This window comes from Corynebacterium sp. HMSC072D12 (assembly GCF_001813925.1).
GTDB lineage: Bacteria > Actinomycetota > Actinomycetes > Mycobacteriales > Mycobacteriaceae > Corynebacterium > Corynebacterium aurimucosum.
Map to the genome: position 1 here is coordinate 56,763 of NZ_KV814403.1, position 47,003 is coordinate 103,765.

General features: G+C 60.6%; 46 protein-coding genes (1 of these 46 only partly in view). 18 read left to right on the forward strand and 28 right to left on the reverse strand.

The window, feature by feature from the left end; translation table 11 throughout:
- Positions 1–304, forward strand: partial view of a Cys-tRNA(Pro) deacylase gene (gene ybaK / locus HMPREF2943_RS06770; protein ID WP_070446140.1) — the 3' portion only. Its footprint begins 200 nt before the window's first position; the window shows 304 of its 504 coding nt (coding positions 201–504); its start codon lies beyond the left edge, outside the window; it ends in the stop codon at positions 302–304.
- Positions 305–315: 11 nt separating this feature from the next.
- Here the strand turns inward: ybaK and HMPREF2943_RS06775 are convergent, their stop codons facing one another.
- Entirely contained in the window at positions 316–978 is a 663-nt protein-coding gene (locus HMPREF2943_RS06775) for an SOS response-associated peptidase (protein WP_070446142.1), read from the reverse strand.
- Between HMPREF2943_RS06775 and aroA the strand changes: the two genes are divergently transcribed.
- Both aroA and rsgA read left to right on the forward strand, forming a co-directional pair.
- On the forward strand, positions 977–2,281 hold the full coding sequence (gene aroA, locus HMPREF2943_RS06780) for a 3-phosphoshikimate 1-carboxyvinyltransferase (RefSeq protein ID WP_070711158.1): 1,305 nt from the start codon (positions 977–979) through the stop codon (positions 2,279–2,281). The two genes, HMPREF2943_RS06775 and aroA, sit on opposite strands and share 2 nt — an antisense overlap.
- Entirely contained in the window at positions 2,274–3,296 is a 1,023-nt protein-coding gene (gene rsgA / locus HMPREF2943_RS06785) for a ribosome small subunit-dependent GTPase A (protein WP_070711159.1), read from the forward strand. The genes aroA and rsgA overlap by 8 nt, the downstream gene beginning before the upstream one ends.
- A 60-nt stretch (positions 3,297–3,356) precedes the next feature.
- Here the strand turns inward: rsgA and HMPREF2943_RS06790 are convergent, their stop codons facing one another.
- From HMPREF2943_RS06790 to HMPREF2943_RS06805, 4 genes are all read right to left on the reverse strand, one after another.
- Positions 3,357–3,962, reverse strand: coding sequence for a hypothetical protein (locus tag HMPREF2943_RS06790; RefSeq protein ID WP_070711160.1), 606 nt, complete (start codon positions 3,960–3,962; stop codon positions 3,357–3,359).
- A gap of 54 nt (positions 3,963–4,016) precedes the next feature.
- Complete coding sequence (locus tag HMPREF2943_RS06795) at positions 4,017–4,328, reverse strand: hypothetical protein (protein ID WP_070446152.1); 312 nt, start codon at positions 4,326–4,328, stop codon at positions 4,017–4,019.
- 85 nt (positions 4,329–4,413) lie between these two features.
- Positions 4,414–4,920, reverse strand: a complete 507-nt coding sequence (locus tag HMPREF2943_RS06800; RefSeq protein ID WP_201829629.1) for a DUF6912 family protein — start codon at positions 4,918–4,920, stop codon at positions 4,414–4,416.
- A gap of 12 nt (positions 4,921–4,932) precedes the next feature.
- Positions 4,933–5,343 carry an HAD-IA family hydrolase gene (locus tag HMPREF2943_RS06805; protein ID WP_010189184.1) on the reverse strand — a complete coding sequence of 137 codons (411 nt, stop codon included), beginning with the start codon at positions 5,341–5,343 and terminating at the stop codon, positions 4,933–4,935.
- A 220-nt stretch (positions 5,344–5,563) separates the two neighbouring features.
- Here HMPREF2943_RS06805 and HMPREF2943_RS12200 point away from each other — a divergent pair, with 220 nt between their 5' ends.
- On the forward strand, positions 5,564–5,968 hold the full coding sequence (locus tag HMPREF2943_RS12200) for a hypothetical protein (RefSeq protein ID WP_083276453.1): 405 nt from the start codon (positions 5,564–5,566) through the stop codon (positions 5,966–5,968).
- Positions 5,969–6,049: 81 nt separating this feature from the next.
- Here the strand turns inward: HMPREF2943_RS12200 and HMPREF2943_RS06810 are convergent, their stop codons facing one another.
- From HMPREF2943_RS06810 to HMPREF2943_RS06850, 9 genes are all read right to left on the reverse strand, one after another.
- Positions 6,050–6,409 carry a hypothetical protein gene (locus tag HMPREF2943_RS06810; protein WP_070446156.1) on the reverse strand — a complete coding sequence of 120 codons (360 nt, stop codon included), beginning with the start codon at positions 6,407–6,409 and terminating at the stop codon, positions 6,050–6,052.
- Positions 6,410–6,542: 133 nt separating this feature from the next.
- Positions 6,543–9,095 (reverse strand): preprotein translocase subunit SecA, encoded by a 2,553-nt coding sequence (gene secA, locus HMPREF2943_RS06815; RefSeq protein WP_070711161.1) that lies wholly within the window; start codon positions 9,093–9,095, stop codon positions 6,543–6,545.
- 273 nt (positions 9,096–9,368) lie between these two features.
- On the reverse strand, positions 9,369–10,013 hold the full coding sequence (gene hpf / locus HMPREF2943_RS06820; protein ID WP_010189188.1) for a ribosome hibernation-promoting factor, HPF/YfiA family: 645 nt from the start codon (positions 10,011–10,013) through the stop codon (positions 9,369–9,371).
- Between the two features lie 170 nt (positions 10,014–10,183).
- Positions 10,184–10,864 (reverse strand): ComF family protein, encoded by a 681-nt coding sequence (locus HMPREF2943_RS06825; protein ID WP_049754559.1) that lies wholly within the window; start codon positions 10,862–10,864, stop codon positions 10,184–10,186.
- A gap of 21 nt (positions 10,865–10,885) precedes the next feature.
- The gene (gene lpqB / locus HMPREF2943_RS06830) at positions 10,886–12,595 is read right to left on the reverse strand and encodes an MtrAB system accessory lipoprotein LpqB (RefSeq protein ID WP_070711162.1); all 1,710 of its coding nucleotides are present in this window, start codon (positions 12,593–12,595) and stop codon (positions 10,886–10,888) included.
- A complete protein-coding gene (gene mtrB, locus HMPREF2943_RS06835) occupies positions 12,592–14,265 on the reverse strand; it encodes an MtrAB system histidine kinase MtrB (RefSeq protein ID WP_284762979.1) in 1,674 nt (557 codons plus the stop codon). The genes lpqB and mtrB overlap by 4 nt, the downstream gene beginning before the upstream one ends.
- A 69-nt stretch (positions 14,266–14,334) precedes the next feature.
- On the reverse strand, positions 14,335–15,021 hold the full coding sequence (gene mtrA, locus HMPREF2943_RS06840) for an MtrAB system response regulator MtrA (protein WP_070446165.1): 687 nt from the start codon (positions 15,019–15,021) through the stop codon (positions 14,335–14,337).
- Position 15,022: 1 nt separating this feature from the next.
- Positions 15,023–15,643 carry a dTMP kinase gene (locus HMPREF2943_RS06845; RefSeq protein ID WP_070644122.1) on the reverse strand — a complete coding sequence of 207 codons (621 nt, stop codon included), beginning with the start codon at positions 15,641–15,643 and terminating at the stop codon, positions 15,023–15,025.
- A gap of 44 nt (positions 15,644–15,687) precedes the next feature.
- Positions 15,688–16,041 carry a DUF4259 domain-containing protein gene (locus HMPREF2943_RS06850; RefSeq protein ID WP_070446169.1) on the reverse strand — a complete coding sequence of 118 codons (354 nt, stop codon included), beginning with the start codon at positions 16,039–16,041 and terminating at the stop codon, positions 15,688–15,690.
- 373 nt (positions 16,042–16,414) lie between these two features.
- Here HMPREF2943_RS06850 and HMPREF2943_RS06860 point away from each other — a divergent pair, with 373 nt between their 5' ends.
- Entirely contained in the window at positions 16,415–17,329 is a 915-nt protein-coding gene (locus HMPREF2943_RS06860; protein WP_070711164.1) for a DNA-directed RNA polymerase II, read from the forward strand.
- A 92-nt stretch (positions 17,330–17,421) separates the two neighbouring features.
- Here HMPREF2943_RS06860 and manA read toward each other — a convergent pair whose 3' ends face one another.
- Together manA and HMPREF2943_RS06870 are read right to left on the reverse strand one after the other, a co-directional pair.
- On the reverse strand, positions 17,422–18,651 hold the full coding sequence (gene manA, locus HMPREF2943_RS06865) for a mannose-6-phosphate isomerase, class I (RefSeq protein ID WP_070711165.1): 1,230 nt from the start codon (positions 18,649–18,651) through the stop codon (positions 17,422–17,424).
- A gap of 9 nt (positions 18,652–18,660) precedes the next feature.
- Positions 18,661–19,614: an exopolyphosphatase gene (locus HMPREF2943_RS06870; RefSeq protein ID WP_246815736.1), complete on the reverse strand. Its 954-nt coding sequence runs from the start codon at positions 19,612–19,614 to the stop codon at positions 18,661–18,663.
- Between the two features lie 29 nt (positions 19,615–19,643).
- On the opposite strand from HMPREF2943_RS06870, the gene cobA reads away from it, so the two are divergent.
- Positions 19,644–20,372 (forward strand): uroporphyrinogen-III C-methyltransferase, encoded by a 729-nt coding sequence (gene cobA, locus HMPREF2943_RS06875; protein WP_070711166.1) that lies wholly within the window; start codon positions 19,644–19,646, stop codon positions 20,370–20,372.
- Between the two features lie 9 nt (positions 20,373–20,381).
- On the opposite strand, the gene HMPREF2943_RS06880 is transcribed toward cobA, so the two are convergent.
- The 4 genes from HMPREF2943_RS06880 to HMPREF2943_RS06895 are packed head-to-tail and all read right to left on the reverse strand — an operon-like array spanning position 20,382 to position 23,995.
- The gene (locus tag HMPREF2943_RS06880) at positions 20,382–21,377 is read right to left on the reverse strand and encodes a sulfite exporter TauE/SafE family protein (RefSeq protein ID WP_070711167.1); all 996 of its coding nucleotides are present in this window, start codon (positions 21,375–21,377) and stop codon (positions 20,382–20,384) included.
- Entirely contained in the window at positions 21,370–22,062 is a 693-nt protein-coding gene (locus HMPREF2943_RS06885; protein WP_070711168.1) for a sirohydrochlorin chelatase, read from the reverse strand. The genes HMPREF2943_RS06880 and HMPREF2943_RS06885 overlap by 8 nt, the downstream gene beginning before the upstream one ends.
- A gap of 11 nt (positions 22,063–22,073) precedes the next feature.
- Positions 22,074–22,328 carry a hypothetical protein gene (locus HMPREF2943_RS06890; RefSeq protein WP_070644136.1) on the reverse strand — a complete coding sequence of 85 codons (255 nt, stop codon included), beginning with the start codon at positions 22,326–22,328 and terminating at the stop codon, positions 22,074–22,076.
- Positions 22,325–23,995 carry a nitrite/sulfite reductase gene (locus HMPREF2943_RS06895; RefSeq protein ID WP_070711169.1) on the reverse strand — a complete coding sequence of 557 codons (1,671 nt, stop codon included), beginning with the start codon at positions 23,993–23,995 and terminating at the stop codon, positions 22,325–22,327. The genes HMPREF2943_RS06890 and HMPREF2943_RS06895 overlap by 4 nt, the downstream gene beginning before the upstream one ends.
- Positions 23,996–24,224: 229 nt before the next feature.
- Here HMPREF2943_RS06895 and HMPREF2943_RS06900 point away from each other — a divergent pair, with 229 nt between their 5' ends.
- Positions 24,225–25,577 carry an FAD-dependent oxidoreductase gene (locus HMPREF2943_RS06900; protein ID WP_070644138.1) on the forward strand — a complete coding sequence of 451 codons (1,353 nt, stop codon included), beginning with the start codon at positions 24,225–24,227 and terminating at the stop codon, positions 25,575–25,577.
- A 139-nt stretch (positions 25,578–25,716) separates the two neighbouring features.
- Here the strand turns inward: HMPREF2943_RS06900 and HMPREF2943_RS06905 are convergent, their stop codons facing one another.
- Positions 25,717–27,084 (reverse strand): phosphomannomutase/phosphoglucomutase, encoded by a 1,368-nt coding sequence (locus tag HMPREF2943_RS06905; protein WP_070711170.1) that lies wholly within the window; start codon positions 27,082–27,084, stop codon positions 25,717–25,719.
- 67 nt (positions 27,085–27,151) lie between these two features.
- Complete coding sequence (locus tag HMPREF2943_RS06910; protein ID WP_012714896.1) at positions 27,152–27,595, reverse strand: DUF3499 domain-containing protein; 444 nt, start codon at positions 27,593–27,595, stop codon at positions 27,152–27,154.
- A 93-nt stretch (positions 27,596–27,688) separates the two neighbouring features.
- Between HMPREF2943_RS06910 and HMPREF2943_RS06915 the strand changes: the two genes are divergently transcribed.
- On the forward strand, positions 27,689–28,159 hold the full coding sequence (locus tag HMPREF2943_RS06915) for a metallopeptidase family protein (RefSeq protein ID WP_070644146.1): 471 nt from the start codon (positions 27,689–27,691) through the stop codon (positions 28,157–28,159).
- An 82-nt stretch (positions 28,160–28,241) separates the two neighbouring features.
- Here HMPREF2943_RS06915 and HMPREF2943_RS06920 read toward each other — a convergent pair whose 3' ends face one another.
- The 3 genes from HMPREF2943_RS06920 to HMPREF2943_RS06930 all read right to left on the reverse strand — a co-directional run bounded on the left by HMPREF2943_RS06920 (position 28,242) and on the right by HMPREF2943_RS06930 (position 31,050).
- A complete protein-coding gene (locus HMPREF2943_RS06920) occupies positions 28,242–28,490 on the reverse strand; it encodes a WhiB family transcriptional regulator (protein ID WP_005528147.1) in 249 nt (82 codons plus the stop codon).
- Between the two features lie 533 nt (positions 28,491–29,023).
- On the reverse strand, positions 29,024–30,118 hold the full coding sequence (locus HMPREF2943_RS06925; protein WP_070446197.1) for a mannose-1-phosphate guanylyltransferase: 1,095 nt from the start codon (positions 30,116–30,118) through the stop codon (positions 29,024–29,026).
- A 56-nt stretch (positions 30,119–30,174) separates the two neighbouring features.
- Entirely contained in the window at positions 30,175–31,050 is an 876-nt protein-coding gene (locus HMPREF2943_RS06930) for a glycosyltransferase family 2 protein (protein WP_070446586.1), read from the reverse strand.
- Positions 31,051–31,139: 89 nt separating this feature from the next.
- Here HMPREF2943_RS06930 and HMPREF2943_RS06935 point away from each other — a divergent pair, with 89 nt between their 5' ends.
- The 3 genes from HMPREF2943_RS06935 to HMPREF2943_RS06945 all read left to right on the forward strand — a co-directional run bounded on the left by HMPREF2943_RS06935 (position 31,140) and on the right by HMPREF2943_RS06945 (position 34,335).
- Positions 31,140–32,792: an LCP family protein gene (locus HMPREF2943_RS06935; protein WP_210399724.1), complete on the forward strand. Its 1,653-nt coding sequence runs from the start codon at positions 31,140–31,142 to the stop codon at positions 32,790–32,792.
- Between the two features lie 91 nt (positions 32,793–32,883).
- Positions 32,884–33,588 (forward strand): TIGR03089 family protein, encoded by a 705-nt coding sequence (locus HMPREF2943_RS06940; RefSeq protein ID WP_070446201.1) that lies wholly within the window; start codon positions 32,884–32,886, stop codon positions 33,586–33,588.
- A gap of 24 nt (positions 33,589–33,612) precedes the next feature.
- Positions 33,613–34,335 (forward strand): sulfite exporter TauE/SafE family protein, encoded by a 723-nt coding sequence (locus HMPREF2943_RS06945; RefSeq protein WP_070711172.1) that lies wholly within the window; start codon positions 33,613–33,615, stop codon positions 34,333–34,335.
- Between the two features lie 101 nt (positions 34,336–34,436).
- Here the strand turns inward: HMPREF2943_RS06945 and HMPREF2943_RS06950 are convergent, their stop codons facing one another.
- Both HMPREF2943_RS06950 and HMPREF2943_RS06955 read right to left on the reverse strand, forming a co-directional pair.
- A complete protein-coding gene (locus tag HMPREF2943_RS06950; RefSeq protein ID WP_070644155.1) occupies positions 34,437–35,387 on the reverse strand; it encodes a type IV toxin-antitoxin system AbiEi family antitoxin domain-containing protein in 951 nt (316 codons plus the stop codon).
- 181 nt (positions 35,388–35,568) lie between these two features.
- Positions 35,569–36,450 (reverse strand): LysR family transcriptional regulator, encoded by an 882-nt coding sequence (locus tag HMPREF2943_RS06955; protein ID WP_246817287.1) that lies wholly within the window; start codon positions 36,448–36,450, stop codon positions 35,569–35,571.
- Positions 36,451–36,579: 129 nt separating this feature from the next.
- Between HMPREF2943_RS06955 and HMPREF2943_RS06960 the strand changes: the two genes are divergently transcribed.
- The 3 genes from HMPREF2943_RS06960 to HMPREF2943_RS06970 are packed head-to-tail and all read left to right on the forward strand — an operon-like array spanning position 36,580 to position 40,630.
- Positions 36,580–38,226, forward strand: a complete 1,647-nt coding sequence (locus HMPREF2943_RS06960) for a thiamine pyrophosphate-dependent enzyme (protein WP_070711174.1) — start codon at positions 36,580–36,582, stop codon at positions 38,224–38,226.
- 12 nt (positions 38,227–38,238) lie between these two features.
- Complete coding sequence (locus tag HMPREF2943_RS06965) at positions 38,239–39,576, forward strand: aromatic amino acid transport family protein (RefSeq protein WP_070711175.1); 1,338 nt, start codon at positions 38,239–38,241, stop codon at positions 39,574–39,576.
- Between the two features lie 13 nt (positions 39,577–39,589).
- Positions 39,590–40,630, forward strand: a complete 1,041-nt coding sequence (locus tag HMPREF2943_RS06970; protein WP_070711176.1) for a histidinol-phosphate transaminase — start codon at positions 39,590–39,592, stop codon at positions 40,628–40,630.
- Here the strand turns inward: HMPREF2943_RS06970 and HMPREF2943_RS06975 are convergent.
- A complete protein-coding gene (locus HMPREF2943_RS06975) occupies positions 40,627–41,394 on the reverse strand; it encodes a TetR/AcrR family transcriptional regulator (RefSeq protein ID WP_246817288.1) in 768 nt (255 codons plus the stop codon). The genes HMPREF2943_RS06970 and HMPREF2943_RS06975 overlap by 4 nt on opposite strands.
- 48 nt (positions 41,395–41,442) lie before the next feature.
- On the opposite strand from HMPREF2943_RS06975, the gene HMPREF2943_RS06980 reads away from it, so the two are divergent.
- From HMPREF2943_RS06980 to HMPREF2943_RS06995, 4 genes are read left to right on the forward strand one after another with little or no spacing between them, the layout of a single operon-like run.
- A complete protein-coding gene (locus tag HMPREF2943_RS06980; protein ID WP_070711177.1) occupies positions 41,443–42,954 on the forward strand; it encodes a flavin monoamine oxidase family protein in 1,512 nt (503 codons plus the stop codon).
- Positions 42,955–42,957: 3 nt separating this feature from the next.
- Positions 42,958–43,902 (forward strand): universal stress protein, encoded by a 945-nt coding sequence (locus HMPREF2943_RS06985; protein WP_070711178.1) that lies wholly within the window; start codon positions 42,958–42,960, stop codon positions 43,900–43,902.
- Positions 43,899–45,452: an APC family permease gene (locus HMPREF2943_RS06990; RefSeq protein ID WP_070711179.1), complete on the forward strand. Its 1,554-nt coding sequence runs from the start codon at positions 43,899–43,901 to the stop codon at positions 45,450–45,452. The genes HMPREF2943_RS06985 and HMPREF2943_RS06990 overlap by 4 nt, the downstream gene beginning before the upstream one ends.
- Positions 45,453–45,477: 25 nt before the next feature.
- Entirely contained in the window at positions 45,478–46,854 is a 1,377-nt protein-coding gene (locus HMPREF2943_RS06995) for an NAD-dependent succinate-semialdehyde dehydrogenase (protein WP_070711180.1), read from the forward strand.
- The last annotated feature ends 149 nt before the right edge of the window (positions 46,855–47,003 follow it).

Genomic DNA, 47,003 nt, shown 5'->3' on the forward strand with positions numbered 1-47,003 from the left:
ACTCGCCGTCTGCGTCCTTCCGGTCACACACCAGCTCAGTCTCAAGAAGGCCGCCGCAGCTTTCGGTGCGTCCAAGGCCACAATGGCCGCGCCTGCCGACGCCTCCAAGTCCTCCGGCTACATCCCCGGCGGCATCTCCCCGTTAGGGCACAAACACGTCCTGCCCACTGTCGTTGACGCGACCGCGCTGCTCTTCGATACCATCTTCTTCTCCGGCGGCAAGCGTGGCCTCGACATTGAGATGAATCCGAAAGATCTCCCCCGCGTGCTGGAGCTCTCCTTCGCCGACGTGCTCGCCGACTAGCCTCTCGTGCACTAGAACAAGGCAGTGGCCGGTGGTTCGTCGATAAGCTCTGCGTAGTCGTTGCGCACGTTGCCCACCGCGGGGTCGGCCGGGCGTGCCTGAAAGCCGCGCACAGAGCTCGGCTCCAGCAGCGCCTCCCCCGCCAGCCAGGGCGCGATTTCATCTGCAGTTAGAAACTTGGGCAAGCGGTGGTGCAGCCACGCCATCTCCTCCGTGGCATCCGTGGTCACCATCGTGGCCGAGAGCCTCTCCAACCCCGTGGCCCACAAACCAGCCGCCCACAGCAGGCCATCGGGCCCGGTCACATAATAGGGCTGCTTCTTGGCCTTCTTATCCCCACCGGCTTTCCACTCGTAGTAACCATCCAGCGGGATAACGCAGCGCTGTGCTTTGAAGGCATCCCGGAAGGAAGGTTTCTGCGCCACAGTCTCCGCGCGGGCATTAAACAGCGGTGGGCCGTCGAGGTCCTTCTTCCAGTGCGGGATAAGCCCCCAGCGCGCTGGCTCCACGCGGACGGTCTCCTCCGCAACCCGCACGATGGCGATGGGCTGGGTCGGAGCAATGTTATAGCGTGCCGGCGGCAGGCCTTCCGGCGCATGAACTTCCGTAATGGATTCCCACGCTCCGACTTCCTCCAGTAGGGACTCGGTGAACAGAACAAATCTTCCGCACATGCCCTTTATTATGGACTACATGTCTGCTTTCTGGTGTGCTCCCCAACCCGCCGGCCCGTTGTCCTGGACTCAGGAAGTTCCCGGGTCAAAGTCGATGACCAACCGCGCCCTCATCCTCGCTGCGTTGGCCGACTCACCTTCTATCATCTACAACCCGCTGGTCTCCCGCGATACTGACCTGATGAAAGAAGCTTTGAAGGCCATGGGCGTAGGTATCTCCGAGTGGGGACCGCACCTGCGCGTGACGCCGGGCCAGCTCCACGGCGCGACCGTCGATTGTGGCCTGGCTGGCACGATCATGCGCTTCTTGCCTCCGGTGGCAGCGCTGGCCGATGGGCCCGTTGTCATCGACGGTGACCCTTATGCCCGCAAGCGCCCCATGTCCACGATGACCATGGCCTTGCGTGAGTTGGGCGTCGACATCGAAGGCGATAGCCTGCCACTTAGCATCACGCCCCATGGCATTCCGGAGGGCGCCGAAGTCACCATTGATGCCTCCGCTTCTTCCCAGTTCGTCTCCGGCTTGCTCCTGGCCGGGGCGCGCTACCGCAACGGCATCAGCGTGCGCCACGAAGGCGGCACGGTCCCTTCCCAGCCCCACATCCTGATGACCATCGGCATGTTGCGTGATGCCGGCGTGCATGTGGTCGCGGGCGAGGATAATTGGGTCGTGCGTCCTGGAAAGATTGACGGCCGCGAGTGGTACATCGAACCGGACCTGTCCAACGCCACACCGTTTTTGGCTGCCGCGGCCGTCGCCGGCGGCAGCGTGAACATTCTGAATTGGCCGGAGGAAACGACCCAACCAGGTGATGCTTTCCGCGGCATCCTGGAGCACATGGGGGCACAGGTTGAGTACGTCCCGCAGGCACCTCACCGAGATCCCTACCTGCAGGTCACTGGCCCGCAGGAGGGTCTAGCAGGCCTGCGCGGCATCGATCTCGATATGGGAGAGATCGGCGAGCTCACCCCGACCGTAGCCGCGCTGTGCGCGCTGGCCTCAACGCCGTCAACCCTGACCGGCATCGCGCACCTGCGCGGCCATGAGACGGACCGTCTGGCGGCCCTCGCTACAGAGATTAACGGCTTGGGCGGCAACGTCACTGAGCTTGACGACGGCCTCCGCATCACCCCTGCCCCACTCCACGGAGGGAAGTGGCACTCCTACGCCGACCACCGCATGGCCACCGCTGGCGCCATCATTGGCCTGGCAGTCGACGGTGTCGAGGTCGAAGACATCGATACCACCTCCAAGACTCTGCCCGGCTTCGCCAAGATGTGGGAGGCCATGATCCATGGCTAGGCGCGCGAGCAGCTACGACGAATCTGATGTCCGTATCCGGCCGGGCAAAGGGTCGCGCCCCCGCACGAAGGACCGTCCGAAGCACAAGGATGCCAAGTTCGGCATGGTCATCACCAAGGACCGCGGGCGCTGGGGAGTTGCCCTTGATAATGATGGCCCAGTCGTCACCGCTATGCGCGCCCGCGAGATGGGCCGCACGCCCGTCGAGGTCGGTGATCGGGTCGGCGTCGTGGGCGATACTTCTGGTAAGAAGGACACCCTCGCGCGCATCGTGAAGCTAGAGGAGCGCACTTCCGTCCTTCGGCGCACCGCGGATGACACAGACCCTTATGAGCGCATCGTGGTGGCGAATGCAGACCGCCTGCTGATCGTGAGTGCTGTGGCGGATCCACCGCCGCGCTCCGGATTCGTGGAGCGTGCTCTCATCGCGGCCTTCGCCGGCAATATCCAGCCGGTCCTGTGCCTGACGAAGACCGACCTCACCGACCCCACTCCGTTCGCCCAAGAGTTTGCGGACTTGGATGTCACCGTGGTGGAAGCTGGCGTGGACGATGGACTGGAGCAGGTCTGTGCCGCAATTGATGGACATGTCACGGCCCTCATCGGCCACTCCGGTGTGGGTAAATCAACCTTGGTCAACCGGCTCGTCCCGGATGCCAACCGCGAAACCGGCGAAGTCTCCGCCGTGGGCAAAGGCCGCCATACATCGACGCAGTCGGTGGCGCTGCGACTGCCGGCGGAAGGAAGCACCCCGCATGGCGGGTGGATCATTGATACCCCAGGCATCCGCTCCTTCGGCCTAGCCCACATTGATGCGGAAAACGTCATTGAGGTCTTCGATGATCTTGCCGAAGCGATTGAGGATTGCCCGCGTGGCTGCACGCATGCCGGGCCACCCGCGGACCCCGAATGCGGGTTGGACCTCAGCATAGAGGAAGGGACAGCTTCTGCACGCCGCCGTGATGCGGTTCGCAACCTGCTGGCTTCCCTGCGCACCAACGTTGATTGGGCCTAAGGCCTAAGGGCCTTACTCCTAGCGCAGGAAAGGCCTTAGGCGCCCTAACGGGGCCTAGTTTTAAAGCGGAAGCATTGCTGCCAGCTGCGGCGGCAGAACAGTCTTAAGGAAGGGGCCAGCCGCGCGGAGGACCATCAGGATCACGGCCAAGCCGCCGGTAACACCGAGGATGATAGCGCCGCCGGTATCGATATTGGAGGAAGTGTTGGCACCGCTCGCCTCCCTCTTATTGAACTCTTCCTTCTTCGCACAGGCGTTGAGCGCCTTGATGTACTCCGGCGCGATGCCACGGAAGGCCTCTACCACCGCAATGTTGTTCTTGGCGCGCTTGACCGCGTTCTCATCACCGAGCTCTTCCTCCGCCTCGTAACCTGCCAGTGCACGGTAGAGCTCTTCCGACTGGTCCTCTACGGCGCGAGCACGCTTCTCCGCGTCCTTGGGCGAAATCTTAAGGCCATTCTTTAGCAAGCTGCTGTCGACATCATTGGCCTTCGACTCCGCATTCTTCAGGTCGCTGGCTTCCTCCTCGCTCAAGGTGATGGTGCACTTCTCATCCTTGATGGTGGTGCTTACCGCGCCCGCCGTGGGGGCTGCGACACCACCGGCAAGAACCGCAACCGACAAGCTGGAAGCAGCAACTACGCGGCGAAGGCGAGAGGAAGACATACTGAGGAAACCTTTCGATCGAGCTAAAGTTTTACCCCCGCAGATTATCAATAATTAGCCCAACTTGGGCAGGTAATCACCAAACTCCTTGTAGGCGGCGAAGCCAATGCTGATGATGCCGAAGAGGACGGAGATAATGACGGCCGCTGGACCCTGGGATGAACCTTCCAGGATGCGCAGCCACGGGGTCGTGGGCTTCACGGCCATATCAGGGTCTGGGTTCCCAGGTTCCGGCTTGCTGCGATCCGCGTGCACCTGCGCGATCGGTGCTGCAGGCTCCTCTGCGCCGGCAACTGGTGCGGCGACAAGCGCAGCGGTGCTCAGGGCAGCGGCGGTGACAAGGCTAGCAAGACGGGATCTCTTCATGGTGGTGCTCCTTCTAAAGCGATGGCGTTAGAGGCTTAGACTAGCACCACGCGTGAGGCACCGGTGATTATTTCCCAGTAGATCCTTAGAGAAGCTCCACGAGGATGGGTAGTTCGGTGGGGTCATAAAATGCCATGAAATTGTCCAAAGCATCACCCACTGCGAGCTCAGCGTCCTCATCTCCGAGGTCAGCGTTGTCGATAGCGTCTATAGCCTTGGCCGTAGCGGCTTCGGATTCCTCGATATCCACGTGGATAGCCTGCAGGTTAGCCTTCGTGATCGTGGCAGGGTTGAGGGCCACGACGGGCTCACCCATGTCTGGCTTCGGAGTCACCACGGACTCATCCACGTCGACGGAGATGACCACGCGTCGGTGGGGAAACTTTTCTTCGTCCCCGATAGCCAGCAGGCGCAATGAAGCCATGGAAGCTTCAAGGAAGGCAGAGTACTCAATTTCTTCCTCGTCGCCTTCGGTATAGAACTCACGCAACGCGGGTGTTAGCGCAAAACCCCAACCACTGCGTGCGGCGAGCTGGCCGGTCTCCTCAAGCTCAGCCAGCATGCCGAAGGTAGCCGGCAGGAAGACGCGCACATCCTTCGACACTTAGAACTCACCTTCAATGTCGAAGACTGCCTGAACCTCAACGCTCGTGCGGTCGAAGACCGTGTAGAGCATGCCCACCATGCCGTTCTCCACAGCAGCGCGCACGTTAACGATGGAATCATCCACCATGACGCAATCATTAATCGGCAGGTCAATAGCATCTGCCGCGGCTTGGAAGGCAGCACGGTCCGGCTTCTCAGCGCCAACCTCGCCAGAAAGCACCACGGCATCCACGATGCCGCGGTATTCCCACTCTCGAATGTGCTCCGCACCTGGGCCGCCCGGATCGTTGGAAAGGATAGCGGTGGCAACTCCGTTGGATTTCGCGGCGGCGAATAGTTCCCGCCAGCGCTTGACGTCCTCTTCGGTGCCGTCAAGCACGCCTACAAAATCGACGATGAGTCCACGCATATTATCTACCCTTCGCATTGAACTGTGTTTATCGTCCGAAAGTATAGCGAACATACCGCCCGCCTGCTCTCACCGGCCAATGCGCTGCAAAGCTCTAGCCGCAGACGGGGCTGCCATGGCACAATGAACGTACATCCAGCTTCCTTCTCTGTGCCATCCCCCGATCCTTGCTTCAGCGCTTTCCTCCGTACCGCGCACTGCGGAAGAGGACGCTATTCACATGTACACCCCCATCCCCGGCATGAGCCACCTACAACTGTATGTCGCCCCGCAACGTATCCGCTATGAGCGCGAGCCCACAGCTCGCGACCTGGCCACGCGGGAAGAGATCCGTGGTCTCGTTGTCATAGTTCTCGAAGTCGCCGCCGCCTTGCGGCCTTTGAGTCATCTCAATAACCCACGCTTCGCCCCAGAAATCACTAAGCATGTGCGCGCCTGGAGGAAAGCCCAGGCAGCTGCAGAATCGCACGGAGGAATGACGCTGCGCAGCTTGCACGCGCGCTCAAATGGTGAGTTCTTCGGTTCGGTGCTCTTAGGCTCAACACGGCGCGCTTTTACCGGCGCTGCAACCGGCCGACACCTGCGGTCATTCCGCTTACTTTCGGGCGGCCTGCAAACCCACTGACACGAGAGACAGAGGTTCTGAAAAGATGAGTTTGCGGTCTTGAGGAGCCCTAGAAATCACGCCTATGACTTAGCGCTGGTCTTAAAACATCGATCCCAGCTTGATCAGGATGGGTGTCCAATCGATTCCGGCGAAGGCTGCAGAAGCGCTCACCAAAGCTAGGCTGATGCCGCCAAACATGGTGGCCCCCACCACGGGAAGCTTCGCAGTAGCTTCATCAAGACTTTCCGGTTCAGACACCGCGCCACACTGAGTGGAGACAACATCCTGCGAACTGAGTGCAGCGCCCTTCAGGGAGTCATCGCTTTGAGAGCCCAATACGGAGGCCAGCTGGCACTGCTCTTCTGGGGCTAGTTCCACAGCCGAAGCAGCTGCGCCGCCACCCAGCAGGGTGGCAGATGCGAACACGGATAGACCTACTCGCAGAGACAAGCGGCGCATACTGACTCAACCTCCGAAGAACAATAATTAATGTTCTGACAGTATATACCTAACTACTTCCAATAAAAAGACGCCGTGGGGAATGATTCCCACGGCGTCCTGCGTTGACTAGCGCTGGCGCATCAAGGTTGCCCTAGGCTTCCGCTTCGCCCACGGCGTTTGCCTCTTCCTGCGCCTTGAACTGCTTGCGCAGCATAAACAGCTGGCGCACGGTTTCTTCCTTGACCGCGTCGTTCATGGCATTGAACATGTCGCCGCCTTCCTTCTGGTACTCCACCAGAGGATCGCGCTGCGCCATGGCACGCAGACCGATGCCTTCCTTGAGGTAATCCATTTCATAGAGGTGCTCGCGCCACTTCTGGTCAATAACCGGCAGGATGATCATGCGCTCGGTATTGCGCATCTGGCTCTCACCACCGATAGCGCTCACAGCTTCTTCGAGTTGGTCGTACTCGGAATTCGCATCAGCCAACAGTGCATCGCGCAGCTGCTCCGCAGAAATCTCGCCGGCGGAGCCGTACTCGGTACCGGCGACAAGCTCCTCGTGCGTCATGGTCGGCCCGTAGAGGGACTCCAGCGCATTCCACAGCTCGTCTAGGTTCCAGTCCTCCACGTAGCCGGTAGCCGTCGCACCCGCCACGTAGGCAGACACGGTGTCGTTGATCATCTCGCGGATGTTGTCCTTGATGTCGCTGGCCTCGAGGATGTCGTGGCGGGTGGCGTATACCACCTTGCGCTGCTCATTGAGTACCTCATCGTACTTGAGCACGTTCTTACGCATCTCAAAGTTCTGGTTTTCCACCTGTGCCTGTGCACCCTTGATGGAGTTAGAGACCATCTTGGCCTCGATCGGCACATCATCTGGCACGTTGAGGCGGTTCATCATATTCTCCATGGACTGGCCCACGAAGCGCACCATGAGCTCATCACGCATGGACAGGTAGAAACGGGTCTCACCCGGGTCACCCTGACGGCCGGAACGGCCGCGCAGCTGGTTATCAATACGGCGCGACTCGTGGCGCTCGGTGCCCAATACGTACAGGCCGCCGGCCTCGCGGACCTCGTCGCCCAGGCGCTTGGAGCGTTCCCTCTCCTGATCGATCTCGGCATCCCAGGCCTCCTGGTACTTCTCTTCATCCTCAAAGGGATCGAGGCCGCGCTCGCGCAGCTTCTCATCCAGGATGACCTCGGGGTTACCGCCGAGCACGATATCGGTACCGCGGCCGGCCATGTTGGTGGCGACGGTTACGGCGCCCGGGCGGCCGGCACGGGCGACGATCTGTCCCTCTTCCTCATGGTGCTTCGCATTGAGTACCGAGTGCTTGATTCCGCGCTTGCTCAACAGTTGCGAGAGGTACTCGGAGCGCTCCACGGAGGTGGTACCCACCAACACCGGCTGGCCGTCGGCAACGTGTTCCTCGATGTCATCCACCACCGCAGCGAACTTGGCTTCCTGGGTCTTGTAGATGCGGTCGGAGTGATCGGTACGCTGGTTCGGCTTATTCGTCGGAATCGGCACCACATCTAGCCCATAGATGGAGTGCAACTCAGCAGCCTCGGTTTCTGCGGTACCGGTCATGCCGGAAATCTTGTCGTAGAGGCGGAAGTAGTTCTGGAGCGTAACGGTGGCGAGAGTCTGGTTCTCGTTCTTGATCTCCACCTCTTCCTTTGCCTCAATAGCCTGGTGCATACCTTCGTTGTAGCGGCGGCCAGCCAGAACACGGCCGGTGAAGCTATCCACGATCAGCACTTCGCCATTGCGGACAATGTAGTCCTTATCGCGGGTGAAGAGCTCCTTCGCCTTCAAGGCATTGTTGAGGTAGGACACCAACTGGGAGTGCTCTGGGGCGTAGAGGTTTTCAATGCCCAGCTGATCCTCGACGAATTCGACGCCCTCCTCCAGCACACCAATGGTGCGCTTCTTGTGGTCCACCTCGTAGTGGATGCCCTCGCGCATCTTCGGTGCCAGCTTGGAGAAAACGCCGTAGAACTGGGAGGAGCCGTCGACCGGTCCGGAAATAATGAGCGGGGTACGGGCCTCGTCGATCAGGATGGAGTCAACCTCATCCACAATGCAGTAATTGTGGCCACGCTGGACCGTGTCATTGAGCGAGCGGACCATGTTGTCGCGCAGGTAGTCAAAGCCCAGCTCATTGTTGGTGCCGTACGTGATGTCGCAAGCATACGCTTCCTTGCGCTCCGCAGGGCGCATTTCGGAGAGGATGACGCCAACGGTGAGGCCCAGCCAGCGGTGGACACGGCCCATCATCTCGGCGTCACGCTTGGCCAAGTAATCGTTGACCGTCACGATGTGTACGCCCTTGCCCTCCAGCGCATTGAGGTAGGCCGGCAGCAGCGAGGTCAGGGTCTTGCCCTCACCGGTGCGCATCTCAGCGACGTTGCCGAAGTGCAGGGCGGCACCGCCCATAACCTGCACCTTGTAGTGCTTCTGGTCAAGCACACGCCAGGCAGCCTCACGCACGGTGGCGAAGGCTTCGAGAAGGATGTCATTCATCTTTTCGCCATCCGCCAGACGCTTCTTAAACTCGTCAGTCTTAGCCTTGAGCTCGTCGTCCGACAGCGCCGCGAATTTATCTTCTAAGGCAATAACATCATCTGCAATTTTGGCCAGGCGCTTGACGGTGCGCCCCTCACCGGCACGGAGCAGCTTGGAAAGTCCAAACACGTCTAGATAGTCCTTCTTGTCGCGACAAATAAGTTAACTCGTCGCCATTGTACTCACTAGCTTTTCTCTCACGATTCGCCACCCAACCCAAAGTGCAATTCTGTCCCCACCCCGACGTTTGCAGGACGCTCCCCTCGGCCGTCACGAAAAAAGATGATCGAAGATTAACAATGCCTAATAGAGACATAAGAAGGCTCCCTGTCTCGCTGCGCGTGTGCGCTGCGGGGCAGGGAGCCTTGTGTGTTAGGCCCTACGGCCTTTAAGGCTCAGGCCTTAAGCATCAGCATCCGTCAGGGAAATAAGACCGTAGTCGAATGCGTGGCGGCGGTAAACCACAGAAGGCTTGTTGTTCTCCTCGTTGATAAAGAGGTAGAAGTCGTGGCCGACCAGCTCCATCTCGCTGAGCGCATCATCAACAGACATCGGGGTTGCCGGGTGCTCCTTGAAGCGGACAACCTGGCCCGGGCGAACATCCTCGACAGTCTCGGCGTAGGGATCGATGTAGCGCTCTTCCTTAGCGGGCTTAGCTGCCTCAGCTTCAGCGACCAGCTCAGCGGCGATCTGACCAGTACCCTTCTGGGCGCGGTGGCCGGACTTCACGTTCTCACGGCGCACCTTAACCTTGCGCAGGGAGCGTTCCATCTTGCCCAGGGCGGTCTCGAGTGCCGCATAGAAAGAATCTTCCTTCGCCTCGGCGCGAGCGATGTGCCCCTTACCGGTAGCGGTGATCTGCAGACGCTCTGCCTCGGACTCGCGGCGCGGGTTCGGCTCGTGCTGCAGCTCCACGTGGAAGAAGGTCAGGGTCGGATCAAGGCGCTCGATCTTGGCTAGTTTTTCAGTGACACGTTCCTGGAAGTGCTCCGGAACCTCCACGTTACGGCCGGTGATGGTGACCTGAGCGTTGGTCTGCTGGGACATGAAATGCCTCCCTATACTCGTGGGGACTGAATGACTGCACATTCTGCGGACTTCTACAAGCCTGTGATAAGGAGCCGGAAGCCCGCTTCCCTGTGACACCCCTCATGTTACCACTGGTCATAACCTACACGATGACTGGCCCCTACACTCATGCATGATGATGGCCCGCCTTACGCATCTGCCAGCACAATCGCGCCCGCGACGTCACCCCCGATAGCCCATACACGCGCGGCGCTAGCACGCAGAGTTGCGCCGGTGGTGATGACGTCGTCGACAAGCATCACGTTCTTCCCCACCAGTTCGCGGGCGGCGGGACGCAACAGCACGGCTGTCCGCATGTTATCGGCGCGCTCCACGGCGCTGAGCTCTGATTGATCCGCACTGCTTTCAGCCGTGCTCAGGGCATTAACCACAGCCCAGCCTGGAAGCCTGGCAGCCGCTGCCTGGCACAGCGCGGCAACAGGATCGCCACCGCGGCGACGAGCCGAGGACACGCGCGTCGGCGCCGGCACGAGCAACCCAGTCTCCGGGATATCACCGCGGGCGCGCAAGTAATCGATGCCGGCAGCGAACACCGCCCCGAGGTGAGCACGCACTGCGTGGTGCCCGTGTTCCTTCATGGCGATGATGACACCACGGCGAGTATCGGAATAGGGACCAAGAGCCCATGCCGGAAACCCCAGGGGCCGCGGCCGTTCCACCCGGCGTGGAACCTGCCGCAAGTGTTCCTGGCAGGAAGCGCACAACACCCCGCCCGCAGCTGTTTCTCCCCCGCACCCAGCGCAGGGGCGTGGCAAGAAAAGCTCCACGAGAGCAGCCGTGGCCTCCCCTATCCCCCGATTCTTCGGCATGCGCCCCACTTTAGCGCGACTCTAGCGCGCGATGATGGGTGAGGATCGCACTCCCTGCAGGCCTTCGACTTCACGCCAATACGAGCGTTCAGATCCGCCTGCGGGAAGCTGCAGTAGAGCATGCGCATCGGTGACGTAGTGCGTCGACGGTGAGGAAGCCACCGCCACCACCGGCGCGGTGATATTTCCGGTAGGTAAGGTGGTAGCAGAGGAACCGTCTTGCTCAATACGCCACACGGGCGAATTCGACGCCGAGGTACCCACGAGCAAAGAACCATCCGTCTGCCACTCCACGGACAAGGCCGAGCCGGTCAGCTCTGGACCAACTTGGTGGATGTTGACGATACGCCGCTCGCCCGAGGTCGCGCGGGCCACCACGCCTGTGTAAATGCTGCCGTCGATGATCATGGCGATACGGGCTCCCGTGAGGGACAGTCGAATGACCGAGATCTCTCCCTCCACGTTCTCCAGTGCAGAGGTGTCCACCTCCGCGGTACTCAGTTCGCCAGTCGCCGGCGAACGCGTCACACGGACTACATGTTTGCCGTCAACAACGGTCCACGCCACCTGGCCGCCCACCTCAAAGGTGGGGCGGGCTAGGGTTTCGCCCTTGACCGAACCCTTGAGTCCGTGGCCGAGCTCGCCCATCGCCAGCTGCGATTCCTTCTCAGAACGCTTACGCACCGCGGCCACCATCCCCTCATCCGAGATATCGGCGGACTGGATGTCATGGATCTGGCCGGCCATGCCCTGTACCTCGGTGCTACCTTCGCCCTTGACTTCCAGCAGGGAGCCGTCGTTGACGGCGTAGAGCTTGGGCACGGATTGGGCAGCTACCTCTGGGTTGAACTCGGCGAAATCATCGATGGTCATCTCCTCCATGTTGTCAACCAAGGGGCTGCCATCGATGGTGGCGCGAACTGAATTAGTGATCTCCGCATTGTTGAGAGTCCAGACCAACTGGGAGGCAAATTTAAGGCGCTCCTCCTGGCTCATTGCTGACATCCCACTGAATTCATACACACCATCGTTGATGCCTAAGAAAGTGGCATCCTTCGGGATCAAGGTGGAGGTCGCCGGAGCGATATCGGAAGACGGCCCCTGTAGCAGGAGGGTGACCAACTCTGAAGCGATCGAGTCCTTTCCCGAGTAGAGCCACCGACGGTCCGCCACCAGTAGGCGCTGGGTTGTACCGAAGAAGTACAGCGACTGCGGGCGGTAGCGGTTGCGCAGTTCCGTGCGCTCGATCACCGCACCAGTAGGCAGGTCGGTAATGCGCCATTGCCCATTGAACTGGCGCAGGCGGACAGTCGCCTCAAGACGCGAGTTATCCGGGACATAGGCCCCACCATTCGCCAGACGGCCGATGATGTTGCCGCGCACCGAATACTCGAGGGCACCGTCTTCCATGTTTGAGGTCACAAGGTCGATGGAATCCACGACGAGCACGGTATCCGTGGGATCCCAGGTATTAGCGATTTCGGAGGAAAGGAAGGTGCGCGCAGCAGCGTAGTTGCCAGTGGGAATCGCCACGGCCGAATAGAAGTCACGGACTAAGAGGTCCGGTTCGCTATCGGTGCGGGGCTCCACGACGGCATCGTCTGCCCGCTCATGAGGTTCAAAGGTGCCGATCACCTGGGGATCAGTGTTATGCGGCAAAGTCGAGCACCCGACGAGGGTAGTAAGCGCGACGCAGCTGAGCACTGCGAGTGAGCGGCGGGCCGGAATCATCGCTGGGCCTCCTCGTCGAAATCGGGGACGATGTCTTGATTGAACGGCGCTTCCGCGCCACGCGCTTCGCGCTCCGAGGGCCACACTATCCCGTTATCCGGCTCTGCCTTTACTGCAGGGGCTCCTAGTTCAGTGCTCACGTCGAGCGCGGACTGTTCCTCCGCTTCGACGGGCTTCGGAGCGCCCGGGACCTCGAGGGCAATGGGCTCAGATTCCACCGCTTCCCCCGGGGTGCGTGGCAGGATTAGACGGAAGCGCGAGCCGGTGCCGAAGTAGCCGATGGCATCCAGAGTGCCTCCATGGAGCACGGCATCCTCGCGAGCGATGGCCAAGCCTAAGCCGGTTCCACCAGAATGGCGCTTGCGCGAAGAATCCGCACGCCAGAAACGGTTAAACACCAGCTCCTCCTGACCTTCCTTGAGTCCCACGCCAGAATCGGTGACGGCGATGCCAACGGCATCCTCAGTCGCGCCGATATCCACGGTGACGGGGTTGCCTTCAGAGTGATCAATGGCGTTCGCGAGCAGGTTACGCAAGATGCGCTCGACGCGGCGCGAATCGCATTCCACAGCCACGGGTTCCTCTGGGGCATGAACGATAACCTCCACCCCCAACTCGGCGGCGAGGTGTTCCACCTGGCTCAGTGCGGAGTCCAGGCAGGAGCGAATGTCAAGGGAGGCTGTGGACAAATCAGCCACGCCTGCATCGTGGCGAGAGATCTCCAAAAGGTCCGCGAGCAAGTCCTCGAAACGGTCCAGCTCCTTGATGAGCAACTCCGCCGAACGTTTGGTGTAGGGGTTGAACTCTTCTGCGTCTTCCGCGATGACATCCGCCGCCATGCGCACCGTCGTCAGCGGCGTGCGCAACTCGTGAGAGACATCGGAAGTAAACTGCCGCTGGAGGTCGCCATATTCCTCCAGCTGGGTAATCTGCTTTGACAGCTTGTCTGCCATGTCATTGAAAGAGGAAGCAAGGCGGCCCATCTCATCATCCGAGTTGACCACCATGCGCTCGCGCAGGTGGCCGGCGGCAAATCGTTGTGCAATGCGGGATGCGGAGCGAATCGGGACGATCACCTGCTGGGTAGCCAGCCAGGCAATACCTACGAGGAGGACCACGACCACCACTCCGGCGGCCGAGAGCAGACCACGCATAAGCGCCATCGTGGATTCCTCGGACTCCATGGACAATACGAGGTAGACCTGGGTATTCGGGATATCACTTTCGATGGGTGTGCCCACCATCAACGCGTTATAGGTCGCCCCCGACTGCTGGTCCACCGTGGCATATTGCTGGACAACCTGACCGCGGCCGACGAGCTCGCGCATGCCATCGGGAATACGGTAGCCCTCCGGCGAGGTCGTGGCCGTGCCGTCTGAGTTTTCCACGACGATGACCGGCTCATACACGGCTTGGGCATCGGGCTGTTGCGCCGACATTTGGCCCAAGGCGGCGCGCGCAGAGTTGATGCGCACCTGCGTTGAATTTGCTGTGCCGGTGGCATCGATCTGCTGCTCCACGGCCACACGGGCGCGGTCGAGCTCCTGCAGTGCGGTGTCTTCCTTCTGGCTCACGAGCTGTTGTGTCAACACCGACACCAGTGCATACGCCAGGATGATCATGACCACCGTGGAGGCGACCAGCATCATGCCCAAGACACGTGTCTGCAGGGACGTGCGCCAGCGCTCGACGACGCCATCCCGGGCTCGCCTTAACCAACCAAAAATAGCGGTAGTCCTTTACTCGGCGATTTTTCCAGTCTTGTATCCCACACCGCGCACCGTGAGCACGATGTGTGGATCTTCTGGGTCGTGCTCGATCTTTGCGCGCAGGCGCTGAACATGCACGTTGACCAAGCGAGTATCGGAAGCGTGGCGGTAACCCCAGACGGATTCGAGCAACGCCTCGCGGGTGTGCACCTGTCCGGGCTTTCGAGCCATCTCCAGCAGGAGGTCGAACTCTAGCGGGGTCAGCGAGATCTCCTCGCCTCCCTTACGGGTGACGGTGTGCTCGGGGACGTCGATAAGCAGGTCCCCTACCTCAATTATTTCGCTCGTACCCCCGTCAATCCGGCGCAGGCGCGCACGGATACGGGCGATGAGCTCTTTCGGCTTGAAGGGTTTGGTGATGTAGTCATCCGCCCCCGATTCGAGGCCAAGGACCACATCGACGGTATCGGTCTTTGCGGTGAGCATCACGATAGGCACCGAGGACTCGGTACGGATGGCACGGCAGATATCAACGCCGTTCATGCCCGGAAGCATGAGATCCAACAGGATCAGATCGGGGTCATGCTCGCGGAAGGCCGGGATGGCCTCATTACCATCGTTGACGGCAATAGGTTCCAGCCCTTCCGCCTCGAGCACGATGGTAAGCATTTCGGCAATCGCCGGATCATCATCCACGACCAAGATTTTCGGTGCCACGTTATTGTTCTCCTACAAGCTCCTTGACAGCTTGGATAATCATATCGGCATCCGCGGTGGCGATCCACCGCCCTGCCCACTGCTGCTCCGCCAACCGACGGTAGGCAGCCGCCGTGCGTGACTGCAGAGCGGCATCGCGTTCATAGCGGTCGCGGTTGCGTCCCTCATCCTCTGCTGCACGGGCCACGGCACGCTGGCCGGCAAGGGCTACGTCGGTATCCAAAAAGACCTGCAGTTGCGGCACCGGCAGGCCGAAGCGCTCGAATTCGAGCTCATAAATCCAATCAACAATGAGCTCCCCTCCCACCCGCGCGGAAGAGTACGCGGCGTTGGAGGCCACATAGCGGTCCAGAATGAGCAGAGAGTCCGAGGACGCAGCGGCGGTGAGGAGCTGTTCCTTGGCGCCCCGCCGATCCAGCGCAAAGAGCGTGGCCATCCCGTAGATCGAATCGGTGAGGTCACCCATACGCCCGTAGAGCGCCTCCTGCGCGAGCTGGGCATGGATGGAGTCTTCGTAGCGCGGGAAGCTTAAGACTTCGACATCGCAGGCTAGTTCTTCCCGCAAGCGCTGGGTGATGGTGTTCTTACCCGCGCCGTCAATTCCTTCAATACTGATCAGCATGCTTGGTGTATCTGGTGCTCGAGCTGTTTCTAGGAAAGCTGGCTCTACGACAGAGCCTCAATGAAGGGCTCAAGGTCATAGTCCTCTTCCACACCTTCGATCAGCTCGAGCGCGTTTTCGTTCAGGTTCTCGCTGCCGGAGCCGGCGAGATCCCGGATGAAGGGGTAGTCCTCAACGACCTCCCCGGCACTGAACGGAGCACCTGCCCAGATGGCAGCAATCGTGGCCGCCGCTAGGGCGTTGCGCTGCTCCTCTTCAGTCTGCGCCTCACCTGAAGCCGCAAGCGCGCAGGCATCATCGACCGCAGCAACGATCTCTTCATCCTCTAGATCAGCCAGTTCATCCAAGAAGTCGACGTTGGCCTCGTCAGCGAAGATGTCTTCATCCCATGAGCTCATTGTTTTCTCCTTTATGCTCTGGTGAATTAGGGGTCTGTGTTCTTATATCCACGGTGGGCCGGTGCGGATTCGCAGGCGGGGGCACGCCGCGCAGCCGCTATCTAATCCAAGTTCTACCATTCTTTAGGCGCACGTATGCAAGGCTTGCTCCCGCGGGCCCGTTTTATTACGGCACTAGCTATCTACCTTTCCTTCCTCTTTCACATTTCTCTCTCCTTCTACAGCGCACCGAAGACCGGCTCGCATAAGAAGCGCGTGGGGATTATTGCCCAGCCCATTTACTATCCTCAGTTTCGTGTTATCGTTGTTACCGTCTTGTGACATTTGAGCAGGCTTTTGCGCAGCAATTTAAGTAGGAAGGAGAGCGCCCCGCATGACGAGCACCCCTCGCCGCATTGTGGCTTTCGTCGTGGCAGGCCTCCTGTGCGCCGTCGCCGTTGGCATCGCAGTTTGGCGCATGAGCGCGCCGGATTCCGTGGTATCCAAGCCCTCCGCCGCCACCGCTGCCTCAAGCGCTCCGGCCACGTCATCTTCGGCAACGCACTCCTACACCACCACGGCCTCCCCGACCTCGACGCGCTCCAAGCAGTCCCAGACTCAGGTTGCCGCACCCGCGGAGGATCCGTACTTGGCACCGAATGCCGTGGTGAACCGCACGGAACCGGCTGCGCCCACGGCTGTCTACCGCCCTGATAATGTCTCCTCGCTGCAGAACCAGCAGCCGCAGGTAACGCCGAACACGCAGTACCCGCAGGCGCCGCTCAGCACGGCGCCCACTGCGCCGCCATCTGAAGGTTCCGCTACGACGGCCCCTGGGTCGCCAGTACCGGGCTCTCCTCAGCCGAGCTCAGAACCGACGCAGCCGCCGACCACACCGGAGTCACCGACGATCGTTCCACAAGAGAGCCCAACGGAGGACCACCACGCTGGCCCGCAGTCCTCCGGGCAGCCACAGCCTGAAGAACCTTCTGACTCCCCTGAGTCCTTCAATCCGCGGCCAGCTGGGTTCACCCACGAAGCTCCCGCACCTGATGCTGAGACCCCCGCAGAACCCCGCGAAGCAGGCAAGAAACCGTGGGAAGGAACCGCCCCACTAGTCGGCGATGGCGCGAAAGCTCCGGGGCGTGACGCCGAGACTCATCGAAGCAACGAGGCTCCCACCCCAGCGGCACCGACGGATGATACCCCCGTCGCCGAGGAACCTTCTGCAGCAACCCCCACCGCCACTGCTCCAGCTGAAAGCTCCCCCGAGCCAACTCCCGGACCGGCGATCACAGAGTCGGCTTAAATTCTCTCACACTTAAATCCCCTCACAGCTGCCCAGGCGCACACAAAGCCTGGGCAGCTGCGCAGTTTTAAGGCTGGCCGCACGCCATGGGCTTAGACGCGGGCGATGAATACCTCAGCACCCTCGGCGCCGGCAGCGCGGACGGTAGCAACAGGGTCGTTGGCAGGGAGCCACGCAGCGTGGCCCGCGCTTAAGTTGAGGCTCTCTGCCTCCGCGTTGCTCAACGCAGCTGCGCCGGAGGTACACAGCAGAATCATCGGGCCATCGCTGTCGACATCGACGCTCTCCTCGCCGGAAAGCTCTACACGGTCCAGCAGGAATTCCTCAATCGGTACCGGATAGGACCATGCCTTCGCGCCCTTCACGTTTCCGGTTTCGGAGGCATCCACTAACTCCACTCGCGGGTCTTCAGCCGCCTCGTAGGTGAGGACCTTGACCAGTTCAGGAACGTCAACGAACTTCGGGGTCAATCCGCCGCGTAGCACGTTATCGGAGTTGGCCATGATCTCTACGCCTAAGCCGGAGACATAGGCATGCAGCTGCCCGGCGTCGAGGTAAATCGCCTCACCCGGCTGCAGGACAATGTGGTTGAGCAGAAGCGCTCCCAGAACGCCGATATCACCTGGGTACTGTTCATTGAGCTTGGCCACGGTACCCATCACGGTGGTCATCCACGGCTCACTTGCCTGGGTGCTGCGCAGTCGCTCACCAGCAGCCACCACCGCACTGATCAGTTCCTTGCGCTTGGGGCCAGGGATCGTAATCCAGGTGGTAAACAGCGCGCGGAGACTATCGCCTTCGGCGGCTGGATCCGCATCAAGCATGCCTTCATAGTGCGCTAGTTCTTCGCATTCCAAAGCCGCGAAGAGGCTGCGGGTCTGCGCAAGGGGGCGGAATCCCGCCATGGCGTAAAACTCGGTGAGCGCCACGATGAGTTCCGGCTTGTGGTTGTCATCCTTGTAGTTGCGATTAGCTGCCGTGAGATCGATTCCCGCCGCGTTCTCGCGGGCAAAGCCTTCCTCGGCCTGCTGTTTCGAAGGATGCGCCTGCAGCGATAGCGGTTCGGCGGCTGCCAGAATCTTCAGCAAGAAGGGCAGGCCGGCACCATACTTGTCAGCCACCCGCTGTCCCAGCTGTCCTTGGGGGTCGGCCGCGATGATCTCATCCAGCTTCTCCTCCCCAATCGTTGAAGGGTCAGCCGGATGCGCACCGAACCACAGCTCTGCTACCGGGCTGTGGGCTTCCGGCTCGCCGAGCAGCGTCGGGATAAGCGTACGCGAACCCCACGAATAATTGCGGGCAGCGCTGGTGAGCAACTTCATTGAAATCCTTTATTTCACGTCGTAGGCGGTCGCGGCATAACTGCGCGTAATCAGCTGCAGCGCGCGGGCCAATTCCCCACAGGAGGTGTCGGCGCTCGCTGCTGCGAAAGAGTGGGGAAGGTTCGCCTCTTCCTGTCCCCATAAAACAATTTTCAAGGGTACCAAAGGCTCGTCCGCTTCAAACGGGTCGTAGAAGATGTCAGTCGGGTCTGTCTGCAGAATCGGCCCTAAGCCTTCCGCATCAACAACGGTCCCTCCCAGTCCGTGGGCTGCCCACAGCGCACCGGCCATACGGGCAACAAGCGCGTCAAGGTGCACGCGCGTGCGCTCCTCCGACAACGCATAAGGATCGGGCCCACAGCTGTGGATGACTCGCCCGCCCTCTACGAATTCACGCAACGCGCGCCCAGGGTTCGTCGTGGAGTCACGTTGCGGGGATAGTGCTTCCAGCTCACGGTCCACTGCATCGGCGACGTCCTCCACACGGCGGGAAACGAGAACTGGGTCTTCGCTCAGCACCGCGTACACCGCGTGCACAGCTGTAATCACGCGCACCGGGGAGATCCCTTCGGCGGTGGGTAGGTTGTCAATGACGATGGTGTCCTCGGGGGCGTCGTCGATCTCATTGAGAAGGACTGTCGTGGCACCCCGGCGCGCAGCAGTATGCAGCGCGCGCTCCACCCACGGGCTATCCCCCACCACCACCACGACATCGAGGGCACCGGTAAAGCGCGGTAGTGACTCGCTGACCATGATGGGGACTTCAGCGGGCTCAGCTAGGCCCACAGCAACGTGAGCGGCAGCGCGAGAAACTTGGTCGGCGGCAAGGATGACGACGCTGCGCGGGCGGAGTCCGCCCAGCACGCGAGCAAGCTCCGGCACGGATGCAGCCACCACGCGCGCCTGGGCGCCTTCGTGGGCAATGTCAAAGAAGCCCACGGTTTCGGGGTCATAGGAAGTCATAGGCCCGAGCATAGCTAGGATTAGTGTCCATGAGCATTCATCCGGTAGTCCTTGTCGGCGGCGGCCCTGGCGCGTGGGATCTCATCACCGTGCGTGGCATGCGGGCGCTGCAGGAGGCCGAGGTCATCGTGGCAGATCACCTCGGCCCTACCGCCCAGCTGGATAAGCTGTGCGATATAGGCACCAAGGAGCTTATCGACGTCTCCAAGATCCCCTACCGCGCCCAGGTGGCCCAGGAGCGCATCAACGAGATTCTGGTTGACAACGCTCGCCAGGGGCGCCGCGTGGTCCGCCTCAAGGGTGGGGATCCTTATGTGTTTGGACGTGGTTTCGAAGAACTCACTGCGCTTGCGGAAGCGGGCATCCCGGCGGAAGTGATCCCCGGGGTGACCTCGGCGGTCGCGGTGCCCGCACTGGCGGGGACGCCGGTGACGCACCGTGGCGTCGTTCATGCCTTCACGGTGGTCTCCGGGCACCTGCCGCCAGGCCATCCCAAGTCTTTGGTGGATTGGGCAGCCCTGGCGCAATCTGGGGCTACGTTGTCCGTCATCATGGGTGTCAAGAACGCGGCTGCCATCGCTGCTGCGCTGATCGACGCCTCCCTGTCGCCCCACACCCCCGTGCGCATCATTCAGGAAGGCTCCCTCGATGGCGAGCGAGCATTCCAGTGCGAGTTGGCTGAGCTAGGGGCCACGATGGAAGAGAACTCGGTGGCTCCCCCGGCGGTCATCGTCATCGGTGAGGTTGCCGGGCTCTAGCGCCAAGTTCTACTCAACTCCGACGCGCTCGTCCTCCGAATCCGCGGAGCTTCCTGCATGGGCGCCCTCGCGGCCGGTCGGCTCCGCTGTTTCAACGACGCGGCTGCCGGTGCGCTGCTGCGAAGTGCTATCCCCCTCCGCGCCCTGCGCGGATCGAGCCCGGCATTGATTCGCCCAGACCGTGAGAGCAACTCCGAGGACCAGCGCAGCGACCTGCAAAAGAAGGATCTGCTGATGCGCCAGCGCCCACCCTAGGGCCCTAGGAATGTTGAGCGTCACGATAGCCGTGCTCACGAATCCCCCAAGGAGCGTGGGGTTGATGCGCGAGATGAGCCAGGCTGCAATCGGTGCGGTAATCACCCCGCCGATAAGCAACGCTACAACCGCGGCAGCGTTAGCCACGATCTCCTCCCAGAGGCCAACGATGAAGCCCGCCGTGGCACCAAAAGTAACGAGGAATTCTGCAGTGTTGACCGTGCCGACGATGCGCCGCGGCTGCTCACGGCCGACCGCCATGAGCGTCGAGGTGGAAATCGGGCCCCAGCCACCGCCGCCTGAAGCATCGACAAAGCCTCCCACCACGCCGAGCCCCGCGAGAAGAGGAGTGGAGTGCTGTCGAGTTTCCTGCGATGTGCGGCTCCGTGGGCGCGAGAAGCGCCAGACGAGGTTGATGCCTAGGACCACGAGAATCGCAGACGTTACGGGCGCGGCAGCTTCGAGAGAAAGGTTAGACAGAACCGTCGCTCCGATGAAGGCTGACAGGCCTCCCGGCACACCGAGCTTGAGCACCGTAGGCCAGTGCACGTTGCCAAAACGCCAGTGGCTAATTCCGGAGACCAAGGTGGTACCCAGCTCCGAGGCGTGCACCACGGCGGAGGCCGTCGCGGGTCCCAAGCCAGCTAGCAGCAGGATGGTGGTGGAGGTGACGCCGAAGCCCATGCCGATGCCACCGTCGACAAGCTGCGCGGCGGCACCCGCAACCGCGATGAGAATGAGGCTACGCATGGGCCACCTCCGCATAACGGTGGGAAACAATGCCGGCGAGTGCCTCACCCAGCGGAGGGAGAATCTGCCGAGTCTCCCCATCGCTGCGCCCTGCATCCTCGTCGAGGCGATCTAAAAGCAGGCCAGGGCTCACAAAGAGTGGCACGACGACCTCCTGTTCTCCGCCCGAGTCAACGGGCTGGCGCGCACCGCGCGTGGCATAGGCAACCTTCGCTGTGCAACCGGCAAGCTCACCGACACGACGCGCTAGACCAGCAACGGCGGCGTTGGCACGCTCATCGGAGGAGCCGACAGAATAGAGCACAACGGTATCTGTTCCCTCTGGAACTCGCTCTGCCAGCAGACGCGCCATGTCCTCACCGGTACCGAGTCCACGGGCTTGGTGAAGGCGCACCCCAGATGCCGCAGAAGCCTGGGCCACAGCTTCAGGAACGTCGATGCGCTGGTGGTAGCCCTCGGTAAAGAGCAATGGCACAACGACCGCCTCGCGTATTCCTTGCGCTGCTAGGCAGCGCGCCGCCTCATCAAGTGGCGGGTTATTGAATTCTAAGTGTGCGGCGGTGGCCGGCACACCGGCCAATTCGCCAGCGGCGTGGGTCAGGGCCATAACGTTCGCTGCAGCCTCAGGGTGGCGTGAGCCGTGTGACAAGGTTAGTAATGCCGTGGTAGCGGTCGGGGCGGTCATGGTGGGTTTCCTTAATTCTGAGTTTTCGCGGTGGAATGGCCGCGGCGAGCGAGAGAGCGCTGCAGCGCCTCCGCGGAGGAGACCGCCGGCGCGGGCGCTACGGGGGCATCGTCTTGGCCGTGGAAGCGTACGGAAAAGATGCGGAGGCACTCTTCGCACTTCCAGGCAAAATCATCTTCCTCATCTGGAAAAAGGTTTGTCCCGGCGCAGTAGGGGCAAAAGGCTGGGTGATTGCGGTTGGGGTTAGGCTGACGGCGAAAATTCACTGCAGGTCCTCCTCGTCCGCGCGCAAGACCCAGTGGCGGAACTGTTCGCCGTCTTCGCGCTGTTCCTTGTACTTGTTGACCAAGCGAATGACATAGTCCGGAACCTCATCCGCCACCACCTTGTGCCCACGCAGCTTTCTGCCCCAGTCCGGAGATAGCCCGAGGGCGCCGCCAAGGTGGACCTGGAAACCTTCAACGCGGTTGCCATCGGCATCCGTCACGATCTGTCCCTTGAGCCCGATATCCGCTACCTGCGAACGCGCACAGGCGTTGGGGCAGCCGTTGAGGGCGACAGATAGCGGGACGTCGAGGTCACCGAGGGTATCTTCCAAGATGTCGACGAGCTCGATGGCGCGGGCCTTGGTGGTCACGTGCGCGAGCTTACAAAACTCCAGGCCGGTGCAGGAGATGACGCCGCGGCGGAACTCCGAGGGCTGGGAGTATAGGCCCGTCTCATCCAAGGCGCGCGAAAGCGCGGGAATGTCCTCTTCTTCCACGTCGAGGAAAAGCAGCTCCTTCATCGGTGTCGTGCGAATGCGGCTGATGCCGAATTTCTCGGCCACGTCGGCGATGGCAATGAGCTGCTCGCCAGTGGCATGCCCCACGGTGGGTTTCACGCCGACGTAGAACTTGCCGTCCTGCTGGCGGTGCACGCCCACGTGATCGCGGTTGCCGGGAGCGACGGGTAGCGGGAGGCCGTCGAGAAGCGGCGCGTCGAGGTATTCCTCCTCCAGTACCTTGCGGAACTTCTCAATGCCCCACTGCGCCACCAGGAACTTCAGACGCGCGCGGTTGCGGTTGCGACGGAAGCCATAGTCGCGGAAGATACGCGCCACACCGGCCCATACCTCCGGCACGCGCTCGAGCGGAATCCACGCGCTGAGGGATTGCGAGAGCATCGGGTTCGTGGACAGTCCTCCGCCCACGAAGCAATCGAAGCCCGGGCCGTACTCCGGATGCTCCGTACCCACGAAGGCAACGTCCTGGATCTCGTGGGTCACGTCCTGACGCACGTTGCCGGAGATGGCGGACTTGAATTTACGCGGAAGGTTATGGAATTCATCGCGCAAGAGGTAATCATTCTTAATCTCCTCGATGGCTGGGGTGGCGTCGATAATTTCGTCGGCAGCCACCCCCGCTACCGGTGAGCCAAGAATGACGCGGGGCACGTCGCCGCAGCCCAACAAGGTATCCAGCCCCACAGAGCGCAGTTTCTCCCAGATGGCGGGGACATCTTCAATATGAATCCAATGCAGCTGGATGTTCTGGCGGTCCGTAAAGTCCGCGGTGGAGCGCGCATAATCGCGCGAAATCTCTCCCACCGCCCGCAGCTTGGCGGGATCCGCGCGGCCGCCGTCGAAGCGCACGCGCATCATGAAGTACTCGTCCTGTAGCTCGGCGTTGCTGAGCTTGGATGTCATCTCCCCGCCTAGGTTCTGGTTGCGCTGGGTATATAGACCCAACCACTTGAAACGTGGGGCAAGGTCCTCTGCGGGAATCGAGGAAAATCCTTGCTTGGAGTAGATATCGATAACGCGCTGACGCACTGCTAGGGCGTCGTCGGCCTGCTTGATTTCCTCGTCGGAGTTCAGCGGCGCGGTGCCGTCAATCTTCCACTGGCCTTCCGGTTTCTTCGCACGTGGCTTTCGCTGTGTGGCGGTGGTCATAATTTGCTGCCTTTCGTCGGTTAGTGAAAACCTACCGGTCTAGCAATAACAGACAAAGCGGTCTTTTTTATTTTCTCCCGAATATGCAAAGCACGCTGGGTTTATGCCACAATGTTCTCCGAATGTAATTAGGCCCAGTTGCCCTCCAGCAGACAAGCCGGTTCAATGAAACCCACGCTTGTTTAGACCTAAGCTTTCGTTAGTTACTACAACATTCCGAAAGGCCATCATGACCCAGCAGCCCCTGAAAGTAGCCGTCATCGGCGCCGGCCCAGCCGGCATCTACGCCTCCGACATCCTGGTGAAGAAAACCGGCGGCAACGTTCAGATCGATCTCATCGAGCAGATGCCCGCCCCCTTCGGGCTCATCCGCTACGGCGTGGCTCCGGACCACCCGCGCATTAAGGGAATCGTTAACTCCCTGCACCGAGTGCTCGACACCGAACAGATCCGCCTTTTGTCCAACATCAACGTGGGCCGCGATGTCACCGTCTCCGAACTCGAGGAGTACTACGACGCCATCGTCTTCGCCACCGGCGCAGTCGGCGACTTGGGCATGCAGATCCCCGGCTCCGATCTCGAGGGCGTCCACGGCGCCGGCGAATTCGTTGGCTTCTACGACGGCAACCCACGCTTCGAGCGTTCCTGGGATCTCTCCGCTACCGACGTCGCCGTGATCGGCGTGGGCAACGTGGGCCTCGACGTCGCCCGCATCCTGGCCAAGACCGGCGATGAGCTCAAGGAATCCACCGAGATTCCCGACAACGTCTATGAGTCCCTGGCCAAGAACCAGGCCACCACCGTCCGCGTCTTCGGCCGCCGCGGCCCGGCGCAGGCCAAGTTCACCCCGCTGGAGCTCAAGGAGCTCGACCACTCCCCGACCATCAACGTGGTGGTGGACCCGGAGGATATCGACTACGACGAAGCCTCCCTCAAGGCCCGCGAAGAGGCCAAGTCCTGCGACCTGGTGTGCCAGACTCTGGAAGGCTACGCCATCCGTGAGCCGAAGGATGCCCCGCACACCCTACAGATCCACCTCTTCGAGCAGCCGGTGGAGTTCATCGGTGAAAACGGCAAGGTTACCGCTGTGAAGACCGAGCGCACCGCACTCAACGGCGATGGTTCTGTCTCCGGCACCGGCAAGTTCACCGAGTGGCCGGTACAGGCCGTGTACCTGGCCGTGGGCTACCGCTCCGATGCCATCGAGGGCGTTCCCTTCAATAAGCAGAAGAACGTCATCAACAACGACGGCGGCCACGTGGTTGACCTCGACGGCGATATCGTCCCGGGCCTCTACACCACCGGCTGGATCAAGCGCGGCCCGGTGGGGCTCATCGGCAACACCAAGTCCGATGCCACGGAGACCATCGGCATGCTGCTTGCCGACGCCGAAGCGGGCAACCTCTCCCACTCCCGTGACGAGGACATCGTCGAGCTCTTCAAGTCCAAGGGCCTGGAGCACCTGACCTGGGAGGGCTGGAAGAAGCTTGACGCCGCCGAGCGCGCCCTGGGTGAGGCCGAGGGTCGCGAGCGCAAGAAGTTTGTCGAGTGGGAAGAGATGGTCAACCACTCGCGCGACTAAGCCGGCTCGTCCCAATTAAAACTGCCCTATCTGACGACGTTATCGCTCCCGCCGCAATGAACGCGGGGAAAATCGTCAGATAGGGCAGTTTTCGTCTCAAGGCTCGAGGCCTTCGTGTGAAGGCACGTGCCTTCACACGCTAGGCGCGGATGATGCCGAGGACCTCGTCGACGATGGCCTGCACCTCGTCGGCAGTCTTGGCTTCGACGTTGAGGCGCAGCAGCGGCTCGGTGTTGGAGGCGCGGACGTTGAACCAGGCGTCAGTGCCCTTGAGCTGTACGGTCACGCCATCGAGCTCGTCGACGGACTCAATCTTGTCCGCCAGCTCATTCAGCACGCGCTGGGTCGTTGCCTTCTGATCCTCCACGGTGGAGTTAATCTCTCCCGAGGCTTCGTAGCGCGAATACTGGGCCATCAGCTCGCTCAGCGGCTTGTCCTGCTCACCCAGGGCTGCCAGCACGTGCATGGCCGCGAGCATGCCGGAGTCCGCATTCCAGAATTCCTGGAAGTAGTAGTGAGCGGAGTGCTCACCACCAAAGACCGCCTTCTCCTTGGCCATCTGGGCCTTAATGAAGGAGTGGCCCACGCGGGTGCGCACGGCCTTGCCGCCCTTCTCCGCGATGAGCTCCGGAACCGTCTTCGACGTAATCAGGTTGTGGATGACCGTGGAGCCTGGGAACTTGTCCAAGTAGCGCTCCGCCACCAGTGCACAAATAGCAGACGGCGGCACCGGCTGGCCCTTCTCATCCACCACGAAGCAGCGATCCGCATCGCCATCAAAAGCCAGGCCGATATCCGCCTTCTGCTCAACGGTGAACTTCTGCAGGTCCACCAGGTTCTTCGGATCTAGCGGGTTCGCCTCGTGGTTGGGGAAGGTGCCGTCCAGCTCGAAGTAGAGGTCACACACGTCGAAAGGCAGCCCCTCAAAGACCGCCGGGACGGTGTGTCCACCCATGCCGTTCGCGGCGTCGACAGCCACGACCAGTGGGCGGGAGTTCTCCAGCGGCACCAAGCCGCGAAGGAATGCCGCATAATCCGGAAGAACCTCACGCTCAGTGACGGTGCCCGGCTCGCCGTCGAAGGCCGGGATGCCGTCGATCAGCATGTCCTTGATCTGCTCCAGACCTGTCTCCTGGCCCACCGGAACAGCACCCGCGCGGCACAGCTTGATGCCGTTGTACTTCGCCGGGTTGTGGGAGGCGGTAAACATAGCGCCCGCGCAGTTCAGGTGGCCGGCGGCAAAGTACAGCTCATCGGTAGACGTCAGACCGAGATGGATAACATCGAGGCCCTGCGCAGCAGCGCCCTCCGCGAAAGCAGCGGCCAGCTGCGGGGAGGAAGGACGCATGTCATGGCCCACCGCCACGGTGCTCTCCCCTTCCCCACGGAGAATCGCGGCAAAGGCCGCACCAGTATCACGCACGAGGTTCTCATCGATGTCCTCGCCCACGACACCACGGACGTCATAGGCCTTGATCACTGCATTGAGCTGTTCACGAGTTCGCATAGCCCACAAGCATACCCCCGTCGGACGCGGTGATCTGCGTCCGACGGGCTAGAAAGCGCCCGAATGGCTACTCTGCGTCCGGCACCACAGTCAGGTGAGCGCGGCGGCGCTGGCGGGCATCGTGCACTCGGCGGGTGCGGAACACAGGGTGGTTGGAGTTACGCGGATCGGCGCCGTCGAAGGTAGCGGAGTAGTCAATGGGATCGGCACCGGAACCAGCCGTGGAATCATCAACCAGGCCAGTGGTCACGCGCCCGGCCTCCCGGACGGCTTCGGCGAGCGCAGTGAGGTCATCATCCTCATCAAGCTCGATGCGGTCAACGCGCACCATCTCCCAACCTTGCGGGGCGGTGATGCGGGCGCTGTGCTTTTCGCACAGGTCCCAGGCGTGGGGATCGGTTTCTTCAGACAGTGGGCCCACGACGGCGGTTTGCTGCGCGTAAGCATAGGTCAACGTCGCCACGGCGGGACGGCCGCAGCCGGGGCGGGAGCAATGGCGAGAGCTATTCACGGGCCCAAGTCTAAACCCTAACTTGAGATTTAGATAGTCCAGCGCGGCGCGTCTCGCCGCAAGCCCTGTTCCGGGCGGCTTAAACTAAGCCGCATGAGCACGCCCCGCCCGCATATTCGCCCGGCCCGCCACCGCCATGGCCGCGGTGCACGCGGACCCCTGCTCCCCCACAACACACCGCGCTATCGCAGCAGCGCTGAGCGCTTCGACATGGCCGTGCTGGAGGCCTACGCACCCATCCACAATGCTTTCGCGGAACAGCTCACCGGGCTCGATCTCGCGGTCGATACCGTGCCCCGAATGCGCCTATCCGTGGATATGACCGTGATGCCGGATGAAATCATCGCCGATGGCCCGGTTCCGCTCGGACGCATTGTCCCCGCAGGGGTCGATTCCGATGGGCAGCCCACACGCGCACGGTTGGTCATCTTCCGCATGCCCGTGGAGGAGCGTGTGCATTCTGCCCAGGAGCGCGAAGAACTACTGTCCACAGTGCTCACCGCGCTGGTGGCACATTATCTCAATGTCGATCCAGGAGATATTGATCCGCGCTTTACCTGGTAAAACCACTGCTCCCCCTTGCGATGGGCACTAAGCCTAAAACAAGGGAGAAGCAATGATTATGCGCTGCTATTTTCGCTACGCCTTAACCAATTTCACGCTTGAGGCGGCGACGCTCACGGTCTGACAGTCCACCCCAGATTCCGAAGCGCTCATCATGCTCCAGGGCATACTCGAGGCATTCATCACGCACCGCACAGGCCTGGCAGATACGCTTAGCCTCGCGGGTAGATCCTCCCTTTTCGGGAAAGAATGCTTCCGGGTCCGTTTGGGCGCACAGCGCCTGGTCTTGCCACTCCTGCTCGACAGCACCAAAGAGTTCATCGAGCGACATCTCTGCAGCAGCACCGCCACGGAGAATAGCGCCGTTATTCGTTGTATTGTCCACGCTGCTTCCTTTCTCCGAGGTCGTTTCTCTCTTAATTCGGTGGCACCGACCCTACACCGAAAAGATTTTTCGGTGCCGCGCCCGCCGTGCCGTTTATTACACTGATGTCATTTCACACCGAATCACTAAATATCGTCAACCTGTCGCGGAAGATTTTTGCGCAGCTCCAGCGAAAACGCTGTACAGAGTCCCCAACTTTCACATCAGTCACAGATCTCCTAGCCGGGGGGTAATCGTCGGGGGTACTACATGTAGTACCCTCCCCCTATCCTGTGAACAATTCCAAGGTTTCTTCGGCGTGTCGCCACCCAGTCCGGCAAAACACATGGATCTCATTCGCACCACGAAAACCACGAGTCACGGCCACGTGTATCGCTTAGCCTTCGGTGCCGTTACTCATACACAAAAAAGGAAAGCGCCGAGAGACACCCCCTGCTCTCCGCGCTTTCCTATCGCTTTATTCCACTGCGCGGCAGCACTTAGGCGTCGGAACTAAAACGCACGCCCGCGTCCGGAATGCTCACACCAGGGAAGACGCGCATGCCGCCCTGCAGTTCGCAGCGCGCGCCAATAGTGGCGCCTTCACCGATAACGCAGCCATCGATATGCGCGTTGGCGCCGATGTGCGCACCCGAGGCAATGATGGAGTTATTGATGATGGCACCCGGCTCAATGGTCACGCCATCAAAGACCACCGTGCCATCCAAACGCGAACCCGCCCCAATGACGGAACCGCGGCCCACCGCCGTACCAGACAGAAGGAGCACGCCACCGGCAATACCCGCGGACTCATCCACCACGGACTCACCCGTGCGGCCCACCAACAACGGCGAATGCGCAATACCGCGCACCAGATCAGAGGAACCGCGGACGAAATCATCCGGACGGCCCATATCGCGCCAGTAGGAGTTGTCCACGTGTCCAACCACCAAGCGGCCGGACTCTAGCAGCTGCGGGAAGGTCTCACGCTCTACAGAAACCACGCGGCCTGCCGGGATAGTCTCGATAACATCCTTCTTGAACACGTAGCAGCCAGCATTAATCTGGTTCGTCGGCGGATCCTCAGTCTTCTCCAAAAAGGCCGTCACCCGGCCCTCAGAATCCGTCGGAACACAACCAAAAGCGCGAGGATCAGCAACGTTGAGCAGGTGCATCGTCACATCCGCATCCTTGGAGTGATGCGTATCGAGGATGCCGTTCAGATCCATTCCGGACAAAACGTCACCGTTGAACACCATGACCGTATCCTGGCGCAACTTGTCATAGACATTGCGGATACCGCCACCAGTGCCCAGAGCGGTCTCCTCCACCACGTACTCAATCTCCAAGCCCAACTCGGAGCCGTCCCCGAAGTACTCCTCAAAGACCTCCGCCTTATAGGAAGTAGAAAGCACCACGTGCTCGATTCCTGCTTCCTTGATACGAGCAAGCAAGTGCTGAAGGAATGGGTAGTTGGCCGTGGGCAACATCGGCTTCGGCGTGCCAATCGTCAGCGGGCGCAGACGGGTGCCGCGACCTCCCACCAGAATGACGGCATCGGCCGTCGATCCCCACTGGGGCGCTGATTCAGTCATATCGTTCCTTAATCTCTTTTCAGATAAGTCACCGTTAGTGTATAAGCGCCCCAGCCCTAGGAGCCGTCGCGGCACGCGCTTAAAACCAGCCCGCGCACCCGCAACCCCAGCCACAAAGCCGCGCGCAGTGGCGCTTGGTACCAGTACGGGTGCCTATCCGCTTGGAAGCGATAGGCGGAGTCATGGTGGGCACGCAGCATCGCGCCGCGATGGGCCTGCGTCGAATGGCCCTTGGCGTGGGTAATCACCGCCGTGGGGCAGAAGATATTGCGCCAGCCGGCGCGGACAAAGCGGTCACCTAAGTCCACGTCCTCCAAATACATGAAGTAACGCTCATCAAAGCCGCCAATCTGCTCAAAAGCCTCCCAGCGCACCAACAGACAGGAGCCGGATAGCCAGCCGGCCGGGCGCTCGCTGTCCATGTCGGCATCATCGCGGTAGGCGCGCGACCACGGATTGGAAGGCCAGATTGTGCCAAAGAGCGCATGGCCAACACCCGTCAGCAACGTCGGCACCGCGCGAGCAGAGGGATAGTTGCTACCATCCGGCTCCACGATGCGCGGCCCCACCGCCGCGGCATCTGGGTGGCGGCGCGCACACGCGATCAGCTCATCCAGAGAACCTTCGCTAAACGTCACGTCCGGGTTAGCAATGAGAAAGAACTCTTCATCGACGCCCTTCGCCCGAGCGAAACGCGCGCCGGCATTCATTCCGGCGCCATAACCGAGGTTTCCCCCGGTATCGAGGAATTCCACGTCCGCGTGCTCCCGCGCGGCAGCTTCCGGCACCCCATCGGTCGAGCCGTTATCGGCGAGGATGGTGAGGGTTGGACGGGACGTCGCCAAGCGCAGCGAGGACAAGAAATCGCTGAGGTAACGGCCAGGAGAAAAGGTCACGGTGACCACGGCCAGGGGTTTCTGTATATTCTTCACGATAAATTTGAGCGTACCCAACGCCAGTGCGCGCACGCGCCCGCGACACTGCTTCACGTTTTTGCAGCGAGCTCACCTAAACTAGTCCCGTGACTTCCCCGAACTCCCCGCGCGCCGCCCGCCATATCCAGGCCGCGCCCTCGCAGTCCGCGCCCACCGCTCAACGAGGATCGACGCCGGTGAAGGCCGTCGTCGCGTTCCTGTCTGCTGTCGTCCTGGTGCTCTCCGGCGTGGGCTACTTCACCGTGGGAAAACTGGGAAATGATATTTCCTCCGCCTCCAACCTGGCGCTGGGTAACCAGGGTGGTTTCAAGGACAGCAGTCTCGATGGCGCGGTCGATATCTTGCTCGTGGGTAAGGACTCCCGCACCGATGCCAAGGGGAATCCGCTTTCCGAACAGGAGCTGGCAGATCTGCATGCCGGCGTGGACGAAGGTGAGGAAAACACGGACACCATCATGGTGATCCGTATTCCCAACGATGGCTCGCGCGCCACGGCAGTATCCATTCCGCGCGATACCTATGTCCACGACGAAGACTTCGGAAACACGAAGATCAACGCAGTCTTTGCGCAACACAAGGTAGCCAAGATGGAGGAGCTGCAGCAGGACAACGCGGAGGCTGAAGCAGCGGGCAAAAAGGCACCTCATACGGACAAGGAGATTGAGAAGGAAAGCACGGAGGCCGGCCGTTCTGGCCTCATTTCGATGGTGCACCAACTCACTGATGTCAGCGTTGATCACTACGCTGAGGTGGGATTGCTGGGCTTCGTGCTGCTTACCGACGCCGTCGGGGGCGTCGACGTCTGCCTCAACGACGCCGTCGATGATCCGATGTCGGGCGCCAAGTTCCCGGCCGGGCGCCAAACCTTGCAGGGATCCGAGGGCCTCTCCTTCGTGCGCCAGCGCTATGATCTCCCGCGCGGTGACCTTGACCGCATCGTGCGCCAGCAGGCCTACATGGCATCGCTGACCTCGAAGGTACTGGACTCGGACACGCTGACCTCCCCTGGCAAACTCAACAAGATTGCCGATGCCGTGGAGCGCTCCGTGGTCATCGATGACGGTTGGGACATCATGGGCTTCGTCACCCAGCTGGCCGGGCTGGCCGGCGGCAACGTGACCTTTACGACGATCCCGGTGACCTCAATTACCGGCGTGGGTGACTATGGCGAATCGGTGGTGACCATCGATACCGCAGAGGTCCACCGCTTCATGGAAGATTTGGCCAAGTCCCAAGAAGAAGCCGAGGAAGAAGAAAAGTCTGAGGATGCCGCCTCGGACGAGGGCGGCGACAACGGCGAGAAGCCCGTGGCTGAAAACCTCAACCTGCACGTCTTGAACGCCGGCAACGTCGACGGAATGGCCGGCGGAATCGGCGCGTGGCTGAAGAACGTGGGCTACACAGTTGAGCGCACGGCCAATGCGCAGTCGGGCCTGTATACCGAGTCCCAGATTGTGGCCGCGGATGCTAACGATGAGCGCGCCCGGGCCCTGGCTGAGCAGCTCGGCGGACTGCCAGTCACGGCCAACGAAGAGCTCGAGCCGGATACCTTCATCGTGGTGGCTACTGATGATTACTCCGGCCCGAAGGATGACTCCGCGCAGGAAGAAGAGGCTGCTGCGGAGCCCAGCCAGGGTGGCGACACTCAGCAGGTTGGTACCCCGGGCGATGATTTCGGTACCGCGGAGGTTTCGCCTGAGATCGACGCTGGCGGCGATGGCCCGCGCTGCGTGAACTAGTCTGCTGCGAGGTGAACTCGCAGTAGACTCAAGGGCCTAGTCACCGGTCGTTCGTGGCGGGCTGAGCGCCTGCCACCTACGATGGGCGGACATGGAACTCCTACAGCATCTCCTGTCCGCCGATGCCTCTGCTCCCCGGCTCAGTGTTTATAACGAAACTGACGGCACCCGCATGGACTTCTCGGCGCAAACGCTGGAGAACTGGACCTCCAAGATTGCCAACATGCTGTTGGAAGAGCTCGACCTCGAACCAGACACGGATTCTCGCATCCTCATTGACCTTCCGGTGTCCTGGCAGGCTGCCGTCATTGCGCTTGGGGCGCTCGCCGCCGGAGTCCCCTTCGACATTAAGAATGGTGCGGTTGCTACAGAACCGCACGCCGACGATATCGCCGTGGTTTTCACCTCCCCGGAGACCTATCTCAAGGCTGCGGCGGGCGCCGACTCTGCGTCAGCCCCACTGGTCGATACGGTGCTAGTCACGCAGGATCCTTTTGGCCGCGGCGTTGTCGAAAGCGGCGGCGAGCTGCCGCTGGGCACCATCGACTTCGGCCCCACCGTGCGCTTCTATGGTGATCACTTCTATGGCACCACGACCCCACTGCCGGAGCTTTTCCCCACGGATTTGGGCGCTGAGCGCGTGCTTTCACAGGGCTGGACGGACACCGCTTCCTTCCAGCGTGCAGTGCTCGAACCGCTGGCCGCGGGCGGCTCCGCCGTCATCGTGGCGGGCCTGTGCTCAGCCGACCGTTTGCAGGAAATCGCAGACAACGAGAAGGTCACCGTCCGCTCCTAAAAGCCTTCATGAGATAGTAGAGCAATGTTCAGCTGGCTCTACATCTTTATCGGCGTGCTCATCCTCGTGGGGACAATCTGCCAGGGCACCATCGGATTTGGGCTGGGCACCATCGCCACCCCCATCTTGGCGCTGATCAAACCGGAGCTGGTTCCCACGCTCATTCTCTTGCTGGCCTTCGTCATTTCCACCACGACGATGCTCAAAGCGCGCTCGGCGGTGTCCTGGGACATCGTGGCCATCTCCTCCATCGCGCGAATACCCGGATCCCTGCTCGGCGCGTGGGCCATTGCTTCCCTCTCCCACCGCGGGCTCTCCCTATTCATCGGCTGCGCGGTCATCTTTGCCATGACTTTGTCCAGCCTCGGCTGGTCCCCCAAGCGCACCACCACCAACATTGCGGTGGCAGGCGTTGCCTCTGGGTTCCTGGGAACATCCACCTCCATCGGCGGCCCGCCCATGGCGCTGGTACTCAAGGGCTATGACCCAGCCCGCATACGCGGCACCCTGTCGGGTACCTTCATCATCGGCTGCACCATCTCGCTGGCGATCTTGGGCTTAAGCGGGCAAATCACCAGCCTGCAGCTCACCGCTGCCGCGGCTTACCTGCCGGTAGCCATCGTGGGCCTCATCGCCGCCAGCTACCTCAACCGTTTCATCAACGCCAAGGTGCTCAACCGCATCGTCCTCGTCGTGGCTATCAGCGCGGCCCTGGCGCTCATCGTTGAGGGGCTGGTTGCTGCCTAGCGTCAGCCGTATGCTGCCGGGCACAACTGCCAGGAACATGCCCCACACTGCCCGTCCTGCCAAAGTTTTCGCCTCTGACTCAAGATCTGGCAATAACTTCGTCACCTAGGGCAGTCGGGTGGCTCCGGGAAGTCGGGCGGTTCTGGATAGTCGGGTGGTTCCGGCGGCACAGGCGGCACATACCCCAAGTGCTCGCTGTATTCCCACGGTTTCGGCTTGGGCGGCAACACTCCCTCGTGCCAGAAACCGATGAACTTGAAGTAACGCTTCTCAAAGTCCGGATTCCTGGCATTAGCTATCTGGTCAATGACATAGTCCAGATGATGCGCCACGCAATGACCTGTATAGCGCAGCGTTAGCCACCCAATCAGTGCGCCCTCATTGTTCTTCCAATGGTCCCGCAACCATGACTCTTGCTGGGAATGGAATTTCATCCCGTTGATTTCTACCGCAACTTTGAGCTCTGGGAGCACGATGTCCCAGGTGTAGTGGCCGATAACAACGTTGCACTCGACCTTGAGCCCACGCCTTTTCAGCCCCTTGGCTACTTTCACCTCCGCACCAGAATCCGTGAACAACGCGGCCTGCTCTAGCATTCGTTGGCTTGCAACAGGGGTGACATTGAGTGCTTCGCGGTGACTATCCAGTCGGGCGCGTCCGGCCTTCGAGGAGTAGATGGACTCAAACACGCGAATCCCCAGTTCAGGACTAACAGATTTCATGGCGACAAGAGGATTAAGGACCCGGATCCCAGACGAGGTAACGAAACTCTCGACGCTCACCCGCGAGTGCACATAAAAGGTTGATGTCGGCATTCTCTCCACACTGGCGAGCCGCAGTGGAAAAGTCACGGTCTCGCCAAGAAGCACCTGGGCAGCCGTTGTTCCTGTCGCCTTAAGGAATGGCCTGTGCTCCTGTAATAGCTTTAATAGTTCTAATGGCTCGGGCCTGCCCCAGACATAAAGCCCCTTGGCAAGTCGCGTAATCTCTCCTCGGCGCACGCGAGTTGCAAGCGCACCTTTAGATAGGCCGCACACAATGCCATGTTTCATGTCATTCCCCCCGGAAAGTTAGGCTCCAAGGTAACACGGCACGCCGCTGTGTGCTGCGCAACCGCCCTACTCGCCAAAGTTATTGTCTCCGCCTCAAGATCTGGCCAGATCTTTGGCAACTGGGGCAGTTTTGTCGACTGCGAAACTAGGCGCGCGAAGCGCCCAGCGCCAAGAAAACGCCCTAGCGAAGCGACCCCTCAATAAAACTGCGGAACCGTTGGGCAATCTGCGCAATCTCTTCCCCCGCATAGTGTCCCGGGGACCAGGCCGCGACCAGCGGTACCCCTGCCAGAGCGCGCTCACCATCGACCACGTCGAAGCCCACCAGCCGCACTGGTTGCAGCTCCGTCATGAGCGCTACGGCTCGCCCAGCACGCGCCAAGGCGCATAACGTTGCCGTATCATCGCACTCCACGTGCGAGCCTAAGGCGTAGCCAGCCGTGCCCACGAAGGAATCCACCACCCCGCGAGACACACTTCGCCGCGAGGGCAGCGCCACATTCTCTTGCAGCAAGCGCTCGACCTCCACGCTTGTCGAACCCGCGCACTCCAGTGCTAAGGGATGCGTCGGCGGCACCCAGGCACGCACCGGAATCGTGCCCAGCGGCAAGGAGACCACATCATTGCCCGGTGGGATGGTGGCAATCACCACGTCGGCGGTTCCTTCCAGCGCGTCGAAAACGTCATAGTGCATGACCGGGGTCGTGGTGAGCAGAGGGATAGTTGAGCCAGCGGCCTCAATAAAAGGAGCGAGAAGCGTCGAAATCGTCGTTGGCGTAGCCGCCACACGCAACGCCGGGACACTGCCCGCCCGAAGTGCCTCCACCGCCTGCCCGGCGCGCGCGGATTCCGCGAGGAGGCGGCGGCAAGTCGGGATGAGGGCATGCGCCGCATCGCTGAGCGCTAGCGAGGAACCAGCCCGCACGAAGAGCTCCAGGTCCAGTTCTTTCTCAAAGCGCCTAAGCTGCCGACTCAGCGCCGGCTGAGTTATTCCAAGGCGTTCCGCAGCAGCAGTCACCGTGCCGGAATCCACAACCGCAAGGAAATATTTGGCCTTCACCATGTCCATTTCCCTACTTTTACCACCAACCATGCCCTGAGGGTTTGGCTTTCCAGCTTTTTAGACATTAGACAACATGACATCACCAAAGAATAATGAGACCACCAACACAACTACTTCAGGGAGGTTTCCATGTCACACGTCGGCGCCGCCATTGCCGAATCCCTCGCCGCGCACAACGTCACCCGCGCATTCCTCGTGCCCGGCGAAAGCTTCCTTCCCGTGCTCGACGGCCTCTACGATTCCCCTGTGAAGGCCATCGTCACCCGGCACGAAGGCGGTGCCACCTACATGGCTGAAGCCCACGGCAAAGCCACCGGCCAGCCGGGCGTCGCCATGGTCACCCGCGGCCCCGGGGCGGCCAACGCCTACGTGGGCATCCACACCGCTTGGCAGGACGCCACCCCGCTCGTCCTCTTCGTGGGTCTCATCCCCACCTCCGACCGCGACCGCGAGTCCTTCCAGGAATTCGACCCTAAGGCCTGGTTCGGCACCCAGGCCAAGCAGGTCTTTGTCCTCGATGATCCAGAGCGCGCCTCCCGCGTTGTGGCCGAGGCATTCTTCCAAGCCCAGCAGGGTCGCCCCGGTCCCGTCATCGTGGGCCTGCCGGAGGATGTTCTCCACCAGGAGTTCACCGGTAGCATCCACCCACCCATCCCGGTATCGGAGGGCGCGCTTTCCGACGATCACCTGGACCTCCTCTCCCACGAGCTGAGCCACGCAGAGCGTCCACTCATTTTTGCCGGCGGTCCGCGCTGGACCCCGGAGGCCGCAGAGAGGATCACTCGCTTCGCCGAAGAGCACCGCATCCCGATCGTTCAAGACTTCCGCGCCGCTGACCGCGTGCCTTTCGACTCCCCCGCCAACGCCGGCTGGCTCGGATATGGCCGTGATCCGCGCGCAGCGCAGCTACTCGAGGACGCCTCCCTGGTCATCGAGGTAGGAGCTGTGCTGGGTGACGTCCCCACCGACGGCTACACCCTGCGCCAGTCTCCGCAGGCACGCAACATCGCGATCAATCCTGATACCAGCCTGCGCGGGCACTCGGTGGCGCTGCTAGAACACATCGTGGCAAGCCCCGTGGCCTTCGCTAACACGCTGGGCCGCCTAAACGTCGAGGGCAAGGATAAGCGCGGCGAGTGGTTTGATACCGCGCACGCGAACCACCTCGACTTCGCCACCCTCCCCGAGCCAGCGAACTACCGCCCCGGAAAAGACGGCACCGCCCACATGGAGGCCATCCTCGCAGCACTCCACGAGCAGCTGCCGCAGGATCCCATCTACACCTTCGGCGCCGGCAACCACTGCATCTGGGCCCAGCAGTTCCTGCGCTCGCAGGTCTACCCCTCCCAGTTCAGCGTGCGCAACGGCTCGATGGGCTACTCCATCCCGGCCGCGGTAGCCACCAAACTGCAGTTCCCGGAGCGCACTGTGGTCACCATTGCTGGCGACGGCGAATACCTCATGAACGGCCAAGAGCTGGCCACCGCGCTGCAGTACGGCGCGCCCTTCCTCATCATCGTCATGTCCAATGGCGAGTTCGGAACCATCCGCGATCACCAGAAGAAACACTTCCCTGCTCGCGTCTCCGGCACGCAGCTTATAAACCCGGATTTCGCGGCCGTCGCCCGCGGCTTCGGCGCGCATGGCGAGCTCGTCACCGATGACTCGCAGGCACAAGAGGCTGTAGCCCGGGCCTTGCGCGCCATCACCGAGGACGGCGTACCGGCGCTCATCAACGTCATCACCGACCAGGACCACTCCCTGCCCATCGAATAGAGGAGGCTCACCATGAGCTCTGCCAATACTCCACCAACACCATCCACGCCGCCCACCACTGATCTGAAGGAGGGCGTGCACAGTGTGGGCGAGGGGGACGCTGCCAAGCAGCGCCCCGCCGCCTCCACCGCATCGTGGATCATTACGCTCTTCGGCACCGCGGTGGGTGCGGGCATCCTCTTCCTTCCGCTCAATGCGGGCGGTTTCGGTTTCTGGCCGCTCGTCTTCGCTACGGTCTTCATCCTTCCGCTGGTGTATTTTTCACACCGCACCTATGCACGCATCGTTGCGGGCGCGCCCAAGGAGGACCATGGCAAGGACATCCTCGAGCTGGTTTCGCAGTACCTGGGCAAAGGCCAAGGAATTGGCTTCGCGGTGCTGTACTGGATCACGGTCTTTTCCACCGTCCTGATCTACGGTGTCTCCATTACCAACGCGGTGGATAGTTTCATCGTCAACCAGCTTGGCGGGCCCTCCATCGACCGCTGGCTACTCGCCACCATCTGCGTCGGAATCATGACCGGCGGTTTCGCCATCGGCCGCAAACCCATGATTTGGCTGGCCCAAGTGCTGGTCTACCCGCTGATTATCGCCCTGGCTATCACCTCCGTCTACCTCATTCCGCGCTGGGACCTGCACAGCTTCATCCATTTCGACGATGGTGCCGATGGCTGGGGCCAAATGCTCAAGGGCATCTTCCTCATCCTTCCGGTACTGGTCTTCTCCTTCTCCCACATGGCGGCGCTTTCGCAGTTTGCCATCGACATGCAGCCGCAGTACGGCGAGAAGACCGAGAAGCGCGTCTCCCGCACGGAGTTCTACACCGCCATCCTGCTCGTCGTCTTCACCATGTTCTTCGTGTGGTCCTGCGTCCTCGCACTTGGCGCCGACGGCATGAATGAGGCACTCGAGCAAAACATTCCGGTGCTCTCCTACTTCGCTAACGTCACGGGCACTCCGTTCATGGCCTACATGGCCCCCATCGTGGTCATCTGCGCCATCGTTTCCTCCTACTTCGGCCACATGCTCGGTACCGAAGAGGGAACGGAATACCTGCTGAAGAACGCCGCGCCACAGCTGGCGGAAAAGGTCTCACACCGCACGCTGCTCAACATCATCTATGTCATCGTCTTCGTGTGCACCACGCTAGTTGCCATCTTTAACCCCTCCATTATTTCGATGATTTCCGTGGTCTCCGGTGTCTTCGTGGCGTTCATCGTCTATCTGGTTCCGGTGTACATGTTCAAGAAACTGGACGTGTACAAGCAATTCCGCAATGACCCGTGGAACTACTTCGTCTTCGGCATGGGCCTGCTGATCATGGCCGTGACCATCTGGGACATGATTTAGAAAGGACGTGATTATGCTCCGTAGTGATCTCTCAAGCTTCCCCGAGTACAAGGTGGGCAAGGATTTCCCCAATGCCCTGAAACTTTCCTCCAACGAGGTCCCCTTCCCTCCCGCCGAGGACATCATTGCCGCGGTTGCCGACGCCGCCCGCACCACCAACCGCTACCAACAGCCCGGCAGCTTGGAGCTCACCAATGCCTTGTGCAATTACTTAGATGTTCCGGCGGATAATATCTTCGTCTCTGCGGGTTCCACGCCCATCCTGCAGGCCACCATCTTGGCCTCCTGCCACACCGGCGATGAGGTCATCGTGCCCTGGCGCAGCTTCGAGGCCTATCCCCTGTACGTGCGCATGGCCGGAGCGGAACCAATTCTGGTCCCGCTCACGAAGGATTACCGCGTCGATCTGGAGGCAGTGCTCGATGCACTGACAGACAAGACCAAGCTCATCATCCTGTGCAATCCCAATAACCCGACGGGCACCGTCATCACGCGCGGTGAATTCCGCACTTTCATGGAACGGGTGCCCCAAGACGTCGTCGTACTGCTCGATGAGGCCTATTGGGAGTACAACGACGCCTCCGATACCCCGGATTCGGTGGAGGAATACCAGCGCTATCCCAACCTGCTCGGCGTGCGCACCTTCTCCAAGGCGTGGGGTTTGGCTGGCATGCGCGTGGGCTACGCGGTGGCGGGCGAAGAAATCATCAATGCGCTGCGGCTACTCTCCCTACCGCTGACGGTGACCGCCATGGCAGAAACTGCCGCGGTGGAGGTGCTCAAACGCCACGACGAGCTTGACGACGCCGTCGAGATCACCAAAGCACAACGCGACCGCGTCTGCGCGGAACTGGGAGCCGAGAAGTCCTACGGCAACTTCGTCTGGCTGCCGCGCCCAGATGCCGAAGAGGTGGAAAAGAAGATGCTTGATGAAGGCGTGGTCATCCGCCGCTACCTCGATGAGGGCGTGCGCGTGTCTATCACGGACGAAGCCGAGACCACCCAGTTCTTGGAGGCCTGGCGCCGCGCAGGGATTCAGCCTTGGAGAAACTAACCAATTTTCTCCTCTGGAAGGTCCGCAAGGAGAGCTTCAAGGCCCAAGCGGAACGGCTCATCTGCATAAGGGTTGCTTTCCTCCGCGCCTTTCTCGGCAGAGGCAGCCGGCAAGAAAGCACCGCGCGCATCGGCTAGTGCCGGTGCGCGAGCTTCGCTATCCATTGGTAGATCAAAAATGTCCTCGGGGGCGTGGACATCGTAGGCGCTGCCGTAGATGAAGGATTCCAGCGCCACAATGCGGGGCATAATGGCCGAATTCGGCAAGCCTGTTTGTTTTAGGACTCGGGCTAGCACCTCGTACATCTCTACTGTGCGGGGCGCTCCGGAAATGGGGGTCAACGCAATAATCCGTACCAGCGGGACATGCCGTGCGCAGACGTCACGGTAGGACGTCGCCCAGCTAACTAGAGCATCACGGGGTGAAATCTTCGGGTCACTCTCAAGCGCGGCATACAAGGAACCACACTCCACCTGCTCCATAACCGCGTCTTCGATGAGCGCGAGCAAGTCCTCCTTCCCCGAAAGGTGGTTATACAGGGCACTGGTTCCCACATTCAATTTGCGTGCAATACGAGCCATTGTGAGCTTTTCATAGCCATCCTCCCCCACAATGGTTAGCGCAGCTTTAGCAATTTTTTCACGAGTGACCAGCGCTTTATGGGGCCGTCCTTTGGGGCGATGAGAACTCACAGCGTTTAAACCTTGTCTTGCGTTACGTTCCTTCTGTACAGTGATACGAGACACAAAATGAATGTTGTTCATTTTGCCGTATCTACCCTTCTATCGTCCCATAGGAACGGAGACACCTTCATGACTTCCCCCGTTAATTCCGACAAGGCCGTTATCGAGCGCGATGTCGTTGTCATTGGCGCTGGCCCCGCCGGACTCATGGCTGCCCACACCCTCAAGAAAAAGGGCTTGAGCGTAGCCGTCCTCGAGGCTCGCGAGCGCGTCGGCGGCCGAACCTGGAACGGGAAGGTTAAGGATGCGCAGGGTGTCGAGCACTTCGTCGAGTTAGGCGGCCAATGGATCTCCCCTGACCAGACCCGCCTCATCGAGCTCGTCGACGAACTTGGACTTGAGACCTTCTCCCGGTACCGCGAAGGTAAATCAATCTATGTTTCCCCGGATGGCACCCGCCACGAGTACGAGGGCACCGTATTCCCCGCTGATGAGAAGACCATTGCTGAAATGGATCGTCTCATCAAGATCATGGATGAGCTTGCGGCAGAGATGGACCCGGCAAACCCTTGGTCCCACCCGCGCGCTAAAGAGCTGGATTCCATCTCGTTCCGTTCCTGGCTCGAGCAACTCTCCGATGACACCGAGGCCATCGACAACGTTTCGATTTATGTGGCGTCCGGCATGCTGACCAAGCCTTCCTACACGTTCTCCACTCTTCAAGCAGTGCTCATGGCTTGTTCCGCAGGCTCCTTCAGCAACCTTGTGGATGAGGACTTTATTCTAGATAAGCGCGTCGTCGGCGGTATGCAGTCCGTCTCCTTAACGCTTGCCAAGGGCTTGGGCGACGATGTCCACCTCGGCACACCTGTGCGCGAGCTTCACTGGGCGGAGCCGGATGCATCTACCGCGGACGAACTCAACAACATCAAGGCAGATGTTCGCAACGGTGTCGCGGGAAATGGCGAGGCCGGAAACGTTACCGCCATTTCGGAGAAAGTCACTGTAAAGGCCCGTTTCGCTGTACTGGCTGTTCCGCCAAACCTGTACAACCGCATCTCCTTCGTCCCGCCGATGCCGCGCGACCAGCAGATTGCGCACCAGCACATCTCCATGGGACTGGTTATCAAGGTCCATGCCATCTACGACACCCCGTTCTGGCGCGAAGAAGGACTCTCCGGCACCGGCTTCGGTGGCGGCCGCCTCGTTCAGGAGGTTTACGACAACACCAATTACGGCAAGAATTTTGCCGAATCGACCGCAGACAAAGAAGACACCTACGGCACCCTCGTGGGCTTTGTCTCCGACGTTTATGCAGAGGAGATGTGGCACCTGCCGGCTGAAGAGCGCAAAGAACGCATTCTCGACGCCATGGCAGATTACCTTGGGCCCAAGACCAAGGAGCCCATCGCTTTCTACCTGTCCGATATGGCAGCCGAGGAATGGACCCGTGGCGCCTACGCTACCTCCTACGACCTTGGTGGACTCTCGCGTTGGGGACACCTTCAAAATCAGCCGACTGGCCCTATTTACTACGCATGTTCCGACATCGCCGCCGAAGGCTACCAGCACGTCGACGGCGCCGTTCGCCAAGGCGAAATCGCTGCACTAGCTATTGCTGAAAAAGCTGCAAAGGCTTAAATCATGGCACCCTCAAATTTCCCTCGCCGAAGCACCAGCGGTTGCATCATCGTTGGCTATGTTGCCACCGACTTCGGCAAAGACGCTTTGCGCTTAGGAATTGCGCTCGCCAAAGAGCGCAACGTGCGTCTCGAACTCGTCATGGTTGCCCCCGCACATAATTCCTTCTCTGGCGTTTACCCACATGACCGCGGTTATGACTCTATCCTCGAGGAGCAAATCGCAGGGTGGCTGGAGGAGGCTCTTGCAGAGGTTCCTGAAGAGATCACTGCCACCGCGCGCATCGTGACGGGGGACTCCGAGGCTGCTGCTCTATGCGAAACTGCCGAGGCGCTGGGGGCTGACCTGCTCGTCGTTGGTGCTCGGCAGGGCGGCCTGTTCGGCCGTTTCCAGATGGGCTCTGCGGTTAACGCGCTACTGCACTCTGCCCCTGTTCCCGTTGCGCTTGCACCACGGGGATACTCTCACCCAGGCCCTATCACTCGAGTCACGACGTTTTTTGGCCCTCGACGAGGCACTTCTGATGTCATCGCGATTGGTCTTGACCGTGCACGTCGTCGAGAAATTCCCCTGCGCCTCGTTTCTCTCGTCCTTAGCGGGGAGTCTGAAATGCAAGGTCTTGGAACCGACGTACCTAGCGCGCTCAATGCTTATGCCAACCGCAAGCTTGCAGACTCCGCTCAGCACATGCTTGATGCTGGGCACGCCACCACCGAAGTGGCATCGGGCAAAGACGTCAGTACGGCTTTAGAGAAACTCAGCTGGCAAGATGGCGAAATCGCCGTCGTAGGTTCATCCCGCTTGGCCGTTCCGGGACGACTGTTCCTGGGCTCGACAGCGTCGCGAATGCTCCGTTTGATCCCGGTCCCCATGATTGTTGTTCCTGCCGGATATATGCAGGCAGGAGAGGAAAACAATCTGTTATCGAAAGGCGGTGACAACACATGACCACCACTACCCCCTCACCGTCCGTCACTTCCCCATCCGGCGGAGTAACGTCCGGTAAAGGCCTTGCTACAGGTCGCGTCGGGCTGCTAGGCGCAGTAGTTATCGGCGTTAGCTGCATCGCCCCGACCTACACACTGACCTCTGGTATTGGTCCGACGATTTCCGCCGTTGGTCAATATGTCCCAGCAGTACTTCTACTGGGTTTTATCCCAATGCTGCTTGTGGCTTTTGCTTATCGAGAGCTCAACAACGCAGTCCCTGACTCCGGTACCTCCTTCACATGGGCTACCAAAGCCTTTGGCCCATGGGCTGGTTGGATGGGTGGCTGGGGGCTTATCACCGCCACGATATTGGTCCTGTCGAACCTGGCGGCCGTAGCAGTAGACTTCTTCTATCTGCTGCTCGGTCAGCTCTTCAATAATCCGGCTATCAGCGAACTAACTCGAAACCTGTGGGTCAATATCCCCACCACCTTCGTCTTCATCGCTATCGCAGGGTACATCTCCTACCGTGGCCTTGACTCGACCCAAAAGCTACAGTACATACTCGTCGCGATCCAGATTCTTGCCATCGTGCTGTTCGATGTCGTCGCAATCCACAATGCGTATAACAACGGCGGATTCGATTTCACACCAATTTCACTCGAGTGGTTCAACCCAGCCGGGATCGGAAGCTTCTCCCTCATCGCTGCAGGCATCTCATTGTCTATCTTCATGTTCTGGGGATGGGACGTAACCCTGACGATGAATGAAGAAACGAAGAATCCCGAGAAAACACCTGGTCGTGCGGCTACTATCACAGTGCTCATCATCATCGCGCTGTATGTCCTCACCGCACTGGCGGTCATCTCCTGGGCCGGTACCGGCGACACTGGTCTGGGTGCTGGCAACCCAGATAACCAAGAGTCAATCTTTGCAGCACTCTCAGAACCTGTCCTGGGCAAAGCCTCGATCCTCATCTACATCGCGGTCCTATCGTCCTCATTCGCCTCGCTGCAGTCCACGATGGTTGGTCCTGCTCGTACCTTGCTTGCGATGGGCTACTACCGCGCATTGCCGCCAGCATTCGCCAAGATCAGTCCGCGCTTCCGTTCACCCTCAACAGCCACCATCGTTTCAGCAGCGGCGGCAGCTGTGTTCTACGCAGTCACCCGCCTTATTTCAGAAAACGCATTGTGGGACACTATCGCTACCATGGGCCTCATGGTCTGTTTCTACTACGGAATCACGGCCGTGGCCTGCATCTGGTATTTCCGAACCGAACTGTTTAGCTCGATGCATAACATTGTGTTCAAGTTCCTCTTCCCCACTGTGGGCGGCGGTTTCTTGCTCATGATGTTCTTCATTACCGCATTCGATTCCATGGATCCGTCCTACGGTTCTGGGTCTGAAATCGGTGGTATCGGCATGGTCTTTATCTTGAGCGTCGCCGTTCTAGGACTCGGCGTCTTCCTCATGTTGTTCACCCGCTTTGCCCACCCAGGATTCTTCAAGGGCGAAACCCTCACGCGAATTTCCTCGCGCGACGACGACCAGCAACCGCTGGTCTAACTACACACGAGAAAAGGAGTAATCAATGTCCAACACCTATCGCGTACAGAACCCCGTAACCAATGAGGTAGTCGAAACCTTCGATACCGCTACCGATGCTGAGATCGAAGCAGCACTGGCAAAGTCCGCCGCGGCTTACAAAGAATGGTCTGCACGCCCCATTTCTGAGCGCGCGGAAATCATGACCCGCGTCAGCGAGCTCTTCGAGGAGCGCAAGGAAGAACTAGCCCAGATTGCCGGCGAGGAGATGGGCAAGTTCCACTCCGAGGGCATCGAGGAGGCTGAGTTCTCTTCCGCCATTATCAAGTACTACGCCGATAACGGCGCTGACTTCACCAAGGACCAAGAGATCCCGACTGCCTCCAACGGCACTGCAGTCATCCGCCGCCTGCCTATCGGCCCGCTGCTCGGCATCATGCCGTGGAATTTCCCCTACTATCAGATCGCTCGCTTTGTAGGCCCCAACCTGATGCTGGGTAACACCATCATTCTCAAGGATGCAGAGATTTGTCCGCGCTCGGCTCTCGCTGTTCAGAAGATCATGGATGATGCCGGCGTCCCAGAGGGTGTGTACAACAACGTCTTTGCCTCGCACGACCAGATTTCCACCATCATCGCGGACTCCCGCATCCAGGGCGTCTCACTCACCGGTTCTGAGCGCGCAGGTTCTATCATCGGCGCGCAAGCCGGCGAAAACCTTAAGAAAGCAGTTCTTGAGCTCGGTGGCTCCGACCCGTACGTCCTGCTCGACACTGACGACGTTACGGCAGCTGCGGAACTGGCATGGGGCACGCGTATGTACAACACCGGCCAGGCCTGCAACTCGAACAAGCGCATGATTGTCATGGAGGACATCTACGACGAGTTCGTTGCTGAGCTCGAGCGCCTCGCAAACGCGGCCGTAAAGTCCACTCCAGACAACCAGTCAGAAGGCGCATACTCTGCGTTGTCCTCCCGCGAAGCGGCTGAAAAGCTGCGCGACCAGTTGGACCGCGCTGTTGCGGCCGGCGCTAACTTGCGTGCTGGTGGCGAGCTCTCTGAGGAAGGTGCTTATGTCTCTCCTGCTGTAATCACCGATATCCCAGTTGGCTCCGACATCTACTACGAGGAGTTCTTCGGTCCAGTCGCAACCGTCTACAAGGTCAGCAGTGACGAGGAAGCCCTCGACTTGGCGAACAACACCCAATACGGACTCGGCGGCACCGTGTTCTCCCAGGACACTGAAAGGGCCGCTGCCATTTCCCGACGCCTCGAGTGCGGCATGGCCAATGTGAACACGCCTGCGGGCGAGGGCGAGGAAATGCCTTTCGGTGGTGTGAAGCGCTCCGGTTTCGGACGCGAGCTCGGCCCGCTGGGCATGGATGAATTCGTCAACAAACAGCTCTATTACGTAGAGAAGTAAACGAAATAGATCAGCAAAAGGATGTTGGGATTATCTATAGATAATCCCAACATCCTTTTTATTTAATAACACCCCAGCTCAAGAAAACTTGTTTGGTCCGCCCCTATTAATAGTTGCTCTACCGGCTCTTCCGGTTTCGGGGTGCGTAG

Bases quoted from the DNA above. Each gene is read 5' to 3' on its own strand.
- HMPREF2943_RS06960 (WP_070711174.1), top strand. From the start codon at position 36,580: ATGTCACACGTCGGCGCCGCCATTGCCGAATCCCTCGCCGCGCACAAC.
- HMPREF2943_RS06985 (WP_070711178.1), top strand. From the start codon at position 42,958: ATGGCACCCTCAAATTTCCCTCGCCGAAGCACCAGCGGTTGCATCATC.
- HMPREF2943_RS06945 (WP_070711172.1), top strand. From the start codon at position 33,613: ATGTTCAGCTGGCTCTACATCTTTATCGGCGTGCTCATCCTCGTGGGG.
- HMPREF2943_RS06775 (WP_070446142.1), bottom strand. From the start codon at position 978: ATGTGCGGAAGATTTGTTCTGTTCACCGAGTCCCTACTGGAGGAAGTC.
- HMPREF2943_RS06810 (WP_070446156.1), bottom strand. From the start codon at position 6,409: ATGCGCCGCTTGTCTCTGCGAGTAGGTCTATCCGTGTTCGCATCTGCC.
- lpqB (WP_070711162.1), bottom strand. From the start codon at position 12,595: ATGATTCCGGCCCGCCGCTCACTCGCAGTGCTCAGCTGCGTCGCGCTT.
- HMPREF2943_RS06885 (WP_070711168.1), bottom strand. From the start codon at position 22,062: ATGACCGCCCCGACCGCTACCACGGCATTACTAACCTTGTCACACGGC.
- HMPREF2943_RS06975 (WP_246817288.1), bottom strand. From the start codon at position 41,394: ATGAACAACATTCATTTTGTGTCTCGTATCACTGTACAGAAGGAACGT.
- HMPREF2943_RS06950 (WP_070644155.1), bottom strand. From the start codon at position 35,387: ATGAAACATGGCATTGTGTGCGGCCTATCTAAAGGTGCGCTTGCAACT.
- HMPREF2943_RS06940 (WP_070446201.1), top strand. From the start codon at position 32,884: ATGGAACTCCTACAGCATCTCCTGTCCGCCGATGCCTCTGCTCCCCGG.
- HMPREF2943_RS06955 (WP_246817287.1), bottom strand. From the start codon at position 36,450: ATGGTGAAGGCCAAATATTTCCTTGCGGTTGTGGATTCCGGCACGGTG.
- HMPREF2943_RS06790 (WP_070711160.1), bottom strand. From the start codon at position 3,962: ATGTCTTCCTCTCGCCTTCGCCGCGTAGTTGCTGCTTCCAGCTTGTCG.
- HMPREF2943_RS06995 (WP_070711180.1), top strand. From the start codon at position 45,478: ATGTCCAACACCTATCGCGTACAGAACCCCGTAACCAATGAGGTAGTC.
- HMPREF2943_RS06925 (WP_070446197.1), bottom strand. From the start codon at position 30,118: ATGACTGAATCAGCGCCCCAGTGGGGATCGACGGCCGATGCCGTCATT.
- HMPREF2943_RS06880 (WP_070711167.1), bottom strand. From the start codon at position 21,377: ATGCGTAGCCTCATTCTCATCGCGGTTGCGGGTGCCGCCGCGCAGCTT.
- HMPREF2943_RS06860 (WP_070711164.1), top strand. From the start codon at position 16,415: ATGACGAGCACCCCTCGCCGCATTGTGGCTTTCGTCGTGGCAGGCCTC.
- HMPREF2943_RS06900 (WP_070644138.1), top strand. From the start codon at position 24,225: ATGACCCAGCAGCCCCTGAAAGTAGCCGTCATCGGCGCCGGCCCAGCC.
- HMPREF2943_RS06850 (WP_070446169.1), bottom strand. From the start codon at position 16,041: ATGAGCTCATGGGATGAAGACATCTTCGCTGACGAGGCCAACGTCGAC.
- HMPREF2943_RS06915 (WP_070644146.1), top strand. From the start codon at position 27,689: ATGAGCACGCCCCGCCCGCATATTCGCCCGGCCCGCCACCGCCATGGC.
- HMPREF2943_RS06990 (WP_070711179.1), top strand. From the start codon at position 43,899: ATGACCACCACTACCCCCTCACCGTCCGTCACTTCCCCATCCGGCGGA.
- HMPREF2943_RS06895 (WP_070711169.1), bottom strand. From the start codon at position 23,995: ATGACCACCGCCACACAGCGAAAGCCACGTGCGAAGAAACCGGAAGGC.
- HMPREF2943_RS06980 (WP_070711177.1), top strand. From the start codon at position 41,443: ATGACTTCCCCCGTTAATTCCGACAAGGCCGTTATCGAGCGCGATGTC.
- rsgA (WP_070711159.1), top strand. From the start codon at position 2,274: ATGGCTAGGCGCGCGAGCAGCTACGACGAATCTGATGTCCGTATCCGG.
- HMPREF2943_RS06845 (WP_070644122.1), bottom strand. From the start codon at position 15,643: ATGCTGATCAGTATTGAAGGAATTGACGGCGCGGGTAAGAACACCATC.
- HMPREF2943_RS06825 (WP_049754559.1), bottom strand. From the start codon at position 10,864: ATGCCGAAGAATCGGGGGATAGGGGAGGCCACGGCTGCTCTCGTGGAG.
- HMPREF2943_RS06970 (WP_070711176.1), top strand. From the start codon at position 39,590: ATGCTCCGTAGTGATCTCTCAAGCTTCCCCGAGTACAAGGTGGGCAAG.
- aroA (WP_070711158.1), top strand. From the start codon at position 977: ATGCCCTTTATTATGGACTACATGTCTGCTTTCTGGTGTGCTCCCCAA.
- hpf (WP_010189188.1), bottom strand. From the start codon at position 10,013: ATGTCCCAGCAGACCAACGCTCAGGTCACCATCACCGGCCGTAACGTG.
- HMPREF2943_RS06795 (WP_070446152.1), bottom strand. From the start codon at position 4,328: ATGAAGAGATCCCGTCTTGCTAGCCTTGTCACCGCCGCTGCCCTGAGC.
- HMPREF2943_RS12200 (WP_083276453.1), top strand. From the start codon at position 5,564: ATGTACACCCCCATCCCCGGCATGAGCCACCTACAACTGTATGTCGCC.
- manA (WP_070711165.1), bottom strand. From the start codon at position 18,651: ATGAAGTTGCTCACCAGCGCTGCCCGCAATTATTCGTGGGGTTCGCGT.
- HMPREF2943_RS06920 (WP_005528147.1), bottom strand. From the start codon at position 28,490: ATGTCGCTCGATGAACTCTTTGGTGCTGTCGAGCAGGAGTGGCAAGAC.
- HMPREF2943_RS06965 (WP_070711175.1), top strand. From the start codon at position 38,239: ATGAGCTCTGCCAATACTCCACCAACACCATCCACGCCGCCCACCACT.
- HMPREF2943_RS06905 (WP_070711170.1), bottom strand. From the start codon at position 27,084: ATGCGAACTCGTGAACAGCTCAATGCAGTGATCAAGGCCTATGACGTC.
- HMPREF2943_RS06870 (WP_246815736.1), bottom strand. From the start codon at position 19,614: ATGACTTCCTATGACCCCGAAACCGTGGGCTTCTTTGACATTGCCCAC.
- cobA (WP_070711166.1), top strand. From the start codon at position 19,644: ATGAGCATTCATCCGGTAGTCCTTGTCGGCGGCGGCCCTGGCGCGTGG.
- HMPREF2943_RS06805 (WP_010189184.1), bottom strand. From the start codon at position 5,343: ATGCGTGGACTCATCGTCGATTTTGTAGGCGTGCTTGACGGCACCGAA.